General features: G+C 70.5%; 55 protein-coding genes, 1 tRNA gene, 2 pseudogenes and 1 riboswitch (1 of these 59 only partly in view). Of the genes and pseudogenes, 38 read left to right on the forward strand and 20 right to left on the reverse strand.

The genetic code is table 11. From position 1 onward, the window contains the following. Positions 1-1160 precede the first annotated feature (1160 nt). On the forward strand, positions 1161-2354 hold the full coding sequence (gene mycP, locus QCN29_RS16825; RefSeq protein WP_318036712.1) for a type VII secretion-associated serine protease mycosin: 1194 nt from the start codon (positions 1161-1163) through the stop codon (positions 2352-2354). Positions 2355-2440: 86 nt separating this feature from the next. Next, positions 2441-2914 (forward strand): VOC family protein, encoded by a 474-nt coding sequence (locus QCN29_RS16830; protein WP_279928944.1) that lies wholly within the window; start codon positions 2441-2443, stop codon positions 2912-2914. A gap of 57 nt (positions 2915-2971) precedes the next feature. Here the strand turns inward: QCN29_RS16830 and QCN29_RS16835 are convergent, their stop codons facing one another. Beyond that, complete coding sequence (locus QCN29_RS16835) at positions 2972-3148, reverse strand: DUF397 domain-containing protein (protein ID WP_279928947.1); 177 nt, start codon at positions 3146-3148, stop codon at positions 2972-2974. After that, entirely contained in the window at positions 3145-3831 is a 687-nt protein-coding gene (locus QCN29_RS16840; protein ID WP_279928949.1) for a DUF5753 domain-containing protein, read from the reverse strand. The genes QCN29_RS16835 and QCN29_RS16840 overlap by 4 nt, the downstream gene beginning before the upstream one ends. A gap of 193 nt (positions 3832-4024) precedes the next feature. Here QCN29_RS16840 and QCN29_RS16845 point away from each other — a divergent pair, with 193 nt between their 5' ends. The 6 genes from QCN29_RS16845 to QCN29_RS16870 all read left to right on the forward strand — a co-directional run bounded on the left by QCN29_RS16845 (position 4025) and on the right by QCN29_RS16870 (position 10161). Then, positions 4025-5605, forward strand: a complete 1581-nt coding sequence (locus QCN29_RS16845) for an MFS transporter (protein ID WP_279928950.1) — start codon at positions 4025-4027, stop codon at positions 5603-5605. Between the two features lie 30 nt (positions 5606-5635). After that, positions 5636-5833 (forward strand): Arc family DNA-binding protein, encoded by a 198-nt coding sequence (locus QCN29_RS16850; protein WP_240138927.1) that lies wholly within the window; start codon positions 5636-5638, stop codon positions 5831-5833. Then, a complete protein-coding gene (locus tag QCN29_RS16855; RefSeq protein ID WP_279928953.1) occupies positions 5834-6217 on the forward strand; it encodes a type II toxin-antitoxin system death-on-curing family toxin in 384 nt (127 codons plus the stop codon). Between the two features lie 107 nt (positions 6218-6324). Continuing rightward, entirely contained in the window at positions 6325-8118 is a 1794-nt protein-coding gene (locus tag QCN29_RS16860; protein WP_279928956.1) for a DEAD/DEAH box helicase, read from the forward strand. Positions 8119-8593: 475 nt separating this feature from the next. Then, entirely contained in the window at positions 8594-9235 is a 642-nt protein-coding gene (locus QCN29_RS16865; protein WP_240138888.1) for an IclR family transcriptional regulator, read from the forward strand. Between the two features lie 137 nt (positions 9236-9372). Continuing rightward, positions 9373-10161 carry a YlbL family protein gene (locus QCN29_RS16870; protein WP_240138928.1) on the forward strand — a complete coding sequence of 263 codons (789 nt, stop codon included), beginning with the start codon at positions 9373-9375 and terminating at the stop codon, positions 10159-10161. Between the two features lie 68 nt (positions 10162-10229). On the opposite strand, the gene QCN29_RS16875 is transcribed toward QCN29_RS16870, so the two are convergent. The 5 genes from QCN29_RS16875 to QCN29_RS16895 form a co-directional block, all read right to left on the reverse strand. Next, the gene (locus QCN29_RS16875) at positions 10230-11207 is read right to left on the reverse strand and encodes a glycine betaine ABC transporter substrate-binding protein (protein ID WP_279928959.1); all 978 of its coding nucleotides are present in this window, start codon (positions 11205-11207) and stop codon (positions 10230-10232) included. Positions 11208-11212: 5 nt separating this feature from the next. After that, on the reverse strand, positions 11213-12055 hold the full coding sequence (locus QCN29_RS16880) for an ABC transporter permease (protein ID WP_279928960.1): 843 nt from the start codon (positions 12053-12055) through the stop codon (positions 11213-11215). Beyond that, positions 12052-13248, reverse strand: coding sequence for a betaine/proline/choline family ABC transporter ATP-binding protein (locus QCN29_RS16885; protein ID WP_279929087.1), 1197 nt, complete (start codon positions 13246-13248; stop codon positions 12052-12054). The genes QCN29_RS16880 and QCN29_RS16885 overlap by 4 nt, the downstream gene beginning before the upstream one ends. Positions 13249-13390: 142 nt before the next feature. Further along, positions 13391-14038, reverse strand: a complete 648-nt coding sequence (locus QCN29_RS16890; protein WP_279928961.1) for an ABC transporter permease — start codon at positions 14036-14038, stop codon at positions 13391-13393. 206 nt (positions 14039-14244) lie between these two features. Beyond that, complete coding sequence (locus tag QCN29_RS16895; protein WP_240138896.1) at positions 14245-14721, reverse strand: Lrp/AsnC family transcriptional regulator; 477 nt, start codon at positions 14719-14721, stop codon at positions 14245-14247. 142 nt (positions 14722-14863) lie between these two features. On the opposite strand from QCN29_RS16895, the gene hppD reads away from it, so the two are divergent. The 5 genes from hppD to QCN29_RS16920 all read left to right on the forward strand — a co-directional run bounded on the left by hppD (position 14864) and on the right by QCN29_RS16920 (position 20162). After that, entirely contained in the window at positions 14864-15997 is a 1134-nt protein-coding gene (gene hppD / locus QCN29_RS16900) for a 4-hydroxyphenylpyruvate dioxygenase (RefSeq protein ID WP_279929088.1), read from the forward strand. Positions 15998-16217: 220 nt separating this feature from the next. Continuing rightward, a complete protein-coding gene (locus QCN29_RS16905; RefSeq protein ID WP_279929089.1) occupies positions 16218-16949 on the forward strand; it encodes a response regulator transcription factor in 732 nt (243 codons plus the stop codon). Beyond that, on the forward strand, positions 16946-18922 hold the full coding sequence (locus QCN29_RS16910; protein WP_279928962.1) for a sensor histidine kinase: 1977 nt from the start codon (positions 16946-16948) through the stop codon (positions 18920-18922). The genes QCN29_RS16905 and QCN29_RS16910 overlap by 4 nt, the downstream gene beginning before the upstream one ends. A gap of 146 nt (positions 18923-19068) precedes the next feature. Beyond that, complete coding sequence (locus tag QCN29_RS16915; RefSeq protein ID WP_279928963.1) at positions 19069-19482, forward strand: hypothetical protein; 414 nt, start codon at positions 19069-19071, stop codon at positions 19480-19482. Between the two features lie 80 nt (positions 19483-19562). Next, a complete protein-coding gene (locus QCN29_RS16920; protein WP_279929090.1) occupies positions 19563-20162 on the forward strand; it encodes a class F sortase in 600 nt (199 codons plus the stop codon). 18 nt (positions 20163-20180) lie between these two features. Here QCN29_RS16920 and QCN29_RS16925 read toward each other — a convergent pair whose 3' ends face one another. Further along, positions 20181-21725: a tetratricopeptide repeat protein gene (locus QCN29_RS16925; protein WP_279928964.1), complete on the reverse strand. Its 1545-nt coding sequence runs from the start codon at positions 21723-21725 to the stop codon at positions 20181-20183. 108 nt (positions 21726-21833) lie between these two features. Here QCN29_RS16925 and QCN29_RS16930 point away from each other — a divergent pair, with 108 nt between their 5' ends. Next, a complete protein-coding gene (locus QCN29_RS16930) occupies positions 21834-23237 on the forward strand; it encodes an FAD-binding oxidoreductase (RefSeq protein WP_279928965.1) in 1404 nt (467 codons plus the stop codon). A 234-nt stretch (positions 23238-23471) separates the two neighbouring features. Here the strand turns inward: QCN29_RS16930 and QCN29_RS16935 are convergent, their stop codons facing one another. Beyond that, positions 23472-23945 (reverse strand): SsgA family sporulation/cell division regulator, encoded by a 474-nt coding sequence (locus tag QCN29_RS16935; RefSeq protein ID WP_240138905.1) that lies wholly within the window; start codon positions 23943-23945, stop codon positions 23472-23474. Between the two features lie 253 nt (positions 23946-24198). Here QCN29_RS16935 and QCN29_RS16940 point away from each other — a divergent pair, with 253 nt between their 5' ends. Both QCN29_RS16940 and QCN29_RS16945 read left to right on the forward strand, forming a co-directional pair. Then, positions 24199-25734: an RDD family protein gene (locus tag QCN29_RS16940; protein ID WP_279928966.1), complete on the forward strand. Its 1536-nt coding sequence runs from the start codon at positions 24199-24201 to the stop codon at positions 25732-25734. Positions 25735-25839: 105 nt separating this feature from the next. Continuing rightward, complete coding sequence (locus QCN29_RS16945) at positions 25840-26550, forward strand: RDD family protein (RefSeq protein ID WP_279929091.1); 711 nt, start codon at positions 25840-25842, stop codon at positions 26548-26550. A 4-nt stretch (positions 26551-26554) separates the two neighbouring features. Here QCN29_RS16945 and QCN29_RS16950 read toward each other — a convergent pair whose 3' ends face one another. Further along, entirely contained in the window at positions 26555-26839 is a 285-nt protein-coding gene (locus tag QCN29_RS16950; protein WP_279928969.1) for a hypothetical protein, read from the reverse strand. Between the two features lie 416 nt (positions 26840-27255). Here QCN29_RS16950 and QCN29_RS16955 point away from each other — a divergent pair, with 416 nt between their 5' ends. Both QCN29_RS16955 and QCN29_RS16960 read left to right on the forward strand, forming a co-directional pair. Continuing rightward, on the forward strand, positions 27256-29703 hold the full coding sequence (locus QCN29_RS16955; RefSeq protein WP_279928970.1) for an immune inhibitor A domain-containing protein: 2448 nt from the start codon (positions 27256-27258) through the stop codon (positions 29701-29703). 121 nt (positions 29704-29824) lie between these two features. Continuing rightward, positions 29825-30142, forward strand: a complete 318-nt coding sequence (locus QCN29_RS16960; RefSeq protein WP_240140138.1) for a hypothetical protein — start codon at positions 29825-29827, stop codon at positions 30140-30142. 241 nt (positions 30143-30383) lie between these two features. On the opposite strand, the gene QCN29_RS16965 is transcribed toward QCN29_RS16960, so the two are convergent. Together QCN29_RS16965 and QCN29_RS16970 are read right to left on the reverse strand one after the other, a co-directional pair. Further along, on the reverse strand, positions 30384-30968 hold the full coding sequence (locus QCN29_RS16965) for an isochorismatase family protein (protein ID WP_240140139.1): 585 nt from the start codon (positions 30966-30968) through the stop codon (positions 30384-30386). A 292-nt stretch (positions 30969-31260) separates the two neighbouring features. Next, complete coding sequence (locus tag QCN29_RS16970) at positions 31261-32589, reverse strand: nicotinate phosphoribosyltransferase (protein ID WP_279928971.1); 1329 nt, start codon at positions 32587-32589, stop codon at positions 31261-31263. Between the two features lie 111 nt (positions 32590-32700). On the opposite strand from QCN29_RS16970, the gene clpS reads away from it, so the two are divergent. From clpS to QCN29_RS17010, 8 genes are all read left to right on the forward strand, one after another. Continuing rightward, positions 32701-33024: an ATP-dependent Clp protease adapter ClpS gene (clpS, locus tag QCN29_RS16975; RefSeq protein ID WP_240140141.1), complete on the forward strand. Its 324-nt coding sequence runs from the start codon at positions 32701-32703 to the stop codon at positions 33022-33024. Between the two features lie 11 nt (positions 33025-33035). Further along, entirely contained in the window at positions 33036-33629 is a 594-nt protein-coding gene (locus tag QCN29_RS16980) for a DUF2017 domain-containing protein (RefSeq protein ID WP_279929092.1), read from the forward strand. 383 nt (positions 33630-34012) lie between these two features. Then, the gene (locus QCN29_RS16985; protein WP_279928972.1) at positions 34013-35545 is read left to right on the forward strand and encodes an alanine/glycine:cation symporter family protein; all 1533 of its coding nucleotides are present in this window, start codon (positions 34013-34015) and stop codon (positions 35543-35545) included. Positions 35546-35915: 370 nt separating this feature from the next. Further along, a complete protein-coding gene (locus QCN29_RS16990; protein WP_279928974.1) occupies positions 35916-37346 on the forward strand; it encodes an amino acid permease in 1431 nt (476 codons plus the stop codon). Between the two features lie 98 nt (positions 37347-37444). After that, positions 37445-37867 (forward strand): M67 family metallopeptidase, encoded by a 423-nt coding sequence (locus QCN29_RS16995; RefSeq protein ID WP_279928975.1) that lies wholly within the window; start codon positions 37445-37447, stop codon positions 37865-37867. A gap of 96 nt (positions 37868-37963) precedes the next feature. Beyond that, entirely contained in the window at positions 37964-38095 is a 132-nt protein-coding gene (locus QCN29_RS17000) for a putative leader peptide (protein WP_267245986.1), read from the forward strand. A gap of 118 nt (positions 38096-38213) precedes the next feature. Next, the gene (locus tag QCN29_RS17005) at positions 38214-38555 is read left to right on the forward strand and encodes a MoaD/ThiS family protein (RefSeq protein WP_279928977.1); all 342 of its coding nucleotides are present in this window, start codon (positions 38214-38216) and stop codon (positions 38553-38555) included. Further along, positions 38555-39508 (forward strand): PLP-dependent cysteine synthase family protein, encoded by a 954-nt coding sequence (locus QCN29_RS17010; protein ID WP_240140146.1) that lies wholly within the window; start codon positions 38555-38557, stop codon positions 39506-39508. The genes QCN29_RS17005 and QCN29_RS17010 overlap by 1 nt, the downstream gene beginning before the upstream one ends. Positions 39509-39759: 251 nt before the next feature. On the opposite strand, the gene QCN29_RS17015 is transcribed toward QCN29_RS17010, so the two are convergent. Then, a complete protein-coding gene (locus QCN29_RS17015) occupies positions 39760-40251 on the reverse strand; it encodes a type II toxin-antitoxin system PemK/MazF family toxin (RefSeq protein ID WP_279928979.1) in 492 nt (163 codons plus the stop codon). 245 nt (positions 40252-40496) lie between these two features. Here QCN29_RS17015 and QCN29_RS17020 point away from each other — a divergent pair, with 245 nt between their 5' ends. Next, complete coding sequence (locus QCN29_RS17020) at positions 40497-41249, forward strand: MBL fold metallo-hydrolase (protein WP_240135628.1); 753 nt, start codon at positions 40497-40499, stop codon at positions 41247-41249. 141 nt (positions 41250-41390) lie between these two features. Here the strand turns inward: QCN29_RS17020 and QCN29_RS17025 are convergent, their stop codons facing one another. Then, the gene (locus QCN29_RS17025; RefSeq protein WP_279928982.1) at positions 41391-42656 is read right to left on the reverse strand and encodes a PTS transporter subunit EIIC; all 1266 of its coding nucleotides are present in this window, start codon (positions 42654-42656) and stop codon (positions 41391-41393) included. A gap of 170 nt (positions 42657-42826) precedes the next feature. After that, a pseudogene (locus QCN29_RS17030) lies at positions 42827-43036 on the reverse strand (PTS transporter subunit EIIC); the annotation flags it as partial. A gap of 254 nt (positions 43037-43290) precedes the next feature. Between QCN29_RS17030 and QCN29_RS17035 the strand changes: the two are divergent. From QCN29_RS17035 to rdgB, 4 genes are all read left to right on the forward strand, one after another. Beyond that, a complete protein-coding gene (locus QCN29_RS17035; RefSeq protein WP_240135626.1) occupies positions 43291-43524 on the forward strand; it encodes a glucose PTS transporter subunit EIIB in 234 nt (77 codons plus the stop codon). Between the two features lie 173 nt (positions 43525-43697). Continuing rightward, complete coding sequence (gene rph, locus QCN29_RS17040; RefSeq protein ID WP_279928984.1) at positions 43698-44423, forward strand: ribonuclease PH; 726 nt, start codon at positions 43698-43700, stop codon at positions 44421-44423. 123 nt (positions 44424-44546) lie between these two features. Continuing rightward, entirely contained in the window at positions 44547-44939 is a 393-nt protein-coding gene (locus QCN29_RS17045; protein WP_279928986.1) for a hypothetical protein, read from the forward strand. An 8-nt stretch (positions 44940-44947) separates the two neighbouring features. After that, positions 44948-45550 carry an RdgB/HAM1 family non-canonical purine NTP pyrophosphatase gene (gene rdgB / locus QCN29_RS17050; protein ID WP_279928988.1) on the forward strand — a complete coding sequence of 201 codons (603 nt, stop codon included), beginning with the start codon at positions 44948-44950 and terminating at the stop codon, positions 45548-45550. Positions 45551-45605: 55 nt separating this feature from the next. On the opposite strand, the gene QCN29_RS17055 is transcribed toward rdgB, so the two are convergent. The 4 genes from QCN29_RS17055 to bcp form a co-directional block, all read right to left on the reverse strand. Beyond that, positions 45606-45689: transfer RNA gene (locus QCN29_RS17055), tRNA-Leu, on the reverse strand. Positions 45690-45739: 50 nt separating this feature from the next. Continuing rightward, complete coding sequence (locus QCN29_RS17060) at positions 45740-46249, reverse strand: HNH endonuclease signature motif containing protein (RefSeq protein WP_279928990.1); 510 nt, start codon at positions 46247-46249, stop codon at positions 45740-45742. Beyond that, on the reverse strand, positions 46246-46902 hold the full coding sequence (locus QCN29_RS17065; RefSeq protein ID WP_279928992.1) for an HNH endonuclease signature motif containing protein: 657 nt from the start codon (positions 46900-46902) through the stop codon (positions 46246-46248). Before QCN29_RS17065 ends, QCN29_RS17060 begins: the two co-directional genes overlap by 4 nt. Before the next feature lie 140 nt (positions 46903-47042). Further along, positions 47043-47510, reverse strand: a complete 468-nt coding sequence (bcp, locus tag QCN29_RS17070; RefSeq protein ID WP_279928994.1) for a thioredoxin-dependent thiol peroxidase — start codon at positions 47508-47510, stop codon at positions 47043-47045. 126 nt (positions 47511-47636) lie between these two features. Here bcp and QCN29_RS17075 point away from each other — a divergent pair, with 126 nt between their 5' ends. The 3 genes from QCN29_RS17075 (at position 47637) to QCN29_RS17085 (ending at position 48841) form a co-directional block, all read left to right on the forward strand. Continuing rightward, on the forward strand, positions 47637-47957 hold the full coding sequence (locus tag QCN29_RS17075) for a DUF3618 domain-containing protein (RefSeq protein WP_240135619.1): 321 nt from the start codon (positions 47637-47639) through the stop codon (positions 47955-47957). 91 nt (positions 47958-48048) lie between these two features. Beyond that, entirely contained in the window at positions 48049-48351 is a 303-nt protein-coding gene (locus QCN29_RS17080) for a GroES family chaperonin (RefSeq protein ID WP_240135641.1), read from the forward strand. 66 nt (positions 48352-48417) lie between these two features. Continuing rightward, positions 48418-48483: riboswitch (guanidine-III (ykkC-III) riboswitch) on the forward strand. A 37-nt stretch (positions 48484-48520) separates the two neighbouring features. Beyond that, the gene (locus QCN29_RS17085; protein WP_279928996.1) at positions 48521-48841 is read left to right on the forward strand and encodes a DMT family transporter; all 321 of its coding nucleotides are present in this window, start codon (positions 48521-48523) and stop codon (positions 48839-48841) included. Here the strand turns inward: QCN29_RS17085 and QCN29_RS17090 are convergent. After that, on the reverse strand, positions 48825-51353 hold the full coding sequence (locus QCN29_RS17090) for a transglycosylase domain-containing protein (RefSeq protein ID WP_279928998.1): 2529 nt from the start codon (positions 51351-51353) through the stop codon (positions 48825-48827). The genes QCN29_RS17085 and QCN29_RS17090 overlap by 17 nt on opposite strands. Positions 51354-51484: 131 nt before the next feature. On the opposite strand from QCN29_RS17090, the gene QCN29_RS17095 reads away from it, so the two are divergent. The 4 genes and pseudogenes from QCN29_RS17095 to QCN29_RS17110 all read left to right on the forward strand — a co-directional run. Further along, on the forward strand, positions 51485-52285 hold the full coding sequence (locus QCN29_RS17095; protein ID WP_279929000.1) for an ABC transporter permease: 801 nt from the start codon (positions 51485-51487) through the stop codon (positions 52283-52285). Positions 52286-52310: 25 nt separating this feature from the next. Next, positions 52311-53171, forward strand: a complete 861-nt coding sequence (locus QCN29_RS17100) for an ABC transporter permease (protein WP_279929002.1) — start codon at positions 52311-52313, stop codon at positions 53169-53171. 61 nt (positions 53172-53232) lie between these two features. After that, positions 53233-54192: pseudogene (locus QCN29_RS17105) on the forward strand (ABC transporter ATP-binding protein); the annotation flags it as partial. A gap of 318 nt (positions 54193-54510) precedes the next feature. After that, on the forward strand, positions 54511-55212 hold the 5' portion of the coding sequence (locus tag QCN29_RS17110) for a DUF1707 domain-containing protein (RefSeq protein WP_279929094.1). 63 nt of this gene lie beyond the right edge of the window; the window shows 702 of its 765 coding nt (coding positions 1-702); the start codon lies at positions 54511-54513; the stop codon falls past the right edge of the window.

The raw sequence follows: 55212 nt of genomic DNA on the forward strand, positions 1-55212 counted from the left end.
CTTGCGGCGTCGCAGGAGAGTCAGCGTCTTGAGGCGGCTGCGGAGATGCGGAAGTTGTCGCAGTCGTATCAGCAGTCGTCGTCGCAGATGGCGAAGCAGGAGGTGCCGACGTTCCAGCCACCGCCGGACCGCTTCGTGCCGCCGAAGGGTCGGGGCTACGACGACTCAGTGCAGGGGCTGGCGCGCAGTGGGGATTCAACCGGCGCAAGCCATATCGGCCAGACGGCCCAAGGTGGTGGATCCGGGGGTGCAGCGGTGCCCTCCTCACGCGGTGAGTCGACGCCGTCTGCGGGTTATGTGAGGCCGGAGGTGTCGGCGGTTGGTTCTTCGTCGCCGGTGTCGTTGGGGATTGACAGTGTGGCTGTGCCGACGCAGCAGTCGGCTCCGTCTGGCCCTACGGTGTCGCCGACTCCTCCCTCTTCGGGGCGGTCTGATGTGACTGTGCCGCCGTTGGTGACGGGTGCGCCGCCTGTGGTGGGTGGTGGGTCTGTGAAGTCGCAGGGTGGTGGTGCTGGTGGTCTGCGTCCTGGTGTCGGTGGTGGTCGTGGTCCTGTTGCGCCTGTGACTGGTCAGCAGGTGGGCGGCAGTGGTTCGGCTGGTCCTGTGGGTCGGGTGTCGCGTGAGGGTGTGGTGGGTGGTCGTCCGGTGCCGCCTGCGCAGTCCGGTCGTGGGGCGACGGGGTTGCCGCGGGGGATGGTGGTCGGCACGGAGTCGGGCGTGCACGGCGGTCGGCCTCCGATGGCTCACGGCGCTGGGGGTTCTACTGGCGGCGGTGTGGGCGCGGGTCAGAGTGGTGTAGTCGGCGGTCGCCGTCTTGCCGGTGAGACCGGCGGGATCGTGGGCGGTCGTCCGGCGCAGCCGGGTGTGGCGGCTGGTCGTCCGTTCACGCAGGGTGGTTCGGGTCTGGTGCGCGGCGGTGCTGGTGGTGTGTCGGGTGGCGGGGCCGGTCAGTCGGCGGGGATGCGTGGTGGCATGATGCCTCCGGCTTCGTCGTCGCGGGCCGGTTCGCGGCGTGAGGATGCCAATGGGCAGCGGCCGGATTATCTGACTGAGGATGAGGAGACCTGGCAGCAGAACCAGCGCCGGGTCGCGCCCCCTGTCATCGACTGACCTGTATCAACGGGCTGAGGAAAATGATGCGTGCCAGCAGTATCCGAGGTGTGGTATCGGCGGCCCTGGGGCTGCTGCTGGCAGGCATCGCCGCCACCCCCGCACATGCCGAGTCGATCCGTTCCCAGCAATGGCATCTCGATGCCATGGGGGCGGAGGACATCTGGAAGATCAGCACCGGCAAGGGCGTGACCGTCGCCGTCATCGACAGCGGAGTCGACCCGACCAATGGCGATCTGCGCGGCCAGATCCTCAAAGGCAAGGACCTGGCACCCAAAGAGCGGGGCGATGAGCAGACCGACTACGACGGCCACGGCACTTCCATGGCGGGGCTGATCGCAGGCACGGGCAAGAGCGGTGGAGGGGATGGTGCCTTTGGGCTTGCACCTGGTAGCAAGATCCTCCCTATTCGCGTGCCTGATGGCGAAACGGCGGCTAACTTTGCTGAGGGCACTGAGCAGTTCAACGGGGCCGCTCCGGAGGCCATTAGGTATGCCGCTGATCAAGGTGCGCGGGTCATCAACGTCTCGATGGGCGTACCGGAAACCACGCCTCAACTCACAGCAGCTGCCAAGTACGCCGTTGACAAAGGGGCATTGATCTTCGCTGCAACCGGGAATGACGGCAATCGCAAGCTTGCCTACCCAGCTGCGACCCCAGGAGTGGTCGGTGTCGGGGCACTTGACAAGGGTCTGAAGAAGACCGCTGCATCCCAGTACGGTCCCCAGGTGGACGTGTCTGCCCCCGGGGTCGACATGGTGCACGCCTGTTCCGGAAGTGAGACTGGTCTCTGCAAGTCGAGCGGCACCAGCGCCGCCACAGCCATCGCCTCCGCCACCGCCGCGCTCATCTGGTCCAAGCACCCCGAGTGGACCAACAATCAGGTCCTCCGGGTGATCCTCAATACTGTGAGTGGGCCTACGAGCGGCAGCGAGCGCAACGATCACATCGGGTACGGGGCTGTCCGTCCTCTGCGTGCGCTGCAGGAGCCCGGAGACCCGGGGCCCGCCGACGAGTATCCGCTGCCGGACCTCGCCGTAGCCCAGTCGCCGTCGCCGGCTCCGGACCCCTCCAAGCCGGCAGCTGGCTCAGAGCCCGACGACGGTAAGACGGAGGCGGCAGCCCCGACCGCTGATGGCAGCGGTGACTCCAACACCGGACTGTGGATCGGGCTCGGCGTCGGTGCGGCTGTGATCATCGGTGCTGCCGTCGCCGTTTCCCTCGCGCGCCGTCGGCAGCGATGACTATTCGGCAGCGATGATTATTGCGGAGCCGGACCGTCTACACCTGCGGAAGGGATGAAAGCCACACCACGCAGGGAGACCCCGTCATGCAGAAGATCAAGACCTTTCTCTGGTTCGACAAGCAGGCCGAGGAAGCCGTCGCGCACTACACGTCGATCTTCGGCGACTCGAGGGTCGTCACCGTGGCGCGGTACGGGGAGGCCGGGCCGGGGGAGCCCGGGTCGGTGATGACCATCGAGTTCGAGCTGGCGGGGCAGCGGTTCGTCGCGCTCAACGGCGGGCCGGAGTTCACCTTCAGCGAGGCGATCTCCCTGTCCGTGGACTGCGAGTCGCAGGACGAGGTCGACAGGTACTGGGCCGCTCTCACCGAGGGCGGGGAGGAAGGGCCCTGCGGGTGGCTCAAGGACAAGTACGGGCTGTCCTGGCAGATCAACCCGAGGATTCTGGGCGAGCTGCTGAGTGACCCCGACCGAGCCAAGGCGGATCGGGTCATGCAGGCCATGCTCGGGATGAAGAGGATCGACATTCAGGGGTTGAAGGACGCCTACGAGGCGGGTTGAGCGGGTGGCGCCCCCGGCCTGAGGTGACGTGTGTCGGCCGGGGGCTCTCGTACTTCGTCAGCGGGTGAGGCCTGAGAGGAACGCGTCCCAGGCCGGGGGGCTTATCTCGACCACGTCGCGGTGGCCGGTCTTGGTGTCCGCGACCGCGATGGCGTCGGGAGTCGGAGCCACCGACACGCAGTCGTCGGTGCTGTAGCTGGACGTGCGGAACTCCACTCCGTGGAACGTCGTCATGTCGCCTCCCCAAGAAGCTCTGCGATATGCGAACGCGACCGGCTCGGAGGCCATGCCAGGCTGACGAGGTCCGCGAACGTGCTGTGCATGGTGGCCATGTCGTCGAGTCGCGTCGAGTATGAGCCTCCCATGATCGACTCACAGTAGCCAACGGCTTTACGGGCCAACTCGGCTTCCCTGTCCGGCTCCTTGGCGAATGCCCACAAGGAGAATTGCGAGGCGAACTGAGGCGGGACCGTGTGGAAGGGGAGGATCTGCACGGACAGTGAGTGGATGTCCGTCATGGCGAGCAGCCTCCGGAGCTGCTTCCGGTGTGCCTCGACGGCGTCCAGCCCGGGGGCGTGCGCCAGTGACTGCTCGCCGAGGACGAATGCTGCTCGCACTTCGCCTCGTCGGGCCCGCTCAAGGAAGGAGACGGCGCGCGCGGACTTCATGAGGACCCGCCGTCTGAGCTCATGGTCGGGCAGCCGGGGGAGCGCGGCGCGGATGACGTGCATGCCGTACTCAGGGTCTTGGAGCAGACCGGGGACGGTCAGCAGCGAGTAGGAGCGCAACGACGAGGCGTGGGCGTCCAGGGCGGCCAGGCGCTCGATGTTCGGGCCGCCGTAGGCGGTCTGCTCGACCCGGCCCTGGCCGCTCTGGTCCGGTGCCCGCAGCAAGCCGATCAGTTCTTCCGTGCGCATGCGCAGCCCCTCGACCCCCCGTCATCTCCCATGACGCAGGTCACACTACATTTGGTGACGGGGTGATCACTAGTTGATCGATTGGGGCGGGGCGGAATCGGGTCGACGTCAGCGGTCGTACGACCAACGGACCAGCCGTCGACCCGTCTTGCGACAGGGGTCAACTCAAGTCATGGCTCTTACGCTGAGGGCCATGACCGCCCTTGAGCCGCATGACGTCGAGGTCGCGCCCACCGACCCCGATCCCGGCGCTGACCCCGATCCCGGCGCTGACCCCAGCCCCGAGTCCGGGAATGACGGCCCCGGCACCGACCCTGACCCCGACCTCGACCCCCACGGCCCTGGCGTACGGGGCGGCGTACTCGACAGAACGCACCGGGCCCTCAGCATCGGGATCGTCTCCGTCGTCCTGCTCATCGCCTTCGAGGCGACAGCCGTCGGTACGGCCATGCCGGTCGCGGCCCATGAGCTGAACGGTGTGTCCCTGTACGCCTTCGCCTTCTCCGCGTACTTCACCACCAGCCTCTTCGCCATGGTCCTCTCCGGGCAGTGGGCCGACCGCCACGGGCCGCTGCGGCCGCTGGCCGCCGGGATCGCCGCGTTCGGGGCCGGTCTGGTGCTGTCGGGGACGGCGGGGGCGATGTGGCTGTTCATCGTGGGGAGGGCGGTCCAGGGCTTCGGCGGCGGGCTGGTGATCGTCGCGTTGTACGTGGTCGTCAGCAGGGCCTACTCCGAGCGGCTGCGACCGGCGATCATGGCGGCGTTCGCGGCGAGTTGGGTGATCCCGTCGGTTGTAGGGCCGCTGGTGTCCGGGACGGTCACCGAAGGGCTGGGCTGGCGCTGGGTGTTCATCGGGATACCGGTCCTCGTCGTCTTTCCGCTGGTGCTCGCGCTGCCCGCGATCCGGCGGATGGCGTCGGGGCCTGCCGATGCGGAGGGGCCGCGGCAGGGGTTCGACCGCCGGCGGATCCGGCTGGCGCTCGGGATCTCGCTGGGGGCGGGGCTGTTGCAGTACGCCGGGCAGGATCTGCGCTGGCTGTCGCTGCTTCCGGCCGCGGCGGGGGCTGTGCTGCTGGCGCCCGCGGCGCTGGGGCTGCTGCCGCGCGGGACGTTCCGGGCGGCGCGCGGGCTGCCGTCCGTCGTGCTGCTGCGCGGGGTCGCGGCGGGGGCGTTCATCTCGGCGGAGGCGTTCGTGCCGCTGATGCTGGTCACCCGGCGCGGGCTGTCGCCGACGATGGCCGGTCTGTCGATCGCGGTGGGCGGGGCGTCGTGGGCGCTCGGCTCGTACGTACAGGCCCGCCCGCGCGTCGAGCCGTACCGGGAGCGGCTGACGGTGCTGGGGATGGTGCTGGTCGCGGCGGCGATCACCGCCGTGCCGAGCGTGCTGATCGAGTCGGTTCCGGTGTGGACCGTGGGTGCGGCGTGGGCGTTCGGGTGCTTCGGGATGGGGCTGGTCCTCTCTTCGACCAGCGTGCTGCTGCTGAAGCTGTCCGCCCCGGAGGAGGCGGGCGCCAACTCGGCGGCGCTTCAGATATCGGACGGGCTGTCCAACGTCCTGCTCCTCGCCGTGGGCGGCGCGGCCTTCGCGGCGCTGGGCGGCGGCGCGGTGGGCCACGCCGCCGAGACGACCGCGACCGCGACCGCGCTCGCGACCTCGGCCGCGGGCGGTCCGAGCCCGGCGGCCTTCGCCGCGGTGTTCCTGCCGATGGCCGCGGTGGCGCTGGCGGGGGCGTGGGTGGCGACCCGGTTGAAAACTGCTCCGGTACCAGAATGACCCCAAGAGCAGTACCGTGATGGTATGGCAATGAATCTGCGTCTCCGTGACGATCAGCAAGAGGCCCTCAAGCTGCGCGCCGAGGCGGAGGGCCGCAGCATGCACGCCATAGTGCTCCAGGCGATCGACCGGTATCTGGAGCAGGAGGCCGACCGCGAGACCGTCCGCCGCCTGGGCGCCAAGTACGCCATGCACCATGCGGAGCTGCTGAAGCGGCTGGGGGAGTAAGTGAAGTACCTGACGGTCCAGGAGGCCCTGGACCTGGCGGAACTCGCCTGCGGTGGGCAGCACATCGCCGTACGGGACCTGGGCTTGCTCAGCTCCGCTGTGCACCGTCCTCAGTCGCAGATGTTCGGCGTTGAGGCGTACGCCGACCTGTTCGAGAAAGCCGCCGCCCTCCTGCATTCACTCGCCGTGAACCATCCACTGGTCGACGGCAACAAGCGCATGGCGTGGATGTGCACCGTGGTGTTCCTCGACTTCAACGGCGCGGACATGGTCGCCATCGACCAGGAAGAGGCGTACAAGCTTGTGGTCGAGGTGTCCAGCGGCACCCTGGAGGATCTGGGAGAGATCACCCGCCGGCTGCGGGCGCTGCACCACGCGATGTGACACGGGTCGCAGTCTGAGGGGCCGGGCTCGTCCCGCCCTTTCGGGTCGCCGGGCCACCGATAGGGTGGCCCGGTTGTCGTATCTGGACGAGCGTCGAACCGGAGACCGTGACTACCACCGCCGCCTCCCACTCACACCATCTCTCGCCCGCCTTTCCCGGCCGCGCCCCCTGGGGCACGGCCGGCAAGCTGCGTGCCTGGCAGCAGGGGGCGATGGAGAAGTACATCCAGGAGCAGCCGCGTGACTTCCTCGCGGTTGCGACGCCCGGCGCCGGAAAGACCACCTTCGCGTTGACGCTCGCGTCGTGGCTGCTGCACCACCATGTGGTGCAGCAGGTGACCGTCGTGGCCCCGACCGAGCATCTGAAGAAGCAGTGGGCCGCGGCCGCCGCGCGGATAGGCATCAAGCTGGATCCGGACTACAGCGCGGGTCCGCTGAGCAAGGAGTACCACGGCGTCGCGGTGACGTACGCGGGCGTGGGGGTGCGGCCCATGCTGCACCGCAACCGCAGCGAGCAGCGCAAGACGCTGGTCATCCTGGACGAGATCCACCACGCCGGCGACTCCAAGTCGTGGGGCGAGGCGTGCCTGGAGGCGTTCGAGCCCGCGACCCGGCGGCTGGCGCTCACCGGTACGCCTTTCCGGTCGGACACCAATCCCATCCCCTTCGTGACGTACGAGGAGGGGAACGACGGCATCCGGCGGTCGGCCGCCGACTACACATACGGATACGGCAACGCCCTCGCCGACGGCGTCGTGCGGCCGGTCATCTTTATGAGCTACAGCGGCAATATGCGCTGGCGCACCAAGGCGGGCGACGAGATCGCCGCGCGGCTCGGCGAGCCGATGACGAAGGACGCCGTCTCGCAGGCGTGGCGCACCGCGCTCGATCCTCGCGGCGAGTGGATGCCCAATGTGCTGCGCGCCGCCGACCAGCGGCTGACGGAGGTCCGGAAGGCCGTCCCGGACGCGGGCGGCCTGGTCATCGCGAGCGACCAGGACCAGGCGCGTGCGTACGCCAAGCTGATCCGTGAGATCACTGGGACGAAGGCGACCGTCGTGCTCTCCGACGACGCGGGCGCGTCGAAGCGGATCGACGAGTTCAGCGATGGCGGCGAGCGCTGGATGGTCGCCGTCCGGATGGTGTCGGAGGGCGTCGACGTACCGCGCCTCGCGGTCGGGGTGTATGCGACGACCATCTCGACCCCGCTGTTCTTCGCGCAGGCCGTCGGCCGTTTCGTACGGTCCCGGCGGCGCGGCGAGACCGCGTCCGTGTTCCTGCCCACGATCCCCATGCTGCTCGGTTTCGCCAATGAGATGGAGGTGGAGCGCGACCACGTCCTGGACCGTCCGAAGAAGGACGGCGAGGAGGACCCGTACGCCGAGTCCGAGAAGGAGATGGACGAGGCGAACAAGCAGCAGGACGAGGACACCGGCGAGCAGGACATGCTGCCGTTCGAGGCGCTGGAGTCCGACGCGGTCTTCGACCGGGTGATGTACAACGGCGCGGAGTTCGGCATGCAGGCGCATCCGGGCAGCGAGGAGGAGCAGGACTACCTCGGCATTCCCGGGCTGCTGGAGCCGGACCAGGTGCAGTTGCTGCTGCAGAAGCGGCAGGCGCGGCAGATCGCGCACAGCCGCAAGAAGCCGGACTCGGAGGCGGATCTGCTGGAGCTGCCGGCCGAGCGGCGACCGGTGGTCTCGCACAAGGAGCTGCTGGAGCTGCGGAAGCAGCTCAACACGATGGTTGGCGCGTATGTCCACCAGAGCGGCAAGCCGCACGGAGTGATCCACAACGAGCTGCGGCGGGTGTGCGGCGGGCCGCCGAGCGCCGAGGCGACGGCGGGGCAGATCCGGGAGCGGATCAAGAAGGTCCAGGAGTGGGCCAACCGTATGCGGTAGACCTCTCGCCCCGAGGAGCCGTTGCTCTCAGTCGTACGAGGGTCTCTCGCCCTGGAGTGGTCGCATTCCTCGTACGAGGGCCTCTCGCCCTGGGGTGGTCGCTCTCAGCCGTACGAGGCTCTCTCGCCCCGGAGCGGTGACTTTCAGTCTTACGAGGGAAAGTTCGGGCGCTTGTTCGTGCAGGGATTTCGTTGTGTCCGGACAATGACCTCGGTCCTGAACAGGGGCAAACCGGCCGTCCCGGGAATCTTCGCGCCCGGATTCTGGACGAGGTCTTCCGCTGAGCGGAGCAGCTCGATACTGTCCCGGCCAAGTAAACGCCCCGTGGCAGCGCCGCCGCGGAGCGCAGTCGGTGTGCCAAGGCCTGCCGGCGGCCCTCTAGGTGCGTCGCCGATGGGACCGGTGCCGCGACCCTCGTTTCCAGCGTGACGAGTGTGAGGAGGACCGCCGTCACTCACTCCGAAGGAGGGGCGTCGTGACCGCGGAGACCTCCCAGACGCTCGACAGGGGACTTCGAGTCCTCAAGCTGCTCGCCGATACGGACCACGGGCTGACCGTCACCGAGCTGTCCAACAAGCTCGGCGTCAACCGGACCGTCGTCTACCGGTTGCTCGCCACCCTGGAACAGCACGCCCTCGTCCGCCGTGACCTCGGCGGCCGGGCCCGTGTGGGCCTGGGCGTGCTGCGCCTGGGCCGCCAGGTGCACCCGCTGGTGCGGGAGGCGGCGATGCCGGCGCTGCGTTCACTGGCCGAGGACATAGGGGCCACCGCGCACCTCACGCTCGTCGACGGGGCGGAGGCGCTGGCGGTCGCCGTCGTCGAACCGACGTGGACCGACTACCACGTCGCCTACCGCGCCGGTTTCCGGCACCCGCTGGACCGGGGCGCGGCGGGCAAGGCGATCCTCGCCGCGAGACAGGGCAGCCGCACCGAGCCCGGCTACACGCTCACCCACGGCGAACTGGAGGCGGGCGCGAGCGGCGCGGCGGCCCCGCTGGTGGGCGTCACCGGCATAGAGGGCAGCGTGGGCGTGGTGATGCTGGCGGACTCCGTCCCGGAGCGGGTCGGCCCCCGTGTCGTCGACGCCGCGCGCGAGGTGGCGGACGCGCTTCGATAGCGCGGAGGCGGCCCCCGGTGCGTGGGGAGGCGCCCGGCCTCCGCAGCCCCGAGGCGGCCCCCGGTGCGCCTGTGAACGGCACCCGGCCCCCAGCCCCGAGGCCGCCCGGTCCGGCGCGCAGATAGATTGGGCCCGTGCTGCTCTCCCGTCTCACGCGCCCCCGTGCCCTCGCCCTGTCCGCCGTACCCGTCGTGGCGCTGCTCGCCGTCGCGGGGCTCGCGCCCCTGCCGTACACCGTGGCGCAGCCCGGGGCCACGGCGGACGTCCTCGGTGCGGACCAGGGGCGGCAGATCATCACGATCTCCGGGGCGCCCACCCGGGACACCGACGGCGAGCTGCTGATGACGACGATCGCGGCGACGGGGCCGTCCGCGGACATCGACCTCGGCGATGTGATCGACGGGTGGTTCCGCACGGACCGCGCCGTGCTGCCGCGTGACGCCGTCTATCCGTCCGGCAAGTCCGACGAGGAGATCGAGCGGCACAACATCGCGGACATGGAGGAGTCCCAGGACGACGCGACCCGGGCGGCGCTCTCCTACCTCGGCGAGGACCCGTCCCAGGTGACGGTCGACCTCCAGCTCGCCGACGTCGGCGGGCCCAGCGCGGGGCTGCTGTTCGCCCTCGGCATCGTCGACAAGCTGGACGGCGACGGCGCGGGCGGCGACCTCACCGGCGGCCGTACGATCGCCGGCACCGGGACCATCGAGCCCGACGGGACGGTCGGCGCGGTGGGCGGCGTCTCCCTGAAGACCCAGGCGGCCAAGCGCGACGGCGCTACGGTCTTCCTCGTACCCGAGGGCGAGTGCTCCGACGCCCGCGCCGAACTCCCCGACGGCCTGAGGCTGATCCCCGTCGCCACCCTCAAGGGAGCGGTGGACTCCCTCCGCGCGCTGGAGCGGGGCGCGGAGGTCCCGAGCTGCTGAGCGCCCGGAGGAATCCGAACGAGGGCCTGGCCATTGCCGTGACCGGGCAAAGCCTGCCGGGAGGGGTGCTAACCCTCCTTGATGAACCCCTCCTCCACCAGCCACTCCTTCGCGACCTCGTGCGGGTCCTCGCCGTCCACGTCGACCCTGGCGTTCAGTTCCCGGGCGGTCTCCGTCGTCAGCTTCGCCGTCACGGGGTTCAGCAGGTCCGCGATCACGGGCCACTTCTCGAGGGTGGCGGTGTGGATCGTGGGAGCCGCGTTGTAGTTGGGGAAGAAGTGCCGGTCGTCCTCCAGGGTGTCCAGGTCCATCGCCTTGATGCGGCCGTCCGTGGTGAACACCTCGCCGAGCAGGCAGGAGTCGGACTGGGAAACCTGGGTGTAGATGATCCCCGCGTCCATCTTCTTGATGCCGGCGGCGGGGATGCCCATCCCGTACGCCTGCTGCATGCCGGGGAGACCGTCGTCGCGGGACGCGAACTCGTTCTCCACGCAGACGGTCACGGCGGACGGGTCGCGCCGGGCCAGCTCCGCCGCGTCCGAGAGGGTCTTCAGGCCGTACTCGGTGTTGTGCCGCTTGCTGATGGCCAGGGCGTAGGTGTTGTCGAGCGTGGACGCGGGCAGCCAGGTGACACCGTCCGCGAGGTCCGCGTCGCGGACCGCGTGCCACTGCTCCAGCGGGTCGGGGATCGGGTCCTGGTTGCCCTGGTAGGTGATCCAGGCCGTGCCCGTGTACTCGTACATCGCGTCCGCGTCGCCGTTCACGATCGCCTCGCGTGCACTGATCGAGCCGGGAAGGTTCGTGCGGTCCAGCACCTCCGCGCCCGCCGCCTTGAAGATCAGGCCGATCATCTGGCCCAGGATGAGCTGTTCGCTGAAGTTCTTGGATGTGACCGTCAGGGAGGCGCCTTCCAGGGGGCGGCCCCGGCCTGCCGTACCGGGGGAGACCTCGTCGGCCATCGGCGAGCCGCTCTTCAACCCGCAGCCCGTCAGACCGCCGAAGGCCAGCACGGCGAGGCACACGGCCGATGCAGTCCACCGCTTCATCCCGCTCACTCCGCCTCCAGGCCCCGAGGGGTGAGCACCAGCTCCGCCAGCGACGCCAGCCAGTCGACCAGCAGCGCCAGCGCCACCGTGAGAACCGATCCGAGCACCAGCACCGGCATCCGCTGCGTCTGGATGCCCGAGGTGATCAGGTCGCCGAGCCCGCCGCCGCCCCCGAACGTGGCGAGCGTCGCCGTGCCGACGTTGAGGACGAGCGCGGTGCGCACCCCCGCCAGGATCAGCGGCACGGCCAGGGGCAGTTCGACCTTGAGCAGGGTGCCGGCCGCGGACATGCCGATGCCCCGCGCGGCCTCGACCAGCTGGGGGTCGATCGCCTTCAGACCCGCGACCGTGTTGGCCAGCACGGGCAGCACCGCGTAGATCACCATGCCGGTGACGGCGGTCGAGGGGCCGATTCCCAGCCAGATCACCAGCAGCGCAAGCAGACCGATCGCCGGGGTCGCCTGCCCGATGTTGGCGATCGCGGTCACCGCGGGGGAGGCCTTGCTCAGGCCGCGCCGGGTCAGCGCGATGCCCAGCGGGATGGCGATCAGCAGCACCCAGAACGTGGAGATCGCCGTGAGCCTCACGTGCTGCCAGAGCCGCAGCTGCACGGTGCCCCCGGCCAGCGCGTTCTCGGCGATCGAGTCGAGGTCCGCGTTCGCGATCCAGATCCATGTCGCCGCCGCGACGAGTACGACCACACCCGGCAGCAGCGTCAGCCGCTGCCAGCCGATACGGGGACGGGGGCGGGGCGCGGGCGGCGGAGGAGGAGGCTCCTCCACGGCCCGGCCCGGGGCGCGGTCCGGGGCCCGGTCCGGGGCCTGATCCGCCGCGAGGTCCTCGCTCATCCCCCGAACCCCCCGAGCTCCCGCTCCGTGCGGTCGTGGTGCAGTTCCTCCAACTGGTGCTGGTGCTCGATCGCCGCCAGCCGGTCCGCCTCCAGCATCTCGTGCACGGAGTTCATCAGCGTCTCCATGTCGACGACGCCGATGTACTCGCCGCGCCGCCCGGTCACCGCCGCCCGGCCCCCGGAGTCCGTCAGCACGGCCTCCAGCGCGTCGCGCAGGGTCGCGTCCCGCGTTACCGTGTCCTGCACCAGCTGTCCCGCCCTGGCCAGCGAGCCCTTGGCGCGCGCCAGGTCACCGCGGCGCAGCCACTTGTACGGGCGGCCGCGCCGGTCCAGCATCAGCAGCTCGTTGTGCGGGCCCTGACGCAGTCTGTCGAAGACGGACTGCAGCGGGTCGTCGACGCCGACCGTCGGGAACTCGGCGATCGCCACATCCCGTACGCGGGTGAGGTTGAGCCGCTTGAGGGCCGCCCCGGCGCCCACGAAGCCGGAGACGAAGTCGTCCGTCGGATTGGTCAGGATGGCCTCAGGGGTGTCGAACTGGGCGATGTGCGACCGTTCCCGGAGCACGGCGATCCGGTCGCCGAGTTTGATCGCCTCGTCGAAGTCGTGGGTGACGAAGACGATCGTCTTGCGCAGCTCGTGCTGCAGCCGGATCAGCTCGTCCTGCAGATGGTCCCGGGTGATGGGGTCGACCGCGCCGAACGGCTCGTCCATCAGCAGCACCGGCGGGTCCGCGGCCAGCGCCCGTGCCACGCCCACCCGCTGCTGCTGGCCCCCGGACAGCTGTCTCGGATAGCGGCCGTGGAACTCGCGCGGGTCCAGGCCCACCAGATCGAGCATCTCCTCGACCCGGTCCCTGACCCGCGTTCTGGGCCAGCCGGCCATCTTCGGCACCAGGGCGATGTTCTCCGCGACCGTCATATGCGGGAACAACCCCGAGGCCTGGATCGCATACCCGATCTTGCGCCGCAGCTTGACCGGGTCCATGTCGGTGACGTCCTCGTCGTTGATCCGGATCCGGCCGGACGTTGGCTCGATCAGCCGGTTGATCATCTTCAGCGTGGTGGACTTCCCGCAGCCGGACGGGCCCACGAAGATCACGATCTCGCCGGCCTTGATCTCCATGGAGACGTTGTCGACGGCGGGCATGGGATTGCCGGGGTAGCGCTTGGTGAGGTTCTCCAGCCGGATCGTCGCTCCGGACGTGCCGCCCGGGGAGACGGCGCCGCCGAAGGCCGTGTCCGGGAGGGGCGCGGCGGAGGATGCGGCGGGCGCGGCGGAGGATGCGGCGGATGCAGCGGCGGGCGCGGCGGCGGTGTTCTCGGACGCGGACTCAGGCACGGATCCCCCTCGGAATGGTCAGTCGGCCGAGCAGCACATACGCGGCGTCGAACAGCAGGGCGAGGACGACGATCCCGAGCGTGCCCGCGAGGACCTGGTTGACGGCGTTGGCGCTGCCCAGCGAGGCGATGCCCCGGAAGATCTCGTTGCCCAGGCCGGGGCCGGAGGCGTACGCGGCGATCGCGGCGATGCCCATCAGCATCTGCGTCGAGACCCGGATGCCGGTCAGGATCGGCGGCCAGGCGAGCGGCAGCTCCACCCGCAGCAGGCGCGCCGTATGCGACATCCCGATGCCCTTGGCCGCGTCGACGAGCGAGGGGTCCACTCCGCGCAGTCCGACGATCGCGTTGCGGACGATCGGCAGCAGCCCGTACAGCGTCAGGGCGATCACGGTCGGCGCCACGCCCAGGCCCACGACCGGGATCAGCAGACCGATCAGGGCCAGGGAGGGGACGGTGAGGAAAGTGGCCGTGGAGGTGATGGCGAGATTCCCGGCCCAGGTGCTTCGATAGCTGAGCACCGCGATGAGGACGCCCAGCGCCGTGGCGATCACCATGCACTGGAAGACGGCGCTGGCGTGCTGGAAGGCGTCCGTGAGCAACTGCTGGCGCCGAGTGGTCAGATACTCCCAGAAGCTCATAGGCGCTCCCTCGGTCGGCGGACACTCCGATGCCCTCTCCTCGCCCGAGAGGCCCTCGCCGAGAGGGCGGCTACCCGCTCCGTGCCTCCCTAGGCGGGGTGCTTTCCGGCCAGACCGCCCGCTGAACCGTTGCCTTCGCCCGGTCCTGCCGCCGCCCGCTGAACCGCTGCCCCGCCCGGCCGCGCCGCGGCGCACCGAACCGGCGGCTACTCCGCCCGGTCCCGCGCCGCCTGCTCCACCAGCGGGATGATCCGCAGCGGAACAGGGTTCTCCATCACGATCGCCGTCGACGCCCGCACGATGCCAGCAAAGCCGACAACCCGGTCGATCACCCGTTGGAGGTCGGCGTTGGAGCGGGCGACGAGCCGGCAGAGCATGTCCCCGTGACCGGTCGTGGTGTGCAGCTCCAGCACCTCCGGCACGGTCGCCAAATGGGCCCGGACGTCGGCCCCTTGGCCCTGTTTGATCTCCAGCGTGGCGAACGCGGTGACGGGGTAGCCCAGGGCGGCCGGATCGACGTCCGGGCCGAAGCCGCGGATGACTCCATTGGACTGAAGCCGGTCCATCCGCGCCTGCACCGTGCCCCGCGCCACACCGAGCCGGCGGGACGCCTCCAGCACCCCGATCCGCGGCTCACGCGCCAGCAGGACGATCAGCCGGGCATCCAGATGATCGATCACCATAAGATCTCCTGAGTGGTCATGCTGTACACATAGTCCGGTGATTGTCGGCTTATGCTATGCAGATTGTTTAGTGCTCAGGCAAACTATTGCGCACCTTGTGGATCGGCGGGAGTCTGCGGCTATGGCAGACAACGCGATGACCATGGATCAGACCCCTCACACCGCGCGCGAGGCAGACCCCTTCCCGGTCAAGGGAATGGACGCGGTCGTCTTCGCCGTCGGCAACGCCAAGCAGGCCGCGCACTACTACTCCACGGCCTTCGGCATGAAGCTCGTCGCCTACTCCGGACCGGAGAACGGCAGCCGCGAGACCGCCAGCTATGTGCTGACGAACGGCTCCGCCCGCTTCGTCCTCACCTCCGTGATCAAGCCGTCCACGGACCGGGGGCGCTTCCTCGCCGAGCATGTCGCCGCACACGGCGACGGCGTCGTCGACCTCTCCATCGAGGTCCCGGACGCCCGCGCCGCGTACGCGTACGCCGTCGAGCACGGCGCCACCGGCCTCACCGAGCCGTACGAGGTCAAGGACGAGAACGGCACGGTGGTGCTGGCCGCCATCGCGACCTACGGCCAGACCCGCCACACGCTCGTCCAGCGCGACGGCTACGACGGCCCCTACCTGCCGGGGTTCGTCGCCGCCTCCCCGATCGTCGAGCCCCCGGCCAAGAGGACCTTCCAGGCGATCGACCACTGCGTGGGCAATGTGGAACTCGGCAGGATGAACGAGTGGGTGGGCTTCTACAACAAGGTCATGGGCTTCACCAACATGAAGGAGTTCGTCGGCGACGACATCGCGACCGAGTACTCGGCGCTGATGTCGAAGGTCGTCGCCGACGGCACCAAGAAGGTGAAGTTCCCCATCAACGAGCCGGCCGTCGCCAAGAAGAAGTCCCAGATCGACGAGTACCTGGAGTTCTACGGCGGCCCCGGAGTGCAGCACATCGCGCTCGCCACCAACGACATCGTGTCGACCGTGCGTTCGATGCGGGCCGCGGGCGTGCAGTTCCTCGACGTGCCCGACACGTACTACGACACGCTCGGCGAGTGGGTCGGCGACACCCGGGTGCCGATCGAGAAGCTGCGCGAGCTGAAGATCCTCGCCGACCGCGACGAGGACGGCTATCTGCTGCAGATCTTCACCAAGCCGGTGCAGGACCGGCCGACGGTCTTCTTCGAGATGATCGAGCGGCACGGCTCCCTGGGCTTCGGCAAGGGCAACTTCAAGGCGCTGTTCGAGGCGATCGAGCGCGAGCAGGCCAGGCGCGGCAACCTCTGACCCGCCGTCTGCGCCGGCGGAGCCGACCGGTGGATGCTGAGAGCGGCGACCGGCGGGTGGCTGACCGGCGGGTGGCTGACCGGCGGGCGACGGACCGGCGGGTGGCTGACCGCTGGGTGGCTGACCGGCGGGCAAGGGACCGGCGGGCGACGGACCGCTGTCCGGGATCGGGGGGCCCGGGCAGCGGTCGCTTACGATCGGCGGCGTGTGCGCTGATGTGATGGTCGCCGAAGACGACGACAAACAGGGCGAGTTGGTCCGCCGGTATCTGGAGCGGGAAGGGCACGCCGTCACGCTCGTACGGGACGGACGCGCCGCGCTCGACCTCGTACGGCAGCGGGAGCCCGATCTGCTCGTCCTCGATGTGATGATGCCGCGCGCCGACGGGCTCGATGTGCTGCGCGTACTGCGGGCCGAGGCCAGAGAACTGCCCGTGCTGATGCTGACCGCCCGCAGCACCGAGGACGATCTGCTGCTCGGGCTCGACCTCGGCGCGGACGACTACATGACCAAGCCGTACAGCCCGCGCGAGCTGGTGGCCCGCGTCCGCACCCTGCTGCGCCGCGCCCGGCGCGGCGGATCCGGAGGACCGGCGGCGGCCGACCCGGTGCTCGCCGTCGGCACGCTGTTGATCGATCCGCAGCGGCACGAGGTGACCGTCGACGGGGCGGGCGTGGAGTGCACGCCCGGCGAGTTCCGCATCCTCGCCGCCATGGCCGCCGAACCCGACCGGGTCTTCACCCGGCAGCGGCTCCTCGAAGAACTCCACGGCTTCGACCGGTACATCAGCGGCCGCACCGTCGACGTCCACATCATGAACCTCCGCAAGAAGATCGAGGCCGCCCCGCGCCGCCCTTCCCGTCTGCTGACGGTCTACGGCGTCGGCTACAAGCTGACCGACCCGGAGGCCCGCACGGTGCACACCGCCCGCACCGGCGGCGGCACGATATGAAACGCGCGGCACGGTCCGGTCCCCCCGCACACCCGGCCCGCAAGCCCGCCCGGACGGCGGGCGAACGGCGGCTGCCCCTGCGCAAGAGCCTCCTCGGGCGGCTGCTCGCCGTCTCCGCGCTGGTGGCCGCCTGCTCGGTCGCGGCAACCGCCTGGCTGGCCGTACAGACCACCTCCGGCGCGATCCGGCAGGAGCAGGGGCAGAACCTCGCCGACGACGCCCGCATCTACAACACCCTGCTCGGCTACGCGGCCACCCACCCACGGTGGGACGCGGTCGAGACGACCGTGCGGGAGCTCGCGCAGCAGTCGGGCCGCCGTATCGCGCTCACCACACAGGACCGCCGAACGCTCGCCGACTCCGCAGCCCCGCACGGCGACGGCGGGGGCGCGGAGGACGGCGGCGCGGACGGGCCGCCGCCGGAACTGCCGCCCCGCGCCTCCGCCGTCGTCGACCCCCTCTCACCCGACACCGCCCTGTCACCCCCGGCCGACCCGTCCCGGGCCGCCGCAGCAGACCGCATCGACCCGCGCGCCGTCGGCCCCTTCCGGCTGCCCGCCGACGAACGCGCCCCACTGCTCCGCGCCGCCGAGACCACGGCCGCCTGCCTCGGCAAGTTCTCCATCGCCACCGACATCGTCGACAGCCCCAGCGGCCGCCCGCGCATCCAGGTCGTCGGCAGCGACGAACGCGCCGAAGCCGCCCGCTGCCCGCAGGACGACCTCGACCGGCCCACCAAGACGGAGGCCAAGGCGCTCGACGCGCTCAGCAGACTCACCGACGCCTGCCTCCAGCGCCAGGATCTGCCGCCCGTCGAACTCTCCCTCGACCTGTCCTGGAAGGCGGCGACCCCGGTCCCCGTCCCGCGCGAGGCCCTCCCCGCCGAGAGGAACGACGTCGCCGACCGCGCCATCGCCTCCTGCGTGGACACCGCACGCCGCGAACAGCTCAGCTCCTATGTCGCCTCACCCGCGCTGCTCTACATCGGCGACCCCCGAGGGGGAGCGGTCCCCGGCTTTGAACTGTCCCTCGCCAACACCGGGAAGATCGCCGGCGTCGCCGCCCTCGTCCTGGCCCTGACCGTCGGCGCCTCGGTGCTCGCCGGCACCCGTCTGGTACGGCCGCTGCACGCGCTCACCGGAGCCGCCCAGCGGATGAAGGACGGTGAGGACACCGCGCCCGTACCCGTCACCGCCGACAACGAGATCGGACGGCTGGCCGCGGCCTTCAACGACATGTCGGCGCACCGCGCACGCCTCGAAGCCCAGCGCAAGGCGATGGTCAGCGACGTCGCTCACGAACTGCGCACCCCGCTGAGCAACATCCGCGGCTGGCTCGAAGCCGCGCAGGACGGACTCGCCGACCCCGACCCCGCGTTCATCTCCTCTCTCCTGGAGGAGGCGATGCAGCTCCAGCACATCGTCGACGACCTCCAGGATCTGGCGGAGGCGGACGCCGGGGCGCTGCGGCTGCACCCGGAGCCGTTGCGGGCCGCCGAACTCCTCGCCCAGGTCGCCGCCGCGCACCAGGCCCGCGCCGAGACCGCCGGGGTCGCGCTCGCCGTCGACACCGGACCGCCGGACGGCCGCCCGCCCGCACCGGCACTCCACGCCGACCCCGTACGGCTGCGCCAGGCCGTGGGCAACCTCGTCTCCAACGCCGTACGCCACACCCCGCCCGGCGGTCGCGTCACCCTGCGCGCATACGGCTCCGACGACGGCGGCGGCGCCGCGGCCCTGATCGAGGTCGCCGACACCGGGTGCGGCATCCCGGCCGACGACCTCCCCCGTGTCTTCGACCGCTTCTGGCGCGCCGAGAAGTCCCGCAGCCGACGCACCGGAGGCAGCGGCCTCGGCCTTGCGATCGTCCGCAAGCTGGCCGAGGCGCACGGGGGTTCGGCACGGGCGGAGAGCGAGGAGGGAAAGGGGTCGGTCTTCTCCCTGCGGATTCCCGCCGCACGGCCCGGACCGTGAGACGCCGGACCCTGATCCGAAGGACACAGCGATCTGACAGCTTCCTCACAACTTCCCATCAGTCTGGGGGACATGCCCGGCGGCGAGCCGCTCCGGCCGGTGACCGGGCGCCGTCACATCACAGCTGACACAGGAGCTTCACGCTTATGTCCCACCGACTGACCCTGCGCGCCGCCGTCCTCACCGCCTCCGTGGCGGGCGCGCTGCTCATCCCGTCCGCCGCCGCCTTCGCGGACGGCGCCCCCACCCCGGCTCCCAAGGACGGGGCGTCCGTGCAGCCCAAGGACGGCGCCCCCCGTCCCGTCCCGGCCGAGGACGGCGCCCCCCGTCCCGTCCCGGCCGAGGACGACCGCGAGGCCAAGGCGCGCACCGCCAAGGAGCAGGCGGGCAAGGACGCGTCGCCCATCCCGCGCGGCGGAGTCGCCGCCGGTGAGGAGGCCGCCGCCGACGGCACGACGAACACCGCCGCCGTCCTCGCCGGTTCCGCCGCCGGCGCCGCGCTGCTCGGAGGTCTGGGCTTCACCGTGATCCGCCGCCGCACGGGCGGCTCGCGCGCCTGACGCCCGACGCTCGCCCCCGCCCTTCCTCTCCGGGGCGGGGGCGAGCCCTGTACGACGACAGGAAACCCCTTCCCATGCCCATGCCCCTGCCCACGACCCTGCTCCGCGCGCGGCTCCTCGCCGCCGCCGGACTCGTCGCGGTCGCCGCCCTCGCGGGCTGCTCAGCGCCGCAGGACGATCCGCGCCCACCCGCGAAGCCCACCGCGACCCACGCCGTCGTCCCCGACCACGAGGCCGCGGACCCCGCCCACCTCGCCATCCCCTCACTCGGCGTGCAGAGCGCCCTGATGCGGCTGGGCCTGAACGCCGACGGCACCGTCGAAGTGCCGCCGCCGGAGAAGGGGATGACCGCCGGGTGGTACACCGGCCTCGCCAAGCCCGGCGAGACAGGCCCCGCAGTGATCATCGGGCACAACGACACCCGTTACGGACGGGCCGTGTTCCATGATCTGAAGAAGATCGCCAAGGGCGCGGACATCGCCGTACGCGACGCCCGAGGCAGGACCGTCCACTTCACCGTCACCGCGAAACAGACCGTCAGCAAGAAGGCGTTCCCCACACAGAAGGTCTACGGCGCGACGGACGCCCCCGTGCTGCGGCTGGTCACCTGCGACGGCGGCTACGACGCCGAGGGCCACCCCGTCGACAACCTCATCGTGTACGCCGAGGTGACCCGCTGACGAAGTGCCGACCCCCGCTCAGCTCCCGGCCGGACTCCCGGACGCGGTGGGAGAGGGAGACGGCGAGGGGGAACGCGGCGCCGGCGTCGCAGTCGACGCCGCGCCCGACGGCGACGCCGACGCCGCGCCCGACGGCGACGCCGACGCCGCGCCCGACGGCGACGGCGTCGGGGCCGGGGTCCCCGCCGGCCGCTCCAGCTCCCGCGGCCCGCCCTCCGGCGGCTCCCCGATCGCCTCCAGGGCCTCCCTCGCCTTCGGCGCCCACATCGGAGAGAAGTCGGGGTTTGTCCGCACCGCCTCCTCCAGATGCCGCCGCGCCGCGCCGTACCGTCCCAGCGACCGCTCGATCTCCCCCCGGTGGTACGAGAACAGCGCACTGCGCCGCCCCTTGTCCGTCGCCTTCCGGGCGAACTCCAGCGCCTGCTGCGACCGGCCCGCCCGGTGCAGCGCCCAGGCCAGCGCATCCGCCATGTCGACGCTGCGCCGCCCCTTGTCCCACTGGGCCTGCAGCCTCCGCACCGCCGCCTCCGCGCTGCCGTGGTCGGCCTCGTACCGCCCCAGCAGCAGCGTGGAGTCCACCCCGTGCTTCGCCGCCTCCGCCACTCCGTCGCGCAGCCGCTCGTACTGGAGGCGGGCGTCGCCGTCCAGGCCCAGCGACTGGTACAGCTCACCGGCCTCAAGCGCGTACGCGGGCAGCGGACGGCCCTTCTGCGCCGCCCCGTAGTCGCGCAGCGCCTCGTCCGTACGGCCCAGCGCCGCCAGCGCCCGGGCCCGTCCCGCCAGCGAGGCGTGATGGTCGCTCCGTGCCCGCAGCGCCGCGTCGTAGTGGGCGATCGCCTCCGCCGGCTCGCCCCGCTCCCACGCGAACTCACCCATCCGGTGCAGCGCCGCGGCCTTCTGCTCCGGGCCCTCGGCGTTCGCGGCGGCGTCGTGCGCCGTCGCGGCCGCGTCCTCGCGCCAGCCGCGGTCGCGGTAGACGAGCGCGGCGACCCCCCTCGCCTGCGGCCCGGAGTTCAGCTCCAGCATCCGGTCCACGGCCTTGCCGGCCGCCTTGTAGTCGCCCAGGCCGCTGTACGCCTCGATCAGCAGGGGATACGTCGTCCACCGCTTCGGCTTCCGCTTGACGGCCCGCTCGCCCCAGCCGCGGGCCCCGGCGAAGTCCCGCCGGGCGTTGGCCAGCGCCGCCATGCCCGCCATCGCCTCAACGTTGCCCTCGTCGGCCGGCACGACGTCCAGCGACTTCTTCAGCGCCCGCTCGGCCTTCGGGAACTGCGCCGACTGCGCCAGCCGCACCCCGCGCTGCACATACGCCGTGCCGAGCACCGCCCACGACTCCTCGTCGCGGGGGTGGTCCTTCAGCCACCTCTCCCGGTCCTCGATGAGCGCGGCAAGATCGGCGGGCGCGGCAGGGGCGCCCGCGCCCGCCGCCGCCATCGCCCGCCCGGCAGGCCCCGGCGCGGGCGGTGGATCCTCGCCCCATCCGGGCGCGAGCGCGATGACTCCGGCGACGAGCGTCGCACCGACCAGCAGGCTGACCGCGGCGTTCTTCACGTGATCCCTCATGGCGCTCACTGTGCGTCAGGGCGCAGCCCGTACGGAGGACACACTCGGCGGTGCGCAGCACAAGGCGACCGGGTTCACACCGATGGCCCCCGGTGGAAGGCTTAGATCATGGATGGACTCCCGCACCGCGGCCCGGAGCCGGCCCCGCAGCCGCTGATCGAACGGCTGGCCGCCGGGCTGCCCGCAGAGGCCCTGATCTCCGACCCGGACGTCATGGCCTCCTACGCCAACGACATGGCCGGCTTCTGCCCGGCGGGCCTCCCCGCCGTCGTCGTCCTGCCCCGCACGGCAGAGCAGGTGCAGCACATCATGCGCACGGCTTCTCAGCTGCGCGTCCCCGTCGTTCCGCAGGGCGCGCGCACGGGCCTGTCCGGCGCTGCCAACGCCAGCGACGGCTGCATCGTGCTGTCCCTGGTGAAGATGGACCGCATCCTGGAGATCAGCCCCGTGGAGCGGATCGCGGTCGTCGAGCCGGGCGTGGTCAACGCGGCGCTGTCCCGCGCGGCCGGCGAACACGGCCTGTACTACCCGCCCGACCCCTCCAGCTGGGAGACCTGCACCATCGGCGGCAACATCGGCACGGCCTCGGGCGGACTGTGCTGCGTCAAGTACGGGGTGACCGCGGAGTACGTCCTCGGCCTTGACGTCGTCCTCGCGGACGGCCGGCTGCTCACCACCGGCCGGCGCACCGCCAAGGGGGTCGCCGGATACGACCTCACCAGGCTGTTCGTGGGCTCGGAGGGCAGCCTCGGCATCGTGGTCAAGGCCGTGCTCGCACTGCGGCCGAAGCCGCCGGAGCAGCTCGTCCTCGCCGCCGAGTTCGACTCGGCCGCCGACGCCTGCGCCGCCGTCTGCGCGATCATGGAGCGGGGGCATACGCCGTCGCTGCTGGAGCTGATGGACCGCACGACCCTGCGCGCGGTCAACGCCCTCGCCCACATGGGGCTGCCGGAACGCACCGAGGCGCTGCTGCTGGCCGCTTTCGACACCGCGGAACCGGCCGCCGATCTGGCCGCCGTCGGCGAGCTGTGCGCGGCGGCGGGCGCGAGCGAGATCGTTCCTGCGGATACGGCGGCCGAATCCGAACTCCTTCTCCAGGCGCGCAGAATGTCGCTCACGGCACTCGAGGCCGTGAAGCCCGCCACGATGATCGACGATGTGTGCGTGCCGCGTTCCCGGCTGGCCGCGATGCTCGACGGCACGGCCGCCATCGCCGACAAGTACGGGCTGACCATCGGCGTCTGCGCCCACGCGGGCGACGGCAACACCCACCCCGTCGTCTGCTTCGACCACGCCGACCCCGACGAGTCCCGGCGGGCCCGGGAGTCCTTCGACGAGATCATGGCGCTCGGCCTGGAGCTCGGCGGCACCATCACCGGCGAGCACGGCGTGGGCGTGCTGAAGAAGGAGTGGCTGGCCCGGGAGCTGGGCCCGGTGGGCCTGGAGCTCCAGCGGGGCATCAAGCAGGTTTTCGACCCGCTCGGCCTGCTCAACCCCGGCAAGCTGTTCTGAGCCGTACGCGCTGTCCTGGCAGGTGTGGTCGCACGCCACGCGTCGCGGCGGGAGGGGGCCTCGGCCGCGTCACGGTCCGCGAACCGCGCTACCGGGCCGACCCGCGGCATGAGGAGCCGCAGCAGATCAACGCCCTCTTCGGTGTCCGCATGGTCCACATCGGCGACCCCGACGGCCACAGCGTCGACTTCCCCGTCCATATGCACGTCATCGACCGAAGGTCAGCCCTGCCCCTTACGAAGACTCGTCGGAGGACGGCCGGAACCTGTCCCGCAGCCATACGTCGTCGGCCGGGGTGCGCGCGAGCAGCCCGGCCAGACCGTCGTCGATGCCGAGCCGTTCGGACTCGGCGCCCGGCGGGACCACCCGCAGCGTCCGCTCCAGCCAGGCGGACACTGCGGACGACGGCGCCTCCAGCAGCGCGTCGCCGTCGGGGGAGCTCAGCGCCACCAGCACCACGCTGCGTCCCTCGTACTTCGTCGGCCAGATCCGCACATCCCCCTGGCCGCACGGCCGGAACACGCCCTCCACCAGCAGCTCACGGGCGAAGGTCCAGTCCACGGGATGGTCGGAGCCGATGTGGAAGGTGATGTGCACGGCGTACGGGTCGTCGGTGCGATAGGTCAGCCGGGCGGGCACCGGGATGCTGCGCTCGGGTGACAGCACCAGTTTCAGCTCCAGCTCGCGTTCCACGACGGTGTGCTGCATCGAAGTGCCTCTTCTCTCGCTTTCGGGTGTTTCTGCGTGCGGGTGCACCGGCCGCCCGGGGGCGGCCCTGCTGGAGGAGACACGGATGCCGGCCGGTCATTACGCGGGTTCCGAAGGTTTTTCCGGGACAACTTTCCGTTACCGCACGGCGACTGAAAAGTTGTCGTTATGGCTGGAGCGGTCCGCGGGCTCTCAAGGGTCTGATAGATGTGGTGCCTTGAAGTGAGCCTCGAGCAGATACGGGACCACGGTGATGAGCGCCCCAACCCCGGCCACAGGTGACGGCAGCAGCCCCACACCCGGCTACTACCCGGATCCCTCCATTCCCGGATATGTCCGGTACTGGAACGGAGCGGCCTGGGGGCCCGGCACAAGCCGTCCCGCCCCGAAGGCGGGCGAGGCGATGCCCGCCGCCCCGCACTCGGCGGCCGCGGCCGCCGCCTCCGCGACCGCCTCGGCGTCCGCGCCGCCGCCGCCCGCGGCGACGCCCGGCCCCGCCTCCGTGGAGGAGACCGGCCCGGTCTTCCTCGACGAAGAGCCGGCCGAGGAGCCGGACGCGCGGTCGTCGCGCGCTGATTCGCGCACAGAGCCGGCCAGCGCCTGGGCGGCCGACGCGGCACGGCAGTCGGGCTTCGGCGGGGAGCACGACAGCCGCGTCTCCTGGGGAGACACCGCGGGCGGAGCGGAGTCGGCCGCCCCCGCGGACCCGAGGGCGCCCGCGGATCCGACCGGCGGCGCGCTGCCCGGGGTCCGGGGGGCGAGCGGCCAGGGCGCGGGCGAGGCCACGGGCCAGGGCGACGGGACGATGACCTTCCGCTCTCGCGCCGAGGGCTCCCCGGGCGAGGGCACTCCGGGCGAGGGCACGGCCTCCGCCCCCGCCGCACCCGCTGCCGAGAGGCCCCGCTCCCAGGCACGAACCCAGCAGCCGCAGGCGCCCCTACGGCCCAACGTGCCCTCGCAGCCGCAGCCGCAGCCGCAGCCGCAGCCGCAGCCGCAGCCGCAGCCGCAGCCGCACGCCGCTGCCTCCCAGCCGCAGTCCCCGGTGACCGCCGGGCCCGGCGGCGGCGCGGCGTCCTGGCCGCAGCAGGTCCACCAGCTCGCCCAGGGAGCGCAGGCGGCCCAGGCGGGTCAGCCGGCCCGCACGGCTCAGCCCGTCCGCACGGCCCAGCCGGGACAGCCGGGACAGCCAGGACAGCCGGGCCAGTCCGCCCCCGGCGTCCGCACCGGCAGGGAGCCCGAGCAGCCGGTCGTTCCCTGGAAGCCGCCGGTCAACGACCCTTTCCTGCAGGCGGCCCAGGCCCAGGCGGCGGCCCGTCCCGCGTCCCTCGGCAAGCGGTTCGCGGCGCGGCTGATCGACACGCTGCTGCTCGGCGCGCTCGTGTCCGCCGTCGCGGTCCCCGTGCTCGGCCAGGCCGTCGCCCATGTCGACGGCAAGATCGAGGCCGCCAAGCAGTCGGGACAGACCGTCACCGTATGGCTGGTCGACGGCACGACCGCGGGCCATCTGGGCATCGTCCTCGCCGCCCTGCTCGTCTTCGGGCTGCTGTACGAGACGCTGCCGACGGCCAAGTGGGGCCGCACCCTGGGCAAGAAGCTGTTCGGACTGAAGGTCTGCCATATCGAGTCCCACGAGACGCCGACCTTCGTGGCGGCGCTGCGCCGTTGGCTCGTCTACAGCCTGCTCGGCGTTCTCGCCATCGGTCTGCTCAATGTGCTGTGGTGCCTGTTCGACCGCCCGTGGCGGCAGTGCTGGCACGACAAGGCGGCGCACACGTTCGTCACCGGCTGACGTCCTGCGCTTGGCGGCTGACGGACCGTCGGAGACGGTCGCCCGAACGGCGTGTCATAGGTTGCGGAGGGCCCGGGGGCACGGTGCACTGCCCCCATGAGCCCGATGAGCAACGACGACAGGCCGCCGTCCGGGGAGCCGCCCGAGGACGACCCGTTCCGCAAGAAGCCGCCCGAGCAGCCGCCCCCCGAGCAGCCGCCGTCCGGCTCGACGCCTCCGCCGGGCCCGCCGCCTCCGGGCTCCACGCCGCCGCCCCCTCCACCGGGCGGCGGCGGTCCTATGCCTCCGTACGGTCCGGGCGACGCCTACGGCGGAGGCCCCTACGGAGGCGTCGACCCGCTCGCGGGGATGCCTCCGCTCGCCGACTTCGGCCGACGGCTGACGGCCAGGATCGTCGACTGGCTCATCATCGCCGTGCCGCTGTTTCTGCTCTCCCTGCTCTTCGGGGGCTGGGACTTCACCACGGACGGCAACAGCTGGGAGGAGATCAGCGAGGAGCTGAACACCGGCAGGCAGTGGCTCTACTCGCTCGTCGCGGTCGTCGCGTATGTGGGCTACGACACCATCATGGTCAAGAAAGACGGCCAGACGCTGGGCAAGCGCTGGATGAAGATCCGCGTCGCCTTGCTGAACGACGGCAGCGTGCCCGACACCAACTCCTCCCTGCTGCGCGCGATCGTGCTGTGGGTGCCCGCGCTGATCTGCTGCTTCTGCCTCTGGTGGATCATCATCGTCATCACGATCCTGACCGACAAGCCGTACAAACAGGGGTTGCACGACAAGGTCGCCAAGACGGTCGTGGTGCGGGTGCGGTAAGGCTTCAGCGGTGCAGGGAGTGGACGCCGGCGCCCGTGCGCCGGGCGGGCGCAGGTCCGGGCTGTGCCTCCTGCACCGTGCGCAGCGCGGCGTCGAGGGCCGTGCCCCGCCTCCGTACGTCCCGCTGATGCAGGGTGAGGGAGACGGCGAGTCCCAGCGCCAGCGCCACGGCGGCGACGGCGGCGACGGCGATGCCGCCCTCGGCGCCGGTGAGCAGCAGCAGGGCGAGGGCTGAGAAGACGACGGCAGCCGAACCGTAGGCGAACTGTGCGGCAGTCGGACGCGGCATGACGGTATCCGTCCTCGGGGCAGGGGACAGGGACAGGGGGTGTCGTCGGGTCTCTCTCCCGCGCGGGAGCCGGCCGGCACGGTCGCACTGCCGATCGACTCTATGAAGGTGCATGCCCGAGGGGAACCGGTGGTAAGCGTGACCTAACCCACGGTGCCGGTGCACAGGGGGCGCATCGATTCATCCGCACTACCAATTGGCCGAAAATATGCTCCCATTGTCCGGTCCTCCACCCTTTCGAGGGTGTTCGAATTCCGGAACTGGACTCGCGCATAGTGCAGTTGGCCTGTCCAAGTCAAGGACTGTCTTTTCTTCGTCAACTCCGGTCGAATGTCGTCACTTGTGACGCGACTCCGCGCGCGGACTACCCCACATCTTGTCCGTGGCGGCGGGGCGCAGGGGAGGACACCAATCAAGTGACCAACAGAAGACGGACGATCAGAGCGTCCGCGGTGCTCGTGGCGCTCGCCGCGACCACCGCGACGGCCTCGGCCTTCGCCACCGCGCAGGCCGACGACCACCGCTCGACGGACCCGACAGCAATCGAACGCCACGACCCGGCGCCGGGCAAGGCCAAGGGGGGCCACGGCGAGGGACCCGAGAAGGCTCATGTCGAGCACGATCTCGAAGGCCCGTTCAGCAAGCAGCAGGAGGAGCAGCGGCAGGCTGCCCTCGAGCAGGTCATATCGGGCGACGCGACCGTCCAGAAGCGGGGTGCTTCCAAGGTCGTGCGGCTCGATGACAAGAAGTACGTCGAGCTGGGCCGGGAGAAGACCGACAAGATCTTCACCATCCTGGTGGAGTTCGGCGACAAGGTCGACGACACCACGATGTACGACCCCGACGGCGACGGCCCCAAGCCGCCCGTCAAGAAGTACGGCGGCACTCCGGGCCCGCTGCACAACAAGATCGCCGAGCCCGACCGCTCGGTGGACAACTCCACCGCCTGGCAGGAGGATTTCGACCGGCAGCACTTCCAGGACCTGTACTTCGGCAAGGGCCAGAACGCCGACGGCACGCCCAAGCACTCGCTGAAGACCTACTACGAGCGGGCCTCGTCGGGCCGCTACTCGGTCGAGGGCACGGTCTCCGACTGGGTCAAGGTCGAGTACAACGAGGCGCGCTACGGCTCCAACTACTGCGGACAATCGAACTGCTCCAACGTCTGGGACGCCGTCCGCGACGGCGTCAACGCCTGGACCGCCGACCAGAAGGCCAAGGGCAAGACCGACGAGCAGATCAAGGCCGAGCTGTCCCAGTACGACAAGTGGGACCGCTACGACTTCGACGGCGACGGCGAATTCAACGAGCCCGACGGCTACATCGACCACTTCCAGATCGTCCACGCCGGCGAGGACGAGTCCGCGGGCGGCGGTGCGCAGGGCGGCGACGCCATCTGGGCCCACCGCTGGTACGCCTACGGCACCGACGTCGGCAAGACCGGCCCCGCCCAGAACAGGGCCGGCGGCACCCAGATCGGCGAGTCCGGCATCTGGGTCGGCGACTACACCGTGCAGCCCGAGAACGGCGGACTCGGCGTCTTCGCCCACGAGTACGGCCACGACCTCGGCCTGCCGGACCTGTACGACACCTCCGGCGGCGGCGAGAACTCCACCGGCTTCTGGACCCTGATGTCGTCCGGCTCCTGGCTGGGCACCGGCGGCGAGACCATCGGCGACCTCCCCGGCGACATGACCGCCTGGGACAAGCTGCAGCTCGGCTGGCTCAACTACACCAAGGGCAAGGCCGCGACGAAGTCCAAGCACAAGCTGGGCGTCGCCGAGTACAACACCAAGAACCCGCAGGCGCTCGTCGTCGAGCTGCCGAAGAAGGAAGTCACCACCACCGTCGTGAAGCCCGCGCAGGGCTCCAAGCAGTGGTGGAGCCAGATGGGTGACGACCTCAAGAACACCCTGACCCGCTCCGTCGACCTCACCGGCAAGTCGTCGGCCGAGCTGTCGCTCAAGGGCTGGTACGACATCGAGGCCGAGTACGACTACCTCTACACCGAGGTGTCCACGGACGGCGGCGCGACCTGGACCGCGCTGGACGGCACCGCCGACGGCCAGGCCCTCCCGCGGGACGCCTCCGACACGCCCGCGCTGACCGGCGTCTCGGAGACGTACAAGGACCTCGTCTACCCGCTGGACGCGTACGCGGGCAAGAAGTTCGACCTCCGCTTCCGCTACCAGACGGACGGCGGCGTGGCCCCGCTCGGCTTCACGGCCGACGCGATCACCCTGACCGCGGACGGCGCTACGGTCTTCAGCGACGACGCCGAGGGCGACGACGCGGGCTGGACCGCGAAGGGCTTCACCCGCATCGGCGAGGGCTTCACCAAGGAGTACGAGCAGTACTACATCGCCGAGAACCGGCAGTACGTCTCGTACGACCAGACCCTCAAGGTCGGCCCGTACAACTTCGGCTTCGCCGCGCCGAAGGAGAGCTGGGTCGAGCACTACCCGTACCAGAACGGGCTGCTGATCTGGCTCTGGGACACCTCCCAGGCCGACAACAACACCAGCCAGCACCCCGGCAAGGGCCTGATCCTGCCGGTGGACGCCCACGCCGAGCCGTTGAAGTGGAAGGACGGGTCGCTGATGCGCAACCGCATCCAGTCCTACGACTCGACCTTCAGCTGGTGGCCGACGGACAGCATCAAGCTGCACAAGGCGGGGGTCGCCCAGCGGATCTGGCCCAAGTTCGGCAATCCCGTCTTCGACGACCGCAAGGGGACCTACTGGCACGAGGGGAACCCGACCGGAAGCGTCGACGTTCCTGACACCAACACGCGGATCTCGATCGCCTGGCAGCCGTGGAGCGGCAAGACGATCACCGTCAAGGTGGGCCCCTCCACCAAATAATTGACATAACCGCAGGTCAAACCATGATCGGCCGTTGCCCCCTGGCGGGCGGCGGCCGATCGTGTTTAGGTGCGGGAGACGAGACCCTTATTGACACCAGAGCACGGGGGAGTGGATCAGCATGCCCGGAGGCGGGTTCTGCAAGCTGCCGGGAGGCAGCGTCGTGGTCGCGATAGGACTGCCCAGTCCGGCCGGGGACGGCGGGACGGTCCGCGTCCTGGTCCATGCGGCGAACCGGGCGCGGGCGCTGACGCGGCTGCGGAATCTGGGGCTGCGGGCGGTGTACCTGCGCGGCAACGCGGAGCCTCCGACGCCGGACGAGATCACGGCGGTGCTGCACCACCCGGACGGCCTTCTCTGGCGTACGTCGGGCCCTGCGGCGCCGCAGGAGCTCTGGCACCCCATCCGGGCCCTGCTGCGCGCCACGACCAGCGCCTGACCGCCCTCCGGGGCTCCGCCCCCGGACCCCGCCCCTCAAGCGCCGGAGGGGCTGGATCTTCCAGCCCCTCCAGGGGCGGCAGCCGGGGGGAGATCGAGGACTCGGCCGAAGGACGTACGGGGGTCCGGGGGCTTGCCCCCCGGTTTCGGGAAGGGCGGGCAGGGAAACCCCGCGCGGCCCCCCGGGCGCCGCACGGCGGCCCCCAGGCCGCACTGCCGGCTTGCCGGAGAGGGCCCCCGGGTCACACCACCGGCTTGCCGGAGAGCTCCACGCCCGCCCCCCGCATCTCCTCCAGCGCCCGCTGGGTCGTCTCCTGCGCGACGCCCGCCGTCAGGTCCAGCAGGACATGGGTGCGGAAGCCCTCGCGGGCCGCGTCGAGGGCGGTCATCCGGACGCAGTGGTCGGTGGCGATGCCGACGATGTCGACATCGGTGATCCCGTGCCGGCGCAGCCAGTCCGCCAGCGGCGTGCCGTTCTCGTCGGCGCCCTCGAAGCCGCTGTAGGCCGCCGTGTACGCGCCCTTGCTGAAGACCGCGTCGATCGCGCCCGAGGCGACGGCCGGCGCGAAGTTCGGGTGGAAGCCGATGCCCTCGGTGCCCGCGACGCAGTGGGGCGGCCAGGAGCCGACGTAGTCCGGGTGGTCGGAGAAGTGGTCACCGGGGTCGATGTGGTGGTCGCGCGTGGCGACGACATGGGCGTAGCCCGCCTGGGACTCGCCGATCAGGTCGGTGATGGCGGCCGCGACGTCCGCGCCCCCCGCCACCGCGAGGCTGCCGCCCTCGCAGAAGTCGTTCTGAACGTCCACGACGATCAATGCGCGGTGCATGGCGGGTGTCCTTCGGTGGGGGCGGGGTCGACGGCTGCTGAGGCGGCGTCCCGTACGGGGGCCTTTCGCATCCGGGCCTTTCGTACGGGTCTGCTTCGTACGCTTTCACTTCGTACGGGTTTGCTTCGCACGAGCGTCTCCCGCACGGGGGCATCCCGTACAGGGGATGAGATCGAGAGTAGAGACTTCGACGGCCCAGGGGGAGGGGGCATCGTCGTCGCACGGGGCGCGTTCGCCCAGGGCGCGCCAACGAGTACCCCGCTCACGGGCGCCGCATCAGCCTGCGCCGGGCTCATCGGCACTCCGTGGGGATCACCGGCTCGCCCCGCGACAGCTGTATCGCCGACAGCGGCAGCCCCGCCCGCGCCGCCGCATGCCGCTCCCGCGCGGCCTCCAGCGGCTCCCGCGCCACGATCTCGCCGCCCTTGACCAGCTCCGCGAGCAGCTGGCGGTCGACGAGGTCCGCCGGGACCTCGCCCGCCGAGACGACCTCGGCCTCGGCGACCCCGTACTCGTCCAGCCGCCGCGCCGCCCACTTGCGGCCGCCGAGCGAGCTCTTCGCGCCCAGGGACTTCTTCGCCACCGGCCGCAGCGGGGCCGCGACGTCGGCGGACCCGGCGCGCGCCACGAGCTTGTAGACCATCGAGCAGGTGGGGTGCCCGCTGCCGGTGACGAGCTGGGTGCCCACTCCGTACGCGTCCACCGGCGCCGCGGCCAGCGACGCGATGGCGTACTCGTCCAGATCGGAAGTGACGACGATCTTCGTGTCATATGCGCCCAGCTCGTCGAGCTGCTGCCGGACCCGGTGCGCCACCAGCAGCAGATCACCCGAGTCGATGCGCACCGCCCCCAGCTCCGGCCCCGCGACGGCCACGGCCGTGCGGACCGCCTCGGCGACGTCGTAGGTGTCGACGAGCAGCGTGGTGCCCCGGCCGAGCGAGTCGACCTGCGCCCGGAAGGCGTCCCGCTCGCTGTCGTGCAGCAGGGTGAAGGCGTGCGCGCTGGTGCCCACCGTCGGGATGCCGTAGCGGAAGCCGGCCGCCAGGTCGGAGGTGGAGTCAAAGCCGCCGACGTACGCGGCGCGCGCCGCGGCCACCGCGGACAGCTCGTGGGTGCGCCGTGCGCCCATCTCGATCAGCCGCCGCCCGCCCGCGGCGACGGACATCCGGGAGGCCGCCGCCGCGATCGCCGAGTCGTGGTTGAGGATCGACAGGATCACGGTCTCCAGCAGCACGCACTCGGCGAAGGAGCCCTCGACGCGCAGCACCGGGGAGCCGGGGAAGTACACCTCGCCCTCGGGGTAGCCCCAGATGTCCCCGCTGAAGCGGTAGTCGGCGAGCCAGCGCAGCGTGGGCCCGTCCACGATCCGCATCTCGCGCAGAAAGCCCAGCACGGCGTCGTCAAAGCGGAAGTTCTCGACCGCGTCCAGCACCCGGCCGGTGCCCCCGACGACTCCGTAGCGGCGGCCCTCGGGCAGCCGGCGGGTGAAGACCTCGAAGACGGAGCGGCGGTCCGCGGTGCCCGCCCTCAGTGCCGCCTGCACCATCGTGAGCTCGTACTGGTCGGTGAAGAGCGCCGTCGAGGGAACCTCGACGGGCAGTCCCAGGTCCGCTGTGTCCATGACGAGGATGCTACACCTGATTTCGTCAAAGTGACGAGATCTCGTCGCGGGAGCAACTCGGGCTCCCTGTCAGGGGTGCCGTTTGTGCGTCGGGCCGGTGCGGGTGGCAGCATGGATCGTGTGAGTGTCGCTCCCGTAGAGCCAGTGGAAACCGCCCGCCCCGACGCGGAGGAAGAGGCCTTCGCCGTCCCTGAACCGGACGTGCCCTGGGTGACGCTCGTCCACAATGATCCGGTCAACCTGATGAGCTACGTCACGTATGTCTTCCAGGCGTACTTCGGGTATCCCAAGGACAAGGCGCACAAGCTGATGCTCGATGTACACCACAAGGGCCGCGCGGTCGTCTCCAGCGGGACGCGCGAGGAGATGGAACGCGACGTGCAGGCCATGCACGGCTACGGACTGTGGGCGACCCTGTCCCACGACCGCACGTGATGGCGAAGGACATGGCCGGACACTTCGAGCCGATCCCGGGCGGCGGGGCGGCCGTCGCCCTGGACGAGGTGGAGATCTCGATCCTGCGCTCGCTCGCCGTGCAGCTGATGGAGCTGATCGGCCCCGGCGAGGAGCCCGCCGGCGGCGAGGAGGACCCGCTGGCCGCCCTGTTCGCCGAGGGGCCGAGCGAGCCGCCAGCCGACCCGGCGCTGGCCCGTCTCCTCCCCGACGCCTACGGCGGCCCGGACGGCGAGCAGGACGACGAACTGCAGGCGTACTCCGCAGAGTTCCGCCGCTACACCGAGAACGACCTGCGCGCCCGCAAGCGCGACGATGCACTCGCCATGGTCCGCAGCCTTGACTCGCTGACCTCCCAGGGCGAGGGCGGCGCCGTCCTCAAGCTCCCACCCGAGGACTGCCGGCGCTGGCTCGGCGCCCTCAACGACCTCCGGCTGACGATCGGCACCCGGCTCGAGGTCCGGGACGACGACGACACCGCCGAGCTGTACCGGCTGCCCGACTCCGACCCGCGCAAGCCGATGGTGATGGCCTACCTCTGGCTCGGCTCGCTCCAGGAGTCACTGGTGGAAACGCTGCTGACCTGATGCTTTAGTGTCCGGAAACAGACATCTGCCGTCTTGAGCGCGTTCGCTCAACGGACCTTAAGATCCGGATAACGATCCCGTCACCGCCCTCGCTGTTTCACCAGTTGAGGGCGGTTTTTACGTTTTGCGTGTGACCTGTGCCACTCACCATGGCGCAAAAGGCGTGGTAAGAATTCGCAACTCCTGTGCGAAGTGACCCCTCGCTCGCACCGGAGCCGCCGGGACCGTCTCGGCCAAGCACGACCAAGGCACGAATGGTTCCGATTGTCCGCGGATCCTGCCCCACGTCGCCGATCGGACAACGGCGTTCGCTCAACACAAACCAGCCCCGTACGGCCGGTCGCCGCGCACCGCGCTGCGGCACCCCTCCCTGAGGTAGCCAGATGTCACTCGACAGCATCACCAAGACCATCGATGAGCGCGTAAGCAGCGTCTTCGAACCCGTAGCTTCAGCGCTCGGAGACTTCGTCTTCTACAGCGTCAACATCAACGGCGCCGAGCTTCCCCTGATCGTCGCCTGGCTCGTCGTCGCGGGCCTCGTCTTCACCGGATGGTTCGGTTTCGTCCAGTTCCGCAAGTTCAAGCTCGCTGTCGACGTGGTGCGCGGCAAGTACGACGACAAGGACTCCCAAGGCGAGGTCAACCACTTCCAGGCGCTGACCGCCGCCGTCTCCGGCACCGTCGGCCTCGGCAACATCGCCGGTGTCGCCGTCGCCGTCTCCATCGGTGGCCCCGGCGCCACCTTCTGGATGATCCTCTGCGGTCTGCTCGGCATGGCGAGCAAGTTCGTCGAGGTCACCCTCGGTGTGAAGTACCGCGAGGTGCACGAGGACGGCACCGTCTCCGGCGGTCCGATGCACTACCTGCCCAAGGGCCTCGCCGAGCGCTTCGGCGCGAACGGCAAGACCATCGGCAAGGTGCTCGCCGTCCTCGCCTCCGTGATGATCCTCTTCTTCGGTCTCTTCGGCGGCAACCTCTTCCAGGTCAACCAGAGCTACAGCCAGCTCGCCTCCGTCACCGGCGGCGGCTCCTCCACCTTCGCGCTGTTCTTCGGCCTGCTGATCGCCGCCCTCGTCGGCCTGGTGCTGCTCGGCGGCATGCGCTCCGTCGCCTCCGTCACCAGCCGTCTGGTCCCGGCGATGGCCGGCATGTACGTGGTGGCCTGCCTGGTCGTCATCCTGTTCAACGTCACCGCCGTGCCGGACGCTGTCGGCACGATCATCTCCGAGGCGTTCAGCCCGTCCGGTGTCGCCGGTGGTGTGATCGGCGCCCTGATCGTCGGTTTCAAGCGCGCCGCGTTCTCCAACGAGGCCGGTCTGGGCTCCGCCCCGATCGCCCACTCCGCGGTCAAGACCAAGCACCCCGCGAGCGAGGGTCTGGTCGCCCTGCTGGAGCCGTTCATCGACACGGTCGTCATCTGCACCATGACCGCGCTGACCATCGTGATCGCCAACCCGGCCAGCTGGGCCGAGGCGCGGGCCGGCGAGTCCATCGGCGGTGTCACCATCACGTCCGACGCCTTCGAGACCGTGCTGCCGTGGTTCCCGTACCTGCTCACCGTCGCGGTGCTGCTGTTCGCCTTCTCCACGCTGATCACCTGGGGCTACTACTGCCTCAAGGCCTGGTCGTACCTCTTCGGCCGCAGCAAGGCCAGCGAGCTCACCTTCAAGGTGATGTACGTGGTGATCGTGGTCCTCGGCGCGCTGGTCTCGCTGGACACCCTGATCAGCATGGCCGACTCGGTCCTCTTCATGCTGGCCGTGATCAACATCATCGGTCTGTACCTGCTGGCGCCGATCGTCAAGAAGGAGCTCGACAAGTTCCTGGCGTACGTCGCCGCCCGGCGCTCCGGCACGGCCGTCGAGGCTGCCGAGGCCGCCGAGCCGGAGGACGAGGAGCCTGTGAAGGTCGTCTGACCCGTCAGGCCCTGACACGGATCTGCTGATCGACGGATCCGCATCCACAGACGAGTCCGCCCGCACCGCTTGCCGGTGCGGGCGGACTCGTCTGCATATAAAGCTCAGCGTTCGCTCAACGGACGTTCAAATCCGAGTAACGATCAAGTTTGCCGATCGCCATGCTTTGACCCGAGAGGGGGCTGATGTCCCCTTCTTCCTGTGCTCCGCGCCACATCCGCCTCAACCTGCCCATGTTTCCAGCGTGTTACAACTTCACGACCGCTCGCGGGACGCCACCCCTGTCCCCGAGGGCGCTTCAGCCGGCCGACCGCCGGTGGCACTCCATCCATATCCGGGGGGGGATCAGCATGGAGAAAGGCGCAGCACCATGACCTCGGCGCAGGTCGAGAAGGACCCCGCGCACACCGCGGGAGACGCTCCGGACGGGGGCGAGGGCTACCAGCGCGGACTGGGCGCCCGGCAGATCCAGATGATCGCCATCGGAGGGGCCATCGGCACCGGCCTCTTCCTCGGCGCGGGCAAGGCCATATCCAAGGCCGGACCCAGCCTGATCCTGGCCTACGCCCTCGCGGGCCTGGTCATCTTCTTCATCATGCGGGCGCTCGGCGAGCTGCTGATGTACCGCCCGGTGTCGGGCTCCTTCTCGGAGTACGCCCGCGAATTCATCGGCCCCTTCGCCGGCTTCGTCACCGGCTGGACCTACTGGCTCTTCTGGGTCGTCACCGGCATCACCGAAGTCACCGCGGCCGCCACATACATGACGTACTGGTTCGACCTGCCGCAGTGGATCTCCGCACTGGTCTTCACGGTCATCCTCTACACCGCGAACCTGATCTCCGTGAAGCTCTTCGGGGAGATCGAGTTCTGGTTCTCGATGGTGAAGGTCACCGCCATCCTCGGCATGATCCTGATCTGCGCCGGCGTCCTCACCCTCGGCTTCTCCGACGCGGGCGACACCGCCTCCGTGACCCATCTGTGGACCCAGGGAGGCTTCTTCCCGCACGGCGTCGGCGGCACCCTCGGCACCCTCCAGATCGTGATGTTCGCCTTCCTCGCGGTGGAACTCGTCGGCGTCACCGCAGGCGAGTCCAAGGACCCGGAGACCACCCTGCCCAAGGCCATCAACACCGTGCCCTGGCGCATCGCCGTCTTCTACGTCGGCGCACTGATCATGATCCTGTCGGTGGTTCCCTGGAGCGAATTCCAGGCCGGCGTCTCGCCGTTCGTCGCCGCCTTCGAGAAGATGGGACTCGGCGTCGGCGCCGCCATCGTCAACTTCGTCGTGCTGACCGCCGCGCTCTCCTCCTGCAACTCCGGCATGTACTCCACCGGCCGGATGCTGCGCGACCTCGCCCTCAACGGCCAGGGCCCGAAGCTCTTCACCCGGCTCACCCGCAGCGGCACCCCGCTGGTCGGCACCACCTTCTCCGCCGCGCTGATGCTCGTCGGGGTCTGGATCAACTACCAGTGGCCGGGCGAGGCCTTCGAGTACGTGGTCTCCTTCGCCACCATCTCCGGCATGTGGGCCTGGATCATGATCCTGGTCAGCCACCTCCGCTACCGGGCCCGGACCGCCCGCGGCGAGCTTCCCGAATCCTCCTTCAAGGCCCCCGGCGCCCCGTGGGCCAGCCTGTTCGCGCTCTTCTTCCTCGGCTGCGTCATCGTCATGATGGCGGCCGACCCGGATGCGCGGATCTCCCTGTACTGCGCGCCGCTGTGGGCGCTGCTGCTGCTCGGGTCCTACCTGGCGCTGCGCGCCGGAAACCCGGAGGGTGCGGCCTTCGCCAAGCGCCGCTGACCCGCCCACTCCCTGGTCAGGGAGGCGTCATCCCGCTATCCGGTCGACCTCGTACCACTCTTCGGTATGGGGTCGACCGTCTGCTTATCCTGTCGCTCATGCTGACCCTCACCCAGGCCCTGTACGACCAGATCGTCGCGCACGCCCGCGCCGACCACCCCGACGAGGCGTGCGGCGTCGTCGCCGGGCCCGCGGGCACGGACCGCCCCGAGCGCTTCATCCCGATGCTCAACGCCGCCCGCTCGCCCACGTTCTACGAGTTCGACTCCGGCGATCTGCTCAAGCTCTACCGGGAGCTCGACGACCGCGACGAGGAGCCTGTGATCATCTACCACTCGCACACCGCGACCGAGGCGTACCCCTCCCGCACCGACATCAGCTACGCCAACGAACCCGGCGCGCACTACGTCCTCGTCTCCACCGCCGACACCGACGGAGCGGGCCCCTTCCAGTTCCGTTCCTTCCGTATCGTGGACGGCGCCGTGGAGGAGGAAGAGGTCAAGGTCGTCGAGGCCTACTGAGGCGTGCACGGCGGGGCGTCCGCCTGGCGAACAGCAGACGTCCGGTATCTGAGATCACATTCCAGAATCCGAACCGGGAATCGATACGATGAGCGCATGGTTGTGAGCGACGTGAGCGACAAGACGCCCAGCAGGCTGCTGCTCGTGGCGCGGCTGCACGTCGACCTGTGCCGCCTCGCCAGCGCGATGTGTACGAACCGCACGGGCACGCCCCGCGCGGCACTCTGAGCCCGCGCACCCCCGATCTGCCCGCACGCCCCGCCCGCCTGCCGCGGGCCCAGCCGCGCGCCCGGGCGCACACCGTCCCGGGGCACCACCGAAGACTTCACCCGACAGGAGCCCACCCATGGCCATCGAGGTCCGCATCCCGACCATCCTCCGCACCTACACCGACGGCGCAAAGGCCGTCGAGGCCAGCGGGGAGACCATCGCCGAGCTGTTCGCAGACCTCGAGACCCGCCACGCCGGCATCCTGGAGCGCCTGGTCGACAAGGACAAGGGCGACCAGCTGCGCCGCTTCGTCAACGTCTACCTCAACGACGAGGACGTCCGCTTCCTCGACGGCATCTCCACCAAGCTCAGCGACGGCGACAACGTGACCATCCTGCCCGCCGTCGCGGGGGGATCTGCCGCGGCCGAGCCGCGTCCGGCAGAGGTGGCGGTCGGACGACCGGCAGGCATGCTCTGATGGCCCGATACGACAGCCCCCTCGACGCGGTCGGCAACACCCCGCTCGTACGGCTGCCGCGGCTGTCCCCCTCCGAGGACGTGCGGATCTGGGCGAAGCTCGAGGACCGCAACCCGACCGGCTCGGTCAAGGACCGCCCCGCGCTCCACATGATCGAACAGGCCGAGAAGGACGGCCGGCTCACCCCCGGCTGCACCATCCTGGAGCCCACCTCCGGCAACACCGGCATCTCCCTCGCCATGGCGGCCAAACTCAAGGGCTACCGCATCGTGTGCGTCATGCCGGAGAACACCAGCGAGGAGCGCCGCCAGCTGCTCGCCATGTGGGGCGCCGAGATCATCTCCAGCCCGGCGGCGGGCGGCTCCAACACGGCCGTCCGCGTGGCCAAGGAGCTGTCCGCCGAGCACCCCGACTGGGTGATGCTCTACCAGTACGGCAACGCGGACAACGCGGGCGCCCACTACGCCACCACAGGGCCGGAGATCCTCGCCGACCTGCCGTCCATCACCCACTTCGTCGCAGGCCTGGGCACCACCGGCACGCTGATGGGCGTCGGCCGCTATCTGCGCGAGCACGTCCCCGGCGTCCAGATCGTCGCCGCCGAGCCGCGCTACGACGACCTGGTCTACGGGCTGCGCAACCTGGACGAGGGCTTCGTGCCCGAGCTGTACGACGCCTCGGTGCTCACCACCCGCTTCTCCGTGGGCTCCGCCGACGCGGTCACCCGAACCCGGGAGCTGCTCCAGCAGGAGGGCATCTTCGCGGGCGTCTCCACGGGCGCGGCCCTGCACGCGGCGATCGGCGTCGGCAGGAAGGCGGTCAAGGCGGGGCAGCCCGCCGACATCGTCTTCGTGGTCGCCGACGGCGGATGGAAGTACCTGTCGACGGGCGTCTACACCGCGCCGACGACTCAGGCGGCGATCGAAACCCTCCAGGGCCAGCTCTGGGCGTGACGCCTACGGGACCGTCCGGCCCTGCGGCCCGCGCCGCCCCCGACCGCGCGCGCCTTCCGTACGGCCCGGGTGCCCGGACGCTCCCATGAAACGGCGTGGGTCTGTGAAACGGCGTGGGCCCGGCGTGGCCCGGCCGATCAGGGCCCGGCCGGCTTCCGAGCCCGGGCGGGCCGTTGCGCGCGGGCCCTTGCGCTCGCGGGCCCGTCCGAGGGGGTGCGCACCGCGCTCGCCCTCACCGACGCCCCGCGGGCCTACACCGCCAGATGACGCACATGGTCCCAGACCGCAGGGTCGACCACCCCGACCCTGCGGCGGAAGGCCCACGGCTCCACCTCGCGGAGCTCGTCCGTCTCCAGGAAACTGGGCCGGCCCCGGGCGTCCCCCACCGTGCCGGGCGGCAGCGGAATCACCCCGGGCCGCTCGTCCCGGTACCGGCTGGTGATCTTCGCGACCTGCACCGTACGCCCGCGCGCCGACAGCACCAGACAGGGCCGGTCCTTGCCCCCGGGCCCGTCTTCGTACGGCACCTGAGCCCACCAGATCTCCCCGGGCCGGGGCTCCTGCTCGGGCCCGGTCGGCCGCCTCGGAGGACGGGTGCGCCCGCCCGGCCGCACCCCGCCCGGCCGACCGCCGGGCCGCCGACCCCCGGGCCGCCGTCTGCTCCGGCCCAGCCCGTCCGAGACCGCGGCGATCAACGCGATCACCACCACAGCGAGCACCGCGAGCCACCAGGACGTGTCCATACGCAGACCGTACCCCGCGACGGCCCGCCGTCCGGGGCCGGCAGCCGTCCCGCCGCGGACGGCGGTCGAACGCGCGTGTTGCCGCGCGTATGAGCACCTGAGCACATGCCCCTGACGGGTGACACCGCAGGTGAGTTCCCCCACAACGGCACCTTGCGGAGGAGCGACCGCCCACTTCGCGCCTTACGCTCGACAGACCGCACGACCCACCCCCAGCCCTCCCCGTCAACGGAGGTTCCAGCTCAATGAAGGTCACCGTCGTCGGCTGCTCGGGGTCGTTCCCGTCCGCGGAATCGGCCTGTTCGAGCTACCTCGTCGAGGCCGACGGCTTCCGGCTGCTTCTCGACATGGGCAACGGCGCCCTGGGCGAGCTTCAGCGCCACATCGGTCTCTACGACCTCGACGCCATCTTCCTCAGCCATCTCCACGCGGACCACTGCATCGACATGTGCGGGTACTTCGTCGCCCGCTACTACCGCCACGACGGCGGACGCTGCCCCGCCCTCCCGGTCTACGGCCCCGAGGGCACCGAGCAGCGCCTGACCACCGCGTACGCCGACACGCCCTCCGCCACCTCGATGAGCGAGGTCTTCGACTTCCACACGCTGAAGCCCGGCAGCTTCGACATCGGCCCGTTCTCGGTCCGCACGGAGCGCGTCTCGCACCCGGTGGAGGCGTACGGCATCCGCCTGGAGCACGGCGGCCGCACCTTCGCCTACTCCGGCGACTCGGGCGTTTGCGAAGGGCTGCACGAGCTCGCCGACGGCGTGGACCTCTTCCTGTGCGAGGCGTCCTTCACCCATGGCAAGGAAGACGTCCCCGACCTCCATCTCAACGGCCGCGAGGCGGGGGCGCAGGCGCGCCGTGCGAACGTCGGCCGACTGGTGCTGACCCATATCCCGCCGTGGACGGACGGCGAACAGAACCTGGCGGACGCGCGCGCGGTGTACGACGGCCCGTGCGAGCTCGCGGCCCCGGGCCGGGTCTACGAGGTCTGAGCCGCCGGGCCCGTCAAGGCCGCGTCCGTCAAGGCCGCGTCCGTCGAAGCCGCGTCCGTCGAGGCCGAGCCCTTCTGAACGAACCGCGGCCCCCGTGTCTTCCGTACCAGACACGGGGGCCGCTGCTCTGTGTGAACCGGCCTACTTGGCCTCGGCCTTCTGCAGCTCGGCCAGCTCCTCGTCGGATTCACGGCCCGGCGTCGGGAGGTTGAACTTGACGATCGCGAACCGGAAGATCGCGTAGTAGACGGCCGCGAAGCACAGACCGACCAGGACCAGGCCCCACGGGTTGGACGCGATTCCCAGGTTCAGCAGGAAGTCGATGGCGCCGGCCGAGAAGCCGAAGCCGTCCTTCATGCCGAGCGCCCAGGTCAGCGCCATCGAGACACCGGTGAGCACCGCATGGACCGCGTACAGCACCGGCGCGATGAACATGAACGTGAACTCGATCGGCTCGGTCACACCGGTGACGAACGAGGTCAGTGCGAGCGAGAACATCATGCCGCCCACGACCTTGCGTCGCTCGGGGCGGGCGCAGTGGACGATGGCGAGGCAGGCCGCCGGAAGGGCGAACATCATGATCGGGAAGAAGCCCGTCATGAACTGGCCGGCCGCCGGGTCTCCGGCCAGGAAGCGGGCGATGTCGCCGTGCTTGCCGTCGAACTCCCCCGCCTGGAACCACGGGAAGGAGTTCAGCAGGTGGTGCATGCCCACCGGGATCAGCGCACGGTTGGCGACGCCGAAGATGCCCGCGCCCGCGGCCCCGGAGCCCACCAGCCACTCGCCGAAGTGGTGCAGGCCCGCGCCGAGTACCGGCCAGACGAGACCGAAGACGATGCCGACGAGCAGTCCGGCGAAGGCGGAGAGAATCGGGACGAGCCGACGGCCGCCGAAGAAGCCCGCCCAGTCGGGCAGCTTGGTGCGGTAGAAGCGCTGGTACAGCAGTGCGACCACGATGCCCATGACGACACCGCCGAGGACGCCCGCGTTGACGGGCGCGTCCACCTGGACGATCTTGCCGTCGACCACCGTAGCGATCTGCGGGAGGTTGCTGTCGGTGAAGGTGGCGAGCACCTTCTGGAAGACCAGATAGCCGGTCACGGCCGCAAGCGCCGTCGAGCCGTCGGACTTCTTGGCGAAGCCGATCGCGATGCCGACGCAGAACAGCAGCGCCATGTTGTCGAGCAGCGCTCCGCCGCCCGCCGCCATATAGCCGGCGATCTTGGTGATGAAGTCCGGGAAGGACTCACGGGCCAGCATGTCGGCCTGGCCGAAACGGACCAGCAGCGCGGCAGCGGGCAGCACTGCGACCGGCAGCATCAGGCTGCGGCCGATGCGCTGCATGACAGCCATCGCGCCGGCGCCCTTCTTCTTGTCCGCCGCGGGGGCGGCGCTCGCCGTACTCATCAACTTCCTCCAGGGGACAAGGCGCCGCCAGGGACAGTTCACGGGGGGACGGCGGCGTCTCAAGGGGAACGCGGCATGACGTGCACACGGCCGCGTGGTCTACACCATCAGAGGTGTAGACCAGTTGTAGCACGTGAGAGTTAGATAAGGAACCTGTGAATTCTGCGGCGAGCGCCCCCCGCTCCCGCCGTCACCTCCGCGACGTCGTCCCAGCCCAGCCCGTCCGCGCCGAACACATCCGGCTGACCCAGCCGGTTGAGGATGCCGGCGGCCGGCGGCGCGGCGATCCGGAGTTGCAGACTGCGCCCCATCTTCTGCAGCCCCTGGAACGCCACATGCCGCCGGCTCGGCTGCGAGGCGTCGGCGCTGTCGGCGCTCATCGGCGTTCCCCCGGAGGCGCCCGGCCGGGGCAGGCCTGGCTTGGCACGTGCTGCAGACTGGTGTAGACCAGTCGGGTGAGGTTCCGGGACCTGTCGAGGGCAGGGCTCTCCGGTGATCATCATCATTCGGTACGAGACGGTTACTCGCCTGCGAAGATGGGCCAACCGTGCGTTACCGTGACCAAGCGGACCGAAGGTGGGCCGAACGGCGACGCCCAGGTGTCGCCCAGCGCTCTTGAACGCAGGGAGAGAACATGGCCAGCAAGGCTGAGAAGATCGTCGCCGGCCTCGGCGGCATCGACAACATCGAAGAGATCGAGGGCTGCATCACCCGCCTCCGTACCGAAGTCGCCGACCCCAGCCTCGTCGACGAAGTCGCGCTCAAGGCCGCCGGCGCCCACGGCGTCGTCAAGATGGGCAGCGCGATCCAGGTCGTCATCGGCACCGACGCCGACCCCATCGCGGCGGACATCGAAGACATGATGTGAGCGACGCACGCGAGGCAGCCGGGTCGCGGATGGCGGTGATGCCCGCGGTTTCGCCGAGTGGGCGGAGAAGCGAACGAAGGGCATGAACCGCCACCTCCGCACCTCCGCCGTTGCACAGGGGCCTGTCCACACCCGGACAGGCCTCTTCCGTATGTGCCGATAGGCTCGATGCCATGTCTCGAATCGACGGCCGCACCCCCGAACAACTCCGCCCCGTCACCATCGAACGCGGATGGAGCAAGCACGCCGAGGGCTCCGTCCTCATCTCCTTCGGCGACACCAAGGTCTTCTGCACCGCCTCCGTCACCGAAGGCGTCCCCCGCTGGCGAAAAGGCAGCGGCGAAGGCTGGGTGACCGCCGAGTACTCGATGCTGCCGCGCTCCACCAACACCCGCGGCGACCGCGAATCCGTACGCGGCAAGATCGGCGGCCGCACCCATGAGATCAGCCGCCTCATCGGCCGCTCCCTGCGCGCCGTCATCGACTACAAGGCGCTCGGCGAGAACACCATCGTCCTGGACTGCGACGTCCTTCAGGCCGACGGCGGCACCCGCACCACCGCCATCACCGGCGCCTATGTCGCCCTCGCCGACGCCGTCGCCTGGGCCCAGAACAAGAAACTCGTCAAGGCCGGACGCAAGCCGCTGACCGGAACCGTCGCCGCCGTCTCCGTCGGCATCGTCGACGGCACCCCCCTCCTCGACCTCTGCTACGAGGAAGACGTGCGCGCCGAGACCGACATGAACGTCGTCTGCACCGGAGACGGCCGCTTCGTCGAAGTCCAGGGCACCGCCGAGGCCGAGCCCTTCGACCGCAAGGAACTCAACGCCCTCCTCGATCTCGCGTCGGGCGGCTGCGCCGACCTCGCGGCGATCCAGCGCACCGCGCTCGAAGGCTGAAGACGCAGCCGGAGGGTCAAAGGTAAAGAAGCAACCAAGAAAGAGACCCGCTGCGTCTGTACAGTCACGGGCGTGCGGATCGAACCGTACGCCCGTCCACACCTTGGGGAGGACCCACCACCCATGCGCAGCAGCCGCCGTATCCGCACCGTCGTCGTCGCCGCCGCCGCCGCAGCCGCCCTGGCCGGAGTCGTCGGCTGCGGAGCCCTCGACAAGGCCCTCGACTGCGTCCAGACCGCAGACGCCATAGCCACCAGCGTCAACAAGCTCCAGCAGGCGGTCTCCACTGCCGCGGACGACCCCACGCAGCTCAACGAAGCCCTTGACGAGATCGACACCGAGCTCGGCAAGCTCAAGGACGACACGGACAACGCCGACCTGTCCAAGGCCGTCGAAGACCTCGACAGGGGCGTCGACTCGGTCCGCGAAGCCGTCAACAGCGGCGACGCCACCCCGGACCTCAGCCCCGTCACCGACGCGGCCGCCGAAATCGGCAAGGTCTGCACGCCCGGATAATCATCGGCATGACCCGACTGATCCTCGCCACCCGCAACACCGGGAAGATCACCGAACTCCGCGCGATCCTCGCCGACGCAGGGCTCCACCACGAACTCGTCGGCGCGGACGCCTATCCCGACGTCCCCGACGTCAAGGAGACCGGTGTCACCTTCGCCGAGAACGCCCTCCTCAAGGCCCACGCACTGGCCCGGGCCACCGGCCTGCCCGCCGTCGCCGACGACTCCGGCCTCTGCGTGGACGTCCTCGGCGGCGCCCCCGGCATCTTCTCCGCCCGCTGGGCCGGCGCCCACGGCGACGACACGGCCAACCTCAGGCTGCTCCTCGCCCAACTCGCCGACGTCGACGACGCCCACCGCGCGGCCCACTTCGCCTGCGCGGCCGCCCTCGCCCTCCCGGACGGCACCGACCGCGTCGTCGAAGGCCGCCTCACCGGCACCCTGCGCCACACCCCGTCCGGCGCGGGCGGCTTCGGCTACGACCCCATCCTCCAGCCGGACGGCGAGAGCCGCACCTGCGCGGAGCTCACTCCGGCGGAGAAGAACGCGATCAGCCATCGGGGAAAGGCGTTCCGGGCGCTGGCTCCGCTGGTGCGGGAGCTGCTGGGCTGATCCGGAGAATGCGAAAGGCCTGCGAACTAATCCTTTGATTCGCAGGCCTTGCTCGTGCGGCGGAAGGGATTCGAACCCTCAAGCCCGATCAGGGGCCACAGATCCTAAGTCTGCTGTGTCGCCATTGCACCACCGCCGCCGGTTGCCAGTCATGGTACCGGCACTGCGAGCGGCGGCGGTCCAGTGGTGCTAGCCCCGCTTTGACCGAGTGCCCCCACGGCACCAGGTGCTGGTGATCGCATGGCAGTTGGGGCACAGCAGTCGCAGGTTCTCGGCGCGGTCGTCGCTCCAGTCGCCGTTGATGTGGTCGACCTCAAGGGTCATGTGCTTTCCGAGCCACTCTGGGCCGACTCCGCACTCGTCGCATTGCTCGGGAATGCCGATCTCACCAAGGGCTCGACGTAACAGCAGCGTTCTTGTGCGACGTGTTCCGTCGCGCTTCACCAGCACGGATTCGGCCGTCCTGCGAGGGATCGCCCCTGGTTTGCCTCGCATATGCGCCTGCCCCAGGAAGTGTGAGGTGTCGATGCCGTCCTCTGCCGTCCAGGCGCGAAACAGCGCCCTCTGACGGCCGTTGTCCGCTCGGCCCAGCCGCCGCAGCGTTTCCGCGATGGAGATGGACTGGGTCACCGCGTGGCGGAGGATGTCGGGTGCCGGGCGGGCGAGGTGCTTTCGTGTCGAGGGCTCTCCCGTGCTCAAGCCGCGTGCCTCCCTCGGCCTCGGCGGTTGCCGCGATAATTGTCGGTAACCGAGTGGCAGTTGGGGCAGAGGAAGCGCAGGTTCTCTATGCGGTTGTTGCGCCAGTCGCCGTCGATGTGGTCCACCTCCAGTGACAGTGGGCGACCCCGCCAGTTCGGCCCCGTGTCACACGACGAGCAGCGCTCTTCGAGACCGACGAGAAGCATTGCCTTCCTGAGTCGGTCGCGCTGCACCCGCCGGGCGCTCGAAGGATCCTGCTCGACCAGCAGTTCCTCTGGCGAGAGGGGGGCTTGCCCCGCGCGTCGCCCTCCCCTGCCGTGCGGGGTGAAGTGTGAGGTGTCGATGCCCAAGGCCTTGACCCGACGGCTGATGTGGGTGTGCTGACCGCCCACCGCATCGAGCCCCAGCCGTCTCAGCACCTCGTACATGGTCGTCGACGCGGCCACAGCCGCCTCCAGCGTCTCCCTCGTCCAGCGGCGGCCTTCCCGTTCGAAGTGAGAGGTGTCGACGTCCAGGCGTTTCATGCGCTCGCGGAGGTAGATCCTGGAAGGGCTCTGTGGATCGACCCCGAGTTTGGTCAGTGCCTCGGAGAGTGTCCGTGAGGTCCTTGCCGCTTCGGCAAGGACCTCACGGGTGTACGGGCTTGTCGGCATCGGCGCCCCCTCCGTTCCGGCCGTGCGTTCGCAGCCTCGTACGGAGTAACGAGCCGAATATCGGATGGATACGTCCGAAATGCGGAATGGTCCGCACCGCTTGCGCGCGGTGCGGACCATTCCCCGAGGCGGGCCCGTACTCAGATGCCCAGGTCCTTGATGATCTTGGCGACGTGGCCGGTGGCCTTGACGTTGTAGAGGGCGCGTTCGACCTTGCCGTCCTCGTCCACGACGACCGTGGAGCGGATCACGCCGGTCACCGTCTTGCCGTACAGCTTCTTCTCGCCGAAGGCGCCGTACGCCGCCAGGACCTCCTTCGAGGGGTCTCCGACGAGGGTGACCTTCAGCGACTCCTTGTCGCGGAACTTCGCCAGCTTCTCCGGCTTGTCCGGGGAGACGCCGATCACGTCGTAGCCCGCCTCGGCGAGCAGGTCCAGGTTGTCCGTGAAGTCGCAGGCCTGCTTGGTGCAGCCGGGAGTAAGAGCCGCCGGGTAGAAGTAGACGATCACCTTGCGGCCGCGGTGGCCGGCGAGCGACATCTCGTTGCCGTCCGCGTCGGGCAGGGTGAAGTCCGGGGCCGGGTCGCCGGGCTGGAGGCGCTCGCTCATGGTGCTCCTTGGGGGAGGTGAGGGTGTACGCCGTCGAGCGTAATAGGGGTGCCGTGGGGTGCGGGGCCGGTCGAGCTGACAGACTGTCGAGGAAGGAATGCCGGATACGACGACGGAGGCAGCGCGGTGTCGGACGCCAGGACCCCTGCGCAGATCGAAGCGGACATCGTCCGCAGGCGCGAGCAGCTCGCCGGGACACTCGACGAGATCGGGGTGCGGATGCACCCCAAGACGGTCATCGGCGACGCCAAAGCCAAGATCGCGTCCACTGTGGACCGAACCGCGGGCCGGGCTTTCGTCACCGTCAACCGCACCGTCTCCGACATGCGGTCGAAGTTCGTCGACGAGGAGGGCGCCCCGCGTCTGGAGCGGGTCGTGCCCGTGGCGCTGGTGGTCGTGGGCCTCGTGGGGCTGTACGCGATGTCGGCGAAGCGGCGGCGGGCGTGACCCTCGCGGGCGCACCGCGGGCGCGGGCAGGTAGGTTCGACGCGTGAGCGAGAACACCCACCACGAGCACCACGACAAGCTGCCCATCCGGATGCTGCACGACCGCGTGCTGGTGCGTACGGACATTCCGGAGGGCGAGCGGCGTTCCAGCGGCGGCATCGTCATCCCGGCGACCGCGGCCGTGGGCCGGCGGCTCGGCTGGGCGGAGGTGGTCGCCGTCGGGCAGAACGTACGGACCGTGGAGCCGGGCGACCGGGTGCTGTACGACCCTGAGGACCGTGCCGAGGTCGAGGTTCGCGGCGTGGCGTATGTGCTGATGCGGGAGCGCGATCTGCACGCGGTGGCCGCCGACCGCTTCCAGGGGTCTGAGGACACCACCGGTCTCTATTTGTGAGGCTGTATTTGTGAGGCTGTGAAGCGCGGTAGGGCCTGGTGGCTGGTGTCACCAGGCCCTTTCGCCGTTGTTTGCTAGGTTTGAGGGACCCGACGAGACGCGCCGTACCGGGACCCGAAAAGACGACGCACCCCTGAAGTTCCGCGTTCGAGGTTCCGGAGGTGCCGTCATGGCCTGGGTTCTGCTCGTCGTCGCCGGTCTGCTGGAGGTCGGCTGGTCGGTCGGGATGAAGTTCACCGAGGGGTTCACCCGCCTGTGGCCGAGTGTGTTCACCGGCGCGGGGATCGTCGCGAGCATGTTGCTGCTGTCGTATGCGGCGAAGTCGCTGCCCATCGGCACGGCGTACGGCGTCTGGGTCGGCATCGGCGCGGCGGGCGCGGCGGTGGTCGGGATGACGGTGCTCGGCGAGCCTGCGACCGCCGCGCGGATCTTCTTCGTCTCTCTGCTGCTGGTGGCGGTGGTGGGGCTGAAGGCTACCTCGGGTCACTGAGAGGCTCGTTGAGCGGCCCGCTGGGAGGGCCGCCGTAAGGGGCCCCCGGGGGATCGCCGAAAGGGTCCCCCAGGGGATCGCCGTGGGGATCGGTGAGGGGCCCCGAGAGCGGGCTGCCGGGTGCGGCGCCGGGCGGGCCGGCGAGTCGGCCGGCGGACTGGTCGGCGGGTGCGCCGGGTCGCTGCGGCTGACCGGGGTGGGCCGCCTGGGGCCGGGCCGCCTGAGGCTGCGCGGCGGGGGGCTGGTCGGCGGGGGGCTGGTCGGCTTCGCCCATCGGCCCTGCCTGCACCGCCGCGAACGGCTCGTCCGACGGCGTCTCCGGCATGCCCGCGGCAGCCTCCTCGGTCAGCTGCTCCGTCTCTCCGTAGGGGTACTGCTCCCATGGGCCGTCGAAGCCCTCCCAGGGCTCCGGGTGTTCCGGGGGGAGCCCGTCCGCCATGCCCTCCGGGAGCTCCAGGTCAAAGTCCCGGACCTCGTGGCCGTCCAGGGCCGCGGCCGTGAACTGCCCCCAGATCCGGGCGGGCGGCCCGCCGCCGTTGACGCGGGGCAGCCCCAGCGCCCCGTAGAGGGGTTCCTGTGCGTTGGTGGCGGGGTCCTGGCCCATCATCGCGATGACGGTCGCCAGGTCCGGGGTGTAGCCCGCGAACCAGGCGGCCCGGTCCTCCTCCGCCGTGCCGGTCTTGCCCGCCGCGGGACGGCCCGCGGCCTGCGCCGCCGTGCCGGTGCCGGAGTCGACGACGCCGCGCAGCATCGCGGTCGTCGTGTCAGCGGCCTGCCTGCTGACGGTCTGCTTTCCGGGACCGGCGGGCAGCCGCACCTCCGCCCCGTTCTTGGTGATCTTCTCGACGATCGTGTACGCGTCGTGTGCGCCTTGTCTGCCGTGGTTGGCGAGGGTCGCGTAGGCCACTGCCATGTCCAGGACGCTGGCGGTGGCCGGGCCGAGGGCGATGGAGGGGGAGGCCTTCAGGTCGGGGGTGGTGCGGGGCAGGCCGAGGTCGATGGCGGTCTGTTTCACCCGTGCGGGGCCGACGTCCACCGCCATCTGCGCGTAGACGGCGTTGACGGAGCGGTCGGTGGCGGTGCTGACGGTGATGGGCCCGTACGAGGCGTCGTCCTCGTTCTCGGGGGCGTACGGCTTTCCGCGCCAGCCCTCGACGGCGCGCTGGTTCGTGCCGTCGTAGAGGGTGCCGGGGGTGATGCGGCGGCCGTCCTGGGTGGTGGCGCCGTGCTGGACGGCGGCGGCGAAGACGAAGGGTTTGAAGGTGGAGCCGACCTGGTAGTCGCGGCGGGTGGCGTTGTTGACGTACTGCTCGGTGTAGTCGACGCCGCCGTAGAGGGCGACGACCTTGCCGGAGGGCGGGTCGATGGCGACGCCGCCGATGCGTACGGCGTCGTCCTCGGCCCGGCTGCCGGGGTCGAGTCTGGAGATCACCTGTTCCTCGACGGCCTGGACGAGGGCGTCCTGCCGGGGACGCTGCAGGGTGGTGGTGATCCGGTAGCCGCCGGCGGCCAGGGCATCGGGGTCGATGATCTTGTTGCTGGTCAGGTACTCCTCGACCGTCTGGACGATATAGCCCCGCTGGCCGGACAGTCCGCCCGCGGGCTTGGCCTTGCGGGGCGGGGGGAATGTCATGGCGGCCCGTTCGGCCGGGCTGAGCCACTGCTCCTTGACCATGCCGTCGAGGACGTAGTTCCAGCGGGCCAGGGCTGCGGGTCGGTTGCCGGGGCGGGCGGCGACGTCGTAGGCGCTGGGGGCGTTGAGGAGCGCGGCGAGGTACGCGCCCTCGGCGGTGTCGAGGTCCTCGGCGTCCTTGCCGTAGTACGACTGGGCTGCGGCCTGGATGCCGTAGGCGTTGCGCCCGAAGTAGCTGGTGTTGAGGTAGCCCTGCAGGATGTCGTGCTTGCTCGCCTCGCGGCTCAGCTTGAGGGCGATGAAGAACTCCTTCACCTTGCGGGTGATGGTGCGGTCCTGCTTCAGGTAGTAGTTCTTGACGTACTGCTGGGTGATCGTGGAGCCGGACTGGGTGCCCTTGCCGGTGAGCGTGTTCCAGCCGGCGCGGAGCATGGCCTTGGGGGCGACGGCGCTCTGTGTGTAGAAGCCCCGGTCCTCGGCGGCCAGTACGGCCTGCTGGACCGTCAGGGGCACCTGGGCGAGGGGTACGTTCTCGCGGTTGACCTCGCCGTCGCGGACGATCTGGGCGCCGTCCTCGTAGTAGTAGACGTTGGACTGCGCGGTGGCCGCGGCGTTGGCGGGCGGGATGTCGACGAGCAGGTAGCCGACTGCGAAGGCGGCGAGGAGGAGCAGGGGGCCGGCGAGGAGCGAGCCGAGCACCATGCGGCGGGTGGGGATGAGCCGGCGCAGGCCGGTGCGGCGGGTGCGGGCCTCCCCGGCGGTTTGCCACGCGGTTTGCCACGCGGTTTGTGACGCGGCGTCTGCGGCGGGTGGCGGTCCTACGGCGGTGGCGTCCCTGGGCGTCCAGCCCTGACCCGGTTCCCGCGGCGCTTCGCTCATGCCTCCCATACTGCACATTTCATCGCAAAATCCAATGAACCGTCAGGCCGCTGTCCGGGCGTAAATGGGTCGCGGAGGGCCGGCGGCCCCGCTAGCGTCGTGCGCTTTGGCGAGGAAGGGGGGAGGGCGCGGTGCGGCTGTACGCGGTCGTCGCGGCGGGCGGGTTCCGCCGCTATGCGACGTACCGGGTGGCGACGGCGGCGGGGATGCTCACCAATGTGGTCTTCGGCTTCATCCTGGCGTACACGTATGTCGCCCTGTGGGAGCAGCGGCCGCGGCTTGGCGGTTACGACCTTCCGGAGGCGCTCACCTATGTGTGGCTTGGGCAGGCGCTGCTGATGGCCTGCGCCATGATGGGCGGCGGTTTCGAGGACGAGCTGATGGAGCGGATCCGCTCTGGCGACATCGCTGTCGACCTGTACCGTCCTGTGGACCTCCAGCTGTGGTGGCTGGCCGGTGATCTGGGGCGGGCGGCCTTTCATCTGGTGGCCCGGGGGGTCGTCCCGGTCGCGCTGGGCGCGCTGGCCTTTGATCTGGCGCTGCCCGCCTCCCCGCTGACCTGGCTGGCTTCCCTGGTGTCGGTGGTGCTGGGGGTGTTGGTCAGCTTCGCGGTGCGGTTCTTGGCAGCGCTCAGTGCGTTCTGGCTGCTGGACGGGGCGGGGGTGCTCCAGCTCTGCTGGCTGGCGGGCCTGTTCTTCTCGGGGATGCTGCTGCCGCTCACGCTGTTCCCGGGGGTGTTGGGGGAGGTGGCGAGGGCCCTGCCCTGGTCGTCGCTGCTCCAGGTGCCGGCCGATGTGCTGCTGGGCAAGCGCACCGGCTGGGAGCTGGCGCAGGCGTACGCCTTCCAGGGCGGCTGGGCGCTGGTGCTGCTGGCGGCGGGGCGGGTGCTGCAGTCGGCGGCCACCCGGAGGGTGGTGGTCCAGGGTGGTTGACGGGCGGTCTGAGGGCGCCTTCCGGGTGGTTGACGGGCGGTCTGAGGGCGCCTCCGGGGCGGCCGACGGCGCTTGCGGGACGGTGCGGCACGGGCTGCGCGTGTACCGGCTCACCGTGGCCATGTGGATCCGCTCCACGATGACCTACCGCGTGTCCTTCGCGATGACGACGTTCGGCAACTTCGCGGCGACCGCCTTCGACTTCGCCGCCATCCTGCTGATGTTCACCCATGTGGATGCGCTGGGCGGCTACTCGCTGCCCGAGATCGCGCTGCTGTACGGGGCCGCCGGGACGTCTTTCGGCATCGTCGATCTGCTGCTCGGCACGGTGGACCGGATGGGGCGGCGGGTGCGCGACGGGACGCTGGACACGCTGCTGGTGCGCCCGGCGCCGGTGCTGGTCCAGGTGGCGGCGGACCGGTTCGCACTGCGTCGGCTGGGCCGCATCACCCAGGGGCTGCTGGTGCTCGGCTACGGCCTGTTCGCGCTGGACGTCGACTGGACCGTGTCGCGGGTGCTGACCGTGGTGCTGATGCTGCTGGGCGGGGCGGGGATCTTCGGGGCGCTGTTCGTCGGCGGGGCCGCGTTCCAGTTCTTCGCGCAGGATGCCGCGGAGGTGCAGAACTCCTTCACGTACGGAGGGAACACCCTGCTGCAGTATCCGCCGACGATCTTCGCGCGGGATCTGGTGCGCGGTGTCACGTTCGTCGTGCCGCTGGCGTTCGTGAACTGGCTGCCCGCGATGCATGTGCTGGGGCGGCCCTATCCGCTGGATCTGCCGCAGTGGACGGCCTTTGCGTCGCCGCTGGTGGCGGCGGGGTGCTGCGCCCTGGCGGGGCTTGCGTGGCGGGCGGGGCTGCGCGCCTACCGCAGCACGGGGAACTGACCGCAGCACGGGGAACTGACCGCGGCACGGAGAACCGGGCCGTGTCGACCGAGGGGACGGATTGCGGGTGGATTTCATCGAGTTGGACGGCGTCGAGAAGGTGTTCGAGGTGCGGCGTCGGGGCGTGGGGCGGCGGTGGCGGCGCGAGCGGCGGCTGGTGCGGGCCGTCGACGGGCTCAGCTTCACCGTGCCGCGCGGTGAGATGGTCGGCTACATCGGCCCGAACGGCGCGGGCAAGTCGACCACGGTGAAGATGCTGACGGGCATCCTCACGCCGAGCGCGGGGCGGCTGCGGGTCGCGGGCATCGACCCTTCGCGGGAGCGCACCCGGCTGGCGCAGCGGATCGGCGTGGTGTTCGGGCAGCGTACGACCCTGTGGTGGGATCTGCCGCTGAAGGACTCGTACCGGCTGATGCACCGGATGTACCGGATCCCGGACGGGCGTTTCCGGGAGAACCTGGACCGCTGTGTGGAACTCCTCGATCTGGGAGGGCTGTTGGGCGTGCCGGTGCGGCAGCTCTCCCTGGGCCAGCGGATGCGGGGCGACATCGCGGCGGCCCTGCTGCACGACCCGGACGTGCTCTATCTCGACGAGCCGACCATCGGCCTCGATGTGGTCTCCAAGGCGAAGGTGCGGGAGTTCCTGCGGGACCTGAACGCGGAGCGCGGCACGACCGTTCTGCTGACCACGCACGATCTGACCGACATCGAGCAGCTGTGCCGCCGGGTGATGGTCATCGACCACGGGCGGCTGGTGTACGACGGGCCGACGGCCGGGCTGCACGACGTGGGCCGGAGCGAGCGGACGCTGATCGTGGACCTGGAGCGGGAGCTGCCGCCCGTCACGCTGCCGGGGGCGCGGACGGTGCGGGTGGAGGGGCCGCGGCAGTGGCTGGCGTTCCCGGCCTCGGCTTCGGCGGCTCCGCTGGTGGCCGCGCTGGCGGCGGAGTACCCGCTGGTGGATCTGTCGGTGCGGGAGCCGGACATCGAGGCGGTGATCGCGAGGATGTACGAGGAGCGGCGCGGTGACGGGGGCGTCGGGGCGGACGGTGAGGCCGTGTGCCCCGGGGCCGCGTCGCCTGCGGCGGATCTCTCCCCGCCCCTTCCCGCTCCTCCCGGCTCCTTCCCGAACCGGGGCACGGCCGACGGCGGCTCCGCCCCAGACCCCGCTGCTCAAACGCAGGAGGGGCTGAATCTCAGCCCGTCCGGCGACTGAGGGCACGGCCGAAGGCCGTTCAGGGGGCCTGGGGGCTTGCCGCCGGTCATGGGAAGGGGCGTGGAGGGGAAAGAACGTCCGGACACCGCCTAGGCTGCCGGTATGGCGAACGAACTCCCCGAGATGCGGGCTTCCGATGCGGAACGAGAGCGGGTGGCCGAGCGGCTGCGGGACGCCGTCGCGGAGGGCCGGCTCGACATGGAGGAGTTCGAGGAGCGGCTGGATGCGGCCTACAAGGCCCGTACTCACGGGGATCTGGAGCCGCTTGTACGGGATCTTCCCGCGCCCGCGGATGCGGGCGGGGCCCAGCCCGCGCCGTCCGGCGACCGCTCGCCCGGCGGATGGGCCCGGCGCATCGGCGGTACGGGCACCTCCAGGATGGCGTTCGCCTGCTGCGGGGGTTTCGGGCGCAAGGGCGGCTGGACCGTGGGCCGCAGGTTCACGGCGTTCACGCTGATGGGCGGCGGGGAGCTGGATCTGCGCGATGCCCGCTTCGAGGACCGGGAGGTGGTGATCCGCTGCTTCTCGATCATGGGCGGCGTCCATGTCGTCGTCCCGCCCGATCTGAACGTCGACGTCACCGGCATCGGCCTTATGGGCGGCTTCGGCGAGTCCGGTTCCGTGGAGGCCGCGCCGGATCCGGCCGCGCCGCGGGTCACCGTCACCGGCTTTGCGCTGATGGGCGGTGTCGGAGTGGAGCGCAAGCGCACAAAGGCGGAGAAGCGGCGGCTCAAGGCCGAGCGGGCCGAGCAGGTCGAGAGTGCCGAGCGGGCCGAGCAGGTCGAGAGTGCCGAGCAGGCCGAGCAGGTCGAGAGTGCCGAGCAG

Origin of the sequence: Streptomyces chengmaiensis (assembly GCF_029846775.1) — a bacterium.
GTDB classification, from domain to species: Bacteria; Actinomycetota; Actinomycetes; order Streptomycetales; family Streptomycetaceae; genus Streptomyces; species Streptomyces chengmaiensis.

What these genes read in the sequence shown, in the direction of transcription:
- QCN29_RS16830 (WP_279928944.1), top strand. Translation starts at nt 2,441, where the DNA reads ATGCAGAAGATCAAGACCTTTCTCTGGTTCGACAAGCAGGCCGAGGAA.
- QCN29_RS16835 (WP_279928947.1), bottom strand. Translation starts at nt 3,148, where the DNA reads ATGACGACGTTCCACGGAGTGGAGTTCCGCACGTCCAGCTACAGCACC.
- QCN29_RS16840 (WP_279928949.1), bottom strand. Translation starts at nt 3,831, where the DNA reads ATGCGCACGGAAGAACTGATCGGCTTGCTGCGGGCACCGGACCAGAGC.
- QCN29_RS16845 (WP_279928950.1), top strand. Translation starts at nt 4,025, where the DNA reads ATGACCGCCCTTGAGCCGCATGACGTCGAGGTCGCGCCCACCGACCCC.
- QCN29_RS16850 (WP_240138927.1), top strand. Translation starts at nt 5,636, where the DNA reads ATGAATCTGCGTCTCCGTGACGATCAGCAAGAGGCCCTCAAGCTGCGC.
- QCN29_RS16875 (WP_279928959.1), bottom strand. Translation starts at nt 11,207, where the DNA reads ATGAAGCGGTGGACTGCATCGGCCGTGTGCCTCGCCGTGCTGGCCTTC.
- QCN29_RS16880 (WP_279928960.1), bottom strand. Translation starts at nt 12,055, where the DNA reads ATGAGCGAGGACCTCGCGGCGGATCAGGCCCCGGACCGGGCCCCGGAC.
- QCN29_RS16890 (WP_279928961.1), bottom strand. Translation starts at nt 14,038, where the DNA reads ATGAGCTTCTGGGAGTATCTGACCACTCGGCGCCAGCAGTTGCTCACG.
- QCN29_RS16895 (WP_240138896.1), bottom strand. Translation starts at nt 14,721, where the DNA reads ATGGTGATCGATCATCTGGATGCCCGGCTGATCGTCCTGCTGGCGCGT.
- hppD (WP_279929088.1), top strand. Translation starts at nt 14,864, where the DNA reads ATGGATCAGACCCCTCACACCGCGCGCGAGGCAGACCCCTTCCCGGTC.
- QCN29_RS16905 (WP_279929089.1), top strand. Translation starts at nt 16,218, where the DNA reads ATGGTCGCCGAAGACGACGACAAACAGGGCGAGTTGGTCCGCCGGTAT.
- QCN29_RS16910 (WP_279928962.1), top strand. Translation starts at nt 16,946, where the DNA reads ATGAAACGCGCGGCACGGTCCGGTCCCCCCGCACACCCGGCCCGCAAG.
- QCN29_RS16915 (WP_279928963.1), top strand. Translation starts at nt 19,069, where the DNA reads ATGTCCCACCGACTGACCCTGCGCGCCGCCGTCCTCACCGCCTCCGTG.
- QCN29_RS16920 (WP_279929090.1), top strand. Translation starts at nt 19,563, where the DNA reads ATGCCCCTGCCCACGACCCTGCTCCGCGCGCGGCTCCTCGCCGCCGCC.
- QCN29_RS16925 (WP_279928964.1), bottom strand. Translation starts at nt 21,725, where the DNA reads ATGAGGGATCACGTGAAGAACGCCGCGGTCAGCCTGCTGGTCGGTGCG.
- QCN29_RS16930 (WP_279928965.1), top strand. Translation starts at nt 21,834, where the DNA reads ATGGATGGACTCCCGCACCGCGGCCCGGAGCCGGCCCCGCAGCCGCTG.
- QCN29_RS16935 (WP_240138905.1), bottom strand. Translation starts at nt 23,945, where the DNA reads ATGCAGCACACCGTCGTGGAACGCGAGCTGGAGCTGAAACTGGTGCTG.
- QCN29_RS16940 (WP_279928966.1), top strand. Translation starts at nt 24,199, where the DNA reads ATGAGCGCCCCAACCCCGGCCACAGGTGACGGCAGCAGCCCCACACCC.
- QCN29_RS16945 (WP_279929091.1), top strand. Translation starts at nt 25,840, where the DNA reads ATGAGCAACGACGACAGGCCGCCGTCCGGGGAGCCGCCCGAGGACGAC.
- QCN29_RS16950 (WP_279928969.1), bottom strand. Translation starts at nt 26,839, where the DNA reads ATGCCGCGTCCGACTGCCGCACAGTTCGCCTACGGTTCGGCTGCCGTC.
- QCN29_RS16960 (WP_240140138.1), top strand. Translation starts at nt 29,825, where the DNA reads ATGCCCGGAGGCGGGTTCTGCAAGCTGCCGGGAGGCAGCGTCGTGGTC.
- QCN29_RS16965 (WP_240140139.1), bottom strand. Translation starts at nt 30,968, where the DNA reads ATGCACCGCGCATTGATCGTCGTGGACGTTCAGAACGACTTCTGCGAG.
- QCN29_RS16970 (WP_279928971.1), bottom strand. Translation starts at nt 32,589, where the DNA reads ATGGACACAGCGGACCTGGGACTGCCCGTCGAGGTTCCCTCGACGGCG.
- clpS (WP_240140141.1), top strand. Translation starts at nt 32,701, where the DNA reads ATGGATCGTGTGAGTGTCGCTCCCGTAGAGCCAGTGGAAACCGCCCGC.
- QCN29_RS16980 (WP_279929092.1), top strand. Translation starts at nt 33,036, where the DNA reads ATGGCCGGACACTTCGAGCCGATCCCGGGCGGCGGGGCGGCCGTCGCC.
- QCN29_RS16985 (WP_279928972.1), top strand. Translation starts at nt 34,013, where the DNA reads ATGTCACTCGACAGCATCACCAAGACCATCGATGAGCGCGTAAGCAGC.
- QCN29_RS16990 (WP_279928974.1), top strand. Translation starts at nt 35,916, where the DNA reads ATGACCTCGGCGCAGGTCGAGAAGGACCCCGCGCACACCGCGGGAGAC.
- QCN29_RS16995 (WP_279928975.1), top strand. Translation starts at nt 37,445, where the DNA reads ATGCTGACCCTCACCCAGGCCCTGTACGACCAGATCGTCGCGCACGCC.
- QCN29_RS17000 (WP_267245986.1), top strand. Translation starts at nt 37,964, where the DNA reads ATGGTTGTGAGCGACGTGAGCGACAAGACGCCCAGCAGGCTGCTGCTC.
- QCN29_RS17005 (WP_279928977.1), top strand. Translation starts at nt 38,214, where the DNA reads ATGGCCATCGAGGTCCGCATCCCGACCATCCTCCGCACCTACACCGAC.
- QCN29_RS17010 (WP_240140146.1), top strand. Translation starts at nt 38,555, where the DNA reads ATGGCCCGATACGACAGCCCCCTCGACGCGGTCGGCAACACCCCGCTC.
- QCN29_RS17015 (WP_279928979.1), bottom strand. Translation starts at nt 40,251, where the DNA reads ATGGACACGTCCTGGTGGCTCGCGGTGCTCGCTGTGGTGGTGATCGCG.
- QCN29_RS17020 (WP_240135628.1), top strand. Translation starts at nt 40,497, where the DNA reads ATGAAGGTCACCGTCGTCGGCTGCTCGGGGTCGTTCCCGTCCGCGGAA.
- QCN29_RS17025 (WP_279928982.1), bottom strand. Translation starts at nt 42,656, where the DNA reads ATGAGTACGGCGAGCGCCGCCCCCGCGGCGGACAAGAAGAAGGGCGCC.
- QCN29_RS17035 (WP_240135626.1), top strand. Translation starts at nt 43,291, where the DNA reads ATGGCCAGCAAGGCTGAGAAGATCGTCGCCGGCCTCGGCGGCATCGAC.
- rph (WP_279928984.1), top strand. Translation starts at nt 43,698, where the DNA reads ATGTCTCGAATCGACGGCCGCACCCCCGAACAACTCCGCCCCGTCACC.
- QCN29_RS17045 (WP_279928986.1), top strand. Translation starts at nt 44,547, where the DNA reads ATGCGCAGCAGCCGCCGTATCCGCACCGTCGTCGTCGCCGCCGCCGCC.
- rdgB (WP_279928988.1), top strand. Translation starts at nt 44,948, where the DNA reads ATGACCCGACTGATCCTCGCCACCCGCAACACCGGGAAGATCACCGAA.
- QCN29_RS17065 (WP_279928992.1), bottom strand. Translation starts at nt 46,902, where the DNA reads ATGCCGACAAGCCCGTACACCCGTGAGGTCCTTGCCGAAGCGGCAAGG.
- bcp (WP_279928994.1), bottom strand. Translation starts at nt 47,510, where the DNA reads ATGAGCGAGCGCCTCCAGCCCGGCGACCCGGCCCCGGACTTCACCCTG.
- QCN29_RS17080 (WP_240135641.1), top strand. Translation starts at nt 48,049, where the DNA reads ATGCTGCACGACCGCGTGCTGGTGCGTACGGACATTCCGGAGGGCGAG.
- QCN29_RS17085 (WP_279928996.1), top strand. Translation starts at nt 48,521, where the DNA reads ATGGCCTGGGTTCTGCTCGTCGTCGCCGGTCTGCTGGAGGTCGGCTGG.
- QCN29_RS17090 (WP_279928998.1), bottom strand. Translation starts at nt 51,353, where the DNA reads ATGAGCGAAGCGCCGCGGGAACCGGGTCAGGGCTGGACGCCCAGGGAC.